Origin of the sequence: Pseudomonas sp. PGPPP1 (assembly GCF_002255865.1) — a bacterium.
Classification (GTDB): domain Bacteria; phylum Pseudomonadota; class Gammaproteobacteria; order Pseudomonadales; family Pseudomonadaceae; genus Aquipseudomonas; species Aquipseudomonas cremoris.
Window position 1 is genome coordinate 745,033 of record NZ_NKIG01000001.1, and the last position, 57,671, is coordinate 802,703.

At 60.9% G+C, this 57,671-nt stretch carries 47 protein-coding genes (2 of these 47 only partly in view); 23 read left to right on the forward strand and 24 right to left on the reverse strand.

Going from position 1 to position 57,671, the window contains the following annotated elements; translation table 11 throughout:
- The 7 genes in view from CFE47_RS03435 to arnC are tightly spaced (each overlapping or abutting the next) and all read right to left on the reverse strand, a layout consistent with a single transcriptional unit that may run on beyond the window.
- On the reverse strand, positions 1–794 hold the 5' portion of the coding sequence (locus CFE47_RS03435) for a UDP-glucose dehydrogenase family protein (RefSeq protein ID WP_286835501.1). Its footprint begins 598 nt before the window's first position; 794 of the gene's 1,392 nt are visible here — the first part of the coding sequence; it begins with the start codon at positions 792–794; its stop codon lies off the left edge, out of view.
- Positions 791–1,204 (reverse strand): 4-amino-4-deoxy-L-arabinose-phosphoundecaprenol flippase subunit ArnF, encoded by a 414-nt coding sequence (gene arnF / locus CFE47_RS03440; protein ID WP_286835502.1) that lies wholly within the window; start codon positions 1,202–1,204, stop codon positions 791–793. Before arnF ends, CFE47_RS03435 begins: the two co-directional genes overlap by 4 nt.
- The gene (gene arnE / locus CFE47_RS03445; RefSeq protein ID WP_286835503.1) at positions 1,201–1,548 is read right to left on the reverse strand and encodes a 4-amino-4-deoxy-L-arabinose-phosphoundecaprenol flippase subunit ArnE; all 348 of its coding nucleotides are present in this window, start codon (positions 1,546–1,548) and stop codon (positions 1,201–1,203) included. Before arnE ends, arnF begins: the two co-directional genes overlap by 4 nt.
- Entirely contained in the window at positions 1,545–3,200 is a 1,656-nt protein-coding gene (gene arnT / locus CFE47_RS03450) for a lipid IV(A) 4-amino-4-deoxy-L-arabinosyltransferase (RefSeq protein WP_286835504.1), read from the reverse strand. Before arnT ends, arnE begins: the two co-directional genes overlap by 4 nt.
- Positions 3,197–4,081, reverse strand: coding sequence for a 4-deoxy-4-formamido-L-arabinose-phosphoundecaprenol deformylase (gene arnD, locus CFE47_RS03455; RefSeq protein WP_185706122.1), 885 nt, complete (start codon positions 4,079–4,081; stop codon positions 3,197–3,199). Before arnD ends, arnT begins: the two co-directional genes overlap by 4 nt.
- Complete coding sequence (gene arnA / locus CFE47_RS03460) at positions 4,081–6,072, reverse strand: bifunctional UDP-4-amino-4-deoxy-L-arabinose formyltransferase/UDP-glucuronic acid oxidase ArnA (RefSeq protein ID WP_286835505.1); 1,992 nt, start codon at positions 6,070–6,072, stop codon at positions 4,081–4,083. The genes arnD and arnA overlap by 1 nt, the downstream gene beginning before the upstream one ends.
- Positions 6,069–7,109 carry an undecaprenyl-phosphate 4-deoxy-4-formamido-L-arabinose transferase gene (gene arnC / locus CFE47_RS03465; protein WP_286835506.1) on the reverse strand — a complete coding sequence of 347 codons (1,041 nt, stop codon included), beginning with the start codon at positions 7,107–7,109 and terminating at the stop codon, positions 6,069–6,071. Before arnC ends, arnA begins: the two co-directional genes overlap by 4 nt.
- 459 nt (positions 7,110–7,568) lie before the next feature.
- Between arnC and CFE47_RS03470 the strand changes: the two genes are divergently transcribed.
- A complete protein-coding gene (locus CFE47_RS03470) occupies positions 7,569–8,381 on the forward strand; it encodes a M949_RS01915 family surface polysaccharide biosynthesis protein (protein WP_286835507.1) in 813 nt (270 codons plus the stop codon).
- 108 nt (positions 8,382–8,489) lie between these two features.
- A complete protein-coding gene (locus CFE47_RS03475; RefSeq protein WP_286835508.1) occupies positions 8,490–9,404 on the forward strand; it encodes a site-specific integrase in 915 nt (304 codons plus the stop codon).
- A 6-nt stretch (positions 9,405–9,410) separates the two neighbouring features.
- Here the strand turns inward: CFE47_RS03475 and CFE47_RS03480 are convergent, their stop codons facing one another.
- Together CFE47_RS03480 and CFE47_RS03485 are read right to left on the reverse strand one after the other, a co-directional pair.
- On the reverse strand, positions 9,411–9,674 hold the full coding sequence (locus CFE47_RS03480; RefSeq protein WP_185706132.1) for a DUF2790 domain-containing protein: 264 nt from the start codon (positions 9,672–9,674) through the stop codon (positions 9,411–9,413).
- A gap of 121 nt (positions 9,675–9,795) precedes the next feature.
- Positions 9,796–11,004 (reverse strand): multidrug effflux MFS transporter, encoded by a 1,209-nt coding sequence (locus CFE47_RS03485; RefSeq protein WP_185712109.1) that lies wholly within the window; start codon positions 11,002–11,004, stop codon positions 9,796–9,798.
- Positions 11,005–11,137: 133 nt separating this feature from the next.
- Here CFE47_RS03485 and CFE47_RS03490 point away from each other — a divergent pair, with 133 nt between their 5' ends.
- On the forward strand, positions 11,138–12,034 hold the full coding sequence (locus CFE47_RS03490) for a LysR family transcriptional regulator (protein WP_286835509.1): 897 nt from the start codon (positions 11,138–11,140) through the stop codon (positions 12,032–12,034).
- Here the strand turns inward: CFE47_RS03490 and CFE47_RS03495 are convergent.
- From CFE47_RS03495 to CFE47_RS03505, 3 genes are all read right to left on the reverse strand, one after another.
- The gene (locus tag CFE47_RS03495) at positions 12,011–13,207 is read right to left on the reverse strand and encodes an iron-containing alcohol dehydrogenase (RefSeq protein ID WP_286835510.1); all 1,197 of its coding nucleotides are present in this window, start codon (positions 13,205–13,207) and stop codon (positions 12,011–12,013) included. The two genes, CFE47_RS03490 and CFE47_RS03495, sit on opposite strands and share 24 nt — an antisense overlap.
- Positions 13,208–13,226: 19 nt before the next feature.
- Positions 13,227–14,711 (reverse strand): APC family permease, encoded by a 1,485-nt coding sequence (locus CFE47_RS03500; protein ID WP_502695429.1) that lies wholly within the window; start codon positions 14,709–14,711, stop codon positions 13,227–13,229.
- Positions 14,712–15,077: 366 nt separating this feature from the next.
- Entirely contained in the window at positions 15,078–16,004 is a 927-nt protein-coding gene (locus CFE47_RS03505) for a LysR family transcriptional regulator (RefSeq protein ID WP_286835511.1), read from the reverse strand.
- 176 nt (positions 16,005–16,180) lie between these two features.
- Here CFE47_RS03505 and CFE47_RS03510 point away from each other — a divergent pair, with 176 nt between their 5' ends.
- Genes CFE47_RS03510 through CFE47_RS03540 form a run of 7 tightly spaced genes read left to right on the forward strand, consistent with a single transcriptional unit; the run spans position 16,181 to position 25,723 of the window.
- Positions 16,181–17,854, forward strand: coding sequence for a DUF1302 domain-containing protein (locus tag CFE47_RS03510; RefSeq protein WP_286835512.1), 1,674 nt, complete (start codon positions 16,181–16,183; stop codon positions 17,852–17,854).
- Positions 17,855–17,892: 38 nt separating this feature from the next.
- Entirely contained in the window at positions 17,893–19,242 is a 1,350-nt protein-coding gene (locus CFE47_RS03515) for a DUF1329 domain-containing protein (RefSeq protein WP_286835513.1), read from the forward strand.
- Complete coding sequence (locus CFE47_RS03520; RefSeq protein ID WP_286835514.1) at positions 19,242–20,285, forward strand: WD40/YVTN/BNR-like repeat-containing protein; 1,044 nt, start codon at positions 19,242–19,244, stop codon at positions 20,283–20,285. Before CFE47_RS03515 ends, CFE47_RS03520 begins: the two co-directional genes overlap by 1 nt.
- Positions 20,282–22,696, forward strand: a complete 2,415-nt coding sequence (locus CFE47_RS03525; protein WP_286835515.1) for an efflux RND transporter permease subunit — start codon at positions 20,282–20,284, stop codon at positions 22,694–22,696. The genes CFE47_RS03520 and CFE47_RS03525 overlap by 4 nt, the downstream gene beginning before the upstream one ends.
- Positions 22,693–23,922, forward strand: a complete 1,230-nt coding sequence (locus tag CFE47_RS03530; protein ID WP_286835516.1) for an MFS transporter — start codon at positions 22,693–22,695, stop codon at positions 23,920–23,922. Before CFE47_RS03525 ends, CFE47_RS03530 begins: the two co-directional genes overlap by 4 nt.
- A gap of 35 nt (positions 23,923–23,957) precedes the next feature.
- Positions 23,958–24,935, forward strand: a complete 978-nt coding sequence (locus CFE47_RS03535) for a fumarylacetoacetate hydrolase family protein (RefSeq protein ID WP_286835517.1) — start codon at positions 23,958–23,960, stop codon at positions 24,933–24,935.
- Complete coding sequence (locus CFE47_RS03540; RefSeq protein ID WP_286835518.1) at positions 24,932–25,723, forward strand: cyclase family protein; 792 nt, start codon at positions 24,932–24,934, stop codon at positions 25,721–25,723. Before CFE47_RS03535 ends, CFE47_RS03540 begins: the two co-directional genes overlap by 4 nt.
- Before the next feature lie 180 nt (positions 25,724–25,903).
- On the opposite strand, the gene CFE47_RS03545 is transcribed toward CFE47_RS03540, so the two are convergent.
- Positions 25,904–26,395: a DUF4019 domain-containing protein gene (locus CFE47_RS03545; RefSeq protein ID WP_286835519.1), complete on the reverse strand. Its 492-nt coding sequence runs from the start codon at positions 26,393–26,395 to the stop codon at positions 25,904–25,906.
- Between the two features lie 322 nt (positions 26,396–26,717).
- On the opposite strand from CFE47_RS03545, the gene CFE47_RS03550 reads away from it, so the two are divergent.
- From CFE47_RS03550 to dsdC, 3 genes are read left to right on the forward strand one after another with little or no spacing between them, the layout of a single operon-like run.
- Complete coding sequence (locus CFE47_RS03550) at positions 26,718–28,061, forward strand: GntT/GntP/DsdX family permease (protein WP_286835520.1); 1,344 nt, start codon at positions 26,718–26,720, stop codon at positions 28,059–28,061.
- 44 nt (positions 28,062–28,105) lie between these two features.
- Positions 28,106–29,458, forward strand: coding sequence for a D-serine ammonia-lyase (dsdA, locus tag CFE47_RS03555; protein ID WP_286835521.1), 1,353 nt, complete (start codon positions 28,106–28,108; stop codon positions 29,456–29,458).
- Positions 29,459–29,507: 49 nt separating this feature from the next.
- On the forward strand, positions 29,508–30,443 hold the full coding sequence (gene dsdC, locus CFE47_RS03560) for a DNA-binding transcriptional regulator DsdC (protein WP_286835522.1): 936 nt from the start codon (positions 29,508–29,510) through the stop codon (positions 30,441–30,443).
- A gap of 49 nt (positions 30,444–30,492) precedes the next feature.
- Here dsdC and CFE47_RS03565 read toward each other — a convergent pair whose 3' ends face one another.
- Together CFE47_RS03565 and CFE47_RS03570 are read right to left on the reverse strand one after the other, a co-directional pair.
- Positions 30,493–31,818, reverse strand: a complete 1,326-nt coding sequence (locus CFE47_RS03565; RefSeq protein ID WP_286835523.1) for an LLM class flavin-dependent oxidoreductase — start codon at positions 31,816–31,818, stop codon at positions 30,493–30,495.
- Between the two features lie 23 nt (positions 31,819–31,841).
- Complete coding sequence (locus CFE47_RS03570) at positions 31,842–32,798, reverse strand: ABC transporter substrate-binding protein (RefSeq protein ID WP_286835524.1); 957 nt, start codon at positions 32,796–32,798, stop codon at positions 31,842–31,844.
- Between the two features lie 314 nt (positions 32,799–33,112).
- Here CFE47_RS03570 and CFE47_RS03575 point away from each other — a divergent pair, with 314 nt between their 5' ends.
- The 4 genes from CFE47_RS03575 to CFE47_RS03590 all read left to right on the forward strand — a co-directional run bounded on the left by CFE47_RS03575 (position 33,113) and on the right by CFE47_RS03590 (position 39,998).
- Positions 33,113–34,729 (forward strand): efflux transporter outer membrane subunit, encoded by a 1,617-nt coding sequence (locus CFE47_RS03575; protein WP_286835525.1) that lies wholly within the window; start codon positions 33,113–33,115, stop codon positions 34,727–34,729.
- Positions 34,730–34,817: 88 nt separating this feature from the next.
- Positions 34,818–35,930 (forward strand): efflux RND transporter periplasmic adaptor subunit, encoded by a 1,113-nt coding sequence (locus CFE47_RS03580; RefSeq protein ID WP_286835694.1) that lies wholly within the window; start codon positions 34,818–34,820, stop codon positions 35,928–35,930.
- Positions 35,931–35,939: 9 nt separating this feature from the next.
- On the forward strand, positions 35,940–38,996 hold the full coding sequence (locus tag CFE47_RS03585; protein WP_286835526.1) for an efflux RND transporter permease subunit: 3,057 nt from the start codon (positions 35,940–35,942) through the stop codon (positions 38,994–38,996).
- Positions 38,997–39,128: 132 nt separating this feature from the next.
- Positions 39,129–39,998: an oxaloacetate decarboxylase gene (locus tag CFE47_RS03590; RefSeq protein ID WP_286835527.1), complete on the forward strand. Its 870-nt coding sequence runs from the start codon at positions 39,129–39,131 to the stop codon at positions 39,996–39,998.
- Between the two features lie 55 nt (positions 39,999–40,053).
- Here CFE47_RS03590 and CFE47_RS03595 read toward each other — a convergent pair whose 3' ends face one another.
- From CFE47_RS03595 to CFE47_RS03610, 4 genes are read right to left on the reverse strand one after another with little or no spacing between them, the layout of a single operon-like run.
- Entirely contained in the window at positions 40,054–42,417 is a 2,364-nt protein-coding gene (locus tag CFE47_RS03595; RefSeq protein WP_286835528.1) for a hypothetical protein, read from the reverse strand.
- A gap of 51 nt (positions 42,418–42,468) precedes the next feature.
- Complete coding sequence (locus CFE47_RS03600; RefSeq protein ID WP_185706162.1) at positions 42,469–43,218, reverse strand: ABC transporter permease; 750 nt, start codon at positions 43,216–43,218, stop codon at positions 42,469–42,471.
- A gap of 7 nt (positions 43,219–43,225) precedes the next feature.
- Complete coding sequence (locus tag CFE47_RS03605; RefSeq protein WP_286835529.1) at positions 43,226–44,218, reverse strand: ABC transporter substrate-binding protein; 993 nt, start codon at positions 44,216–44,218, stop codon at positions 43,226–43,228.
- Entirely contained in the window at positions 44,215–45,036 is an 822-nt protein-coding gene (locus tag CFE47_RS03610; protein WP_286835530.1) for an ABC transporter ATP-binding protein, read from the reverse strand. Before CFE47_RS03610 ends, CFE47_RS03605 begins: the two co-directional genes overlap by 4 nt.
- 136 nt (positions 45,037–45,172) lie before the next feature.
- Between CFE47_RS03610 and CFE47_RS03615 the strand changes: the two genes are divergently transcribed.
- Positions 45,173–45,904, forward strand: coding sequence for a GntR family transcriptional regulator (locus CFE47_RS03615; protein ID WP_286835531.1), 732 nt, complete (start codon positions 45,173–45,175; stop codon positions 45,902–45,904).
- On the opposite strand, the gene CFE47_RS03620 is transcribed toward CFE47_RS03615, so the two are convergent.
- The 4 genes from CFE47_RS03620 to CFE47_RS03635 all read right to left on the reverse strand — a co-directional run bounded on the left by CFE47_RS03620 (position 45,894) and on the right by CFE47_RS03635 (position 51,836).
- Positions 45,894–47,222 (reverse strand): LLM class flavin-dependent oxidoreductase, encoded by a 1,329-nt coding sequence (locus CFE47_RS03620; protein ID WP_286835532.1) that lies wholly within the window; start codon positions 47,220–47,222, stop codon positions 45,894–45,896. The two genes, CFE47_RS03615 and CFE47_RS03620, sit on opposite strands and share 11 nt — an antisense overlap.
- Positions 47,223–47,310: 88 nt before the next feature.
- On the reverse strand, positions 47,311–49,611 hold the full coding sequence (locus tag CFE47_RS03625; protein WP_286835533.1) for a TonB-dependent receptor: 2,301 nt from the start codon (positions 49,609–49,611) through the stop codon (positions 47,311–47,313).
- Between the two features lie 78 nt (positions 49,612–49,689).
- The gene (locus tag CFE47_RS03630) at positions 49,690–50,799 is read right to left on the reverse strand and encodes an aryl-sulfate sulfotransferase (protein WP_286835534.1); all 1,110 of its coding nucleotides are present in this window, start codon (positions 50,797–50,799) and stop codon (positions 49,690–49,692) included.
- 62 nt (positions 50,800–50,861) lie between these two features.
- Positions 50,862–51,836 carry an ABC transporter substrate-binding protein gene (locus CFE47_RS03635; RefSeq protein ID WP_286835535.1) on the reverse strand — a complete coding sequence of 325 codons (975 nt, stop codon included), beginning with the start codon at positions 51,834–51,836 and terminating at the stop codon, positions 50,862–50,864.
- A 47-nt stretch (positions 51,837–51,883) separates the two neighbouring features.
- On the opposite strand from CFE47_RS03635, the gene CFE47_RS03640 reads away from it, so the two are divergent.
- Positions 51,884–52,981 (forward strand): GlxA family transcriptional regulator, encoded by a 1,098-nt coding sequence (locus CFE47_RS03640; RefSeq protein WP_286835536.1) that lies wholly within the window; start codon positions 51,884–51,886, stop codon positions 52,979–52,981.
- 340 nt (positions 52,982–53,321) lie between these two features.
- On the forward strand, positions 53,322–54,644 hold the full coding sequence (locus CFE47_RS03645) for an OprD family porin (RefSeq protein ID WP_185706182.1): 1,323 nt from the start codon (positions 53,322–53,324) through the stop codon (positions 54,642–54,644).
- Here the strand turns inward: CFE47_RS03645 and CFE47_RS03650 are convergent, their stop codons facing one another.
- Positions 54,645–55,127 carry a winged helix-turn-helix transcriptional regulator gene (locus tag CFE47_RS03650; RefSeq protein WP_286835537.1) on the reverse strand — a complete coding sequence of 161 codons (483 nt, stop codon included), beginning with the start codon at positions 55,125–55,127 and terminating at the stop codon, positions 54,645–54,647.
- Positions 55,128–55,234: 107 nt separating this feature from the next.
- Between CFE47_RS03650 and fabF the strand changes: the two genes are divergently transcribed.
- The 3 genes from fabF to CFE47_RS03665 form a co-directional block, all read left to right on the forward strand.
- Positions 55,235–56,503, forward strand: a complete 1,269-nt coding sequence (gene fabF, locus CFE47_RS03655; RefSeq protein WP_286835538.1) for a beta-ketoacyl-ACP synthase II — start codon at positions 55,235–55,237, stop codon at positions 56,501–56,503.
- 68 nt (positions 56,504–56,571) lie between these two features.
- Positions 56,572–56,952: a RidA family protein gene (locus CFE47_RS03660; RefSeq protein WP_185706190.1), complete on the forward strand. Its 381-nt coding sequence runs from the start codon at positions 56,572–56,574 to the stop codon at positions 56,950–56,952.
- Positions 56,953–57,154: 202 nt separating this feature from the next.
- Positions 57,155–57,671, forward strand: partial view of a peptidase U32 family protein gene (locus tag CFE47_RS03665; RefSeq protein ID WP_286835539.1) — the start only. 1,463 nt of this gene lie beyond the right edge of the window; 517 of the gene's 1,980 nt are visible here — the first part of the coding sequence; it begins with the start codon at positions 57,155–57,157; the stop codon falls past the right edge of the window.

Genomic DNA, 57,671 nt, shown 5'->3' on the forward strand with positions numbered 1-57,671 from the left:
GAGCCACCGTAGCCGCAACCGGGATAGATAAAGTGGTAACCGATGCGCGAGTCGGCGCCGATACCCAGGCGCACGGCTTCGATGTCCGCGCCCAGGTGTTCGGCCAGCTCGGCGATCTGGTTGATAAAGCTGATCTTGGTGGCCAGCATGCAGTTGGCGGCGTACTTGGTCAGTTCGGCGCTGCGCAGGTCCATGAAGATGATGCGGTCGTGGTTGCGGTTGAACGGCGCGTACAGGTCACGCATCACGTCGCGCACCTCTTCACGCTCGCAGCCGATGACAATGCGGTCCGGGCGGCGGCAGTCGGCAACCGCCGAGCCTTCCTTGAGGAATTCCGGGTTCGAGACGATATCGAACTCCAGGTGCCGGCCAGCCGTGTGCAGGGCTTTTTCGATATGGGCGCGCAGGGTGTCGCCGGTGCCAACGGGTACGGTGGATTTTTCCACCAGGATCACTGGCTCGATGCGGTGGCGCGCTACGGCATCGCCAACCGACAGCACATATTTCAGGTCAGCCGAACCGTCTTCATCCGACGGTGTACCCACAGCGATAAACAACACTTCGCCGTGTTCAACCGCGAGTTTTTCGTCGTGGGTAAAGTGCAGTCGCCCGCTTTCCAGGTTCTCTTTGACCATGGCCGCCAGCCCCGGCTCGAAGATGGTCACATGGCCTTTCTGCAGCGACTCGACCTTGTTCTTGTCTACGTCCATGCAGATGACATCGTGACCGACTTCGGCCAACACAGTGGCCTGCACCAGGCCGACGTAACCGCTACCAAATACACTGATTTTCATGGGGCATTCCTGGGACTTATAGTGCTAGCACGGCGAGAGTTGATAACCAGAACACCGAGGACGACCAAGGCCACCCCCAGGGTTTTTGAAAGCGAGAAATGTTCGTTGAACACCGGCAGGCTGGCCGCCAGCAGGTACACCAGCGCGTAGCTGATGCTCAGCAGCGAATAGGCGCGGCCCAGCGGCAGGTGCTTGAGCGCGCCGAGCCAGCAAAGCATCGACAGCGCATAGGCAAAGATCGCCAGGATCACCACGCCAAGGGCACCGAGGTCGATGGCATTGCTGTTGAATGCGCTGAGCCATTCGGTAGGCAGCGGCAAGCGCGTCATGCTCCAGCGCATGCCCAACTGGGCGGCGCTGACCAGGCCGACACTGCCCAGGGCCAGGGCAAAGCCTTGCGTGCGGCTCATACCTGACGCCCCAGCAACACCACGCCGGCTATCACCAACACCACGCCGAGCCAGTGGCGGCCATCGATGTGTTCGTGAAAGACAAAGCGTGCCACCAACGTGACCAGTACGAAGTTCAGGCTGAGCATGGGGTAGGCAATGCCCACTTCCAGGCGCTGCAACACCAGCAACCACACCAGCAGGCCCAGGCCCAGGCAGATCAATGCTGACCACAACCAGGGTGAGCGTAGTTTCAGCGCCCAGCCATCAGGCAGGTCGCGCCAGCTTTCCACCGCAAACTTCTGCGAGACCTGGCCCATGCACGTCAGCAAGCAAGCCGCCAATAACAGGAGCAGGGTGATCATTGCGCAGCCTGCGGGAAGATCAGAATCACGATATTGCCTTGTTCATAACGCTTGCCGTCGTTGGGCAACAAGGCAACTTCGGCAATCTCATCGTCACCTTTAACCCGCATCACCACACCGACCGGACCTTTTTTACGAGCGTCGCTCATCCATTGCTGGACGTGGGTGGTGTCGATCTTGTGATGGGTGGCATCCGGGTAAGTCAGGCCGTATTTGACTTCACCGACCGTGTTGTAGAGGGTCACGTCCGGACGAGCCAAACGCCAGGACAGGGCAGACGCGGCGCCGAGATCATTGCTGAGCAAGGCAGTGGCCGGTTGCAGTTCCTGCAGGTGATCGATGATGAATTGGTCCGGGGTCTTGTTGTAGACCACCGAGTGCGGCAGTGCGGCAGGCACCAGCGCCACCAGCAACCAACTGCCGATTACTGGCGCGGCCCACAGTTTCAATGGACGCGCGGCCTGCAGCAGGTTGGCGATGATCCAGCCGAACAGGAACACGAACACCAGCACCAGGCTGAGGGTTTCCTGGCCATGCTCGTACACCGGTTTCTTCAATTGGAACCAGGTCAGCGCCAACAGGCCGAGGATACCGACCACCAGGTTCAACCAACCGTTGATGCGCAAGGCACGGCTGCGACCTGCGGCGAGCTTGTCGGCCAGGGTCGAACCCATCAGCAGGGCCAGGGGCAGCAGGCACGGCATGATGTAGGAGGGCAACTTGCCCTTGGCCAGGCTGAAGAATGCCAGTGGCATCAGCAGCCACAGCAACAGGAAGGCTGTTTTTGGCAGACGCTTTTCTTGCCACGCGTGTTTGACGGTGGACGGCAACAGGGCGACCCAAGGCAGCGAGAACGCAACCAGCAGCGGCAGGTAGTACCAGAACGGCTCGGCGTGCTGGGCGTCTTCACCGGCAAAGCGTTGGATATGCTCGTGCCAGAAGAAGAAGTTCCAGTAATCCGGCTCTTGCAGGTGCACCGCCAGCGCCCACGGCAGGCTGACCACAATCGCCACGACCACAGCGACCACGCCATAACCCAGCAACTCACGGAAGCGTTTCTGCCAGATTGCGTAGGGCAGGGCGATCAGTACCGGCAGCAGCCAGGCCAGGAAGCCTTTGGTCATGAAGCCCATGCCGCAGGCAAAGCCCAGCAAGGCCCAGGAACCCAGGCGGCCGTTACGCGTGGTGCTGTCGAAGCAAAACCACAACGCCACGCCGGTCAGGTTGACCCAGAAGGTGAACTGCGGGTCGAGGTTGGCGTAGCCACCCAAGGCCGCGACGCTGACAAAACTCATGTACAGCACGGTGCTGACCAGCGTCTTTTGCGGGTCATTCCACAAGCGGCGCGAGACCAGGTACACCAGCAGGATGCTCAAGCCGGTGCTCAACGCCGAGGCGAAACGCACGCCAAACAGGTTCTGGCCGAAAATCGCCTGGCCCAGCGCGATCATCCAGTAACCCGCAGCGGGTTTTTCGAAGTAGCGAATGCCCATGAAGTGCGGCGACGCCCACTTGCCGGTCAGCAGCATTTCCTGGCTGATCTGCGCGTAGCGGGTTTCATCGGGAATCCACAGGCCATGGGTGGCCAGCGGAATCAGGTAAAACACAGCAAACGCCAACAGGAGCAGGGGCAGCGCCCAACGCCGGATCATGCCTGTTGTACTCCGAGCCAACCCTCGCGGCCGGGCAAGGCGCCACGCACCAGGTGTTGCTGGGGCAGGGTGGTCAGGTCCGCCGGCAACAGGTCGCCCAGCGGTTTGAAATCGATACCGCGCTGCCCTGCCTGGGCGAGCAACTGGCGAAAATCGTTGGCCATCAGAATCCCTTCTACTTCTGCGTGGATCGTGTAGACATTCAGTTTCGACTCGGCGAAGCGGTCGAGAATGAACCCATTGAAGTCTTTGGCAGCCACCACCGGCCCGACGACTTCGTCGAAGGTCGGCAGGTCTACCGGAATTTGTGGGGTGCCCGCGCTGCCATCGGCCAGTGTTGGCCTGAACAGGCTGGTGCCCCGGCAATCGCTGTTGTAGCGAAAGTTGAACCCTTGCTTGGCTTGCACCACACGCTCATCTGCACGCCAACCGGCGGCCGCTGAACAGTCGATGCGTTCACCGAGGATGTCGCTGAGGGTGTCGACGCCACGGCGGATCTGTTCGATCAGCTGCGCTTCGCTCCAGCGCCCGGTGTTGGCCTGCCAGCCGTGGTGATCCCAGGCGTGCAGGCCGACTTCGTGCCCGGCGGCCTTGGCCTGGCGCATCAAGTGCCCCAGGTCACGGCCAATCGGCTTGCCCGGCCAGGCAGTGCCGGCCAGCAAGATATCCAGGCCATACAGGCCTACGGCATTGGAACGCAGCATCTTCCACAGGAACTGCGGGCGGATGAGACGCCACAAGTGGCGTCCCATGTTGTCCGGCCCAACGCTGAAGAAGAACGTCGCTTTCACCGAGGCTTCATCCAGGGATTCGAGCAACCGCGGCACACCTTCACGGGTGCCACGGTAGGTGTCGACATCAATGCGAAGACCTGCCTGCATCAGCGCTTGTCCGCGATTTCGAGCATGGCTTCTTTCAGGAAGAAGTCGAGGGTGTTGCCGATGGTCTCGCTCATCTCAACGGTAGGCTCCCAGTTCAGCAGGCGCTTGGCGTTTTCGATGCTTGGCTTGCGGTGTGCCACGTCCTGGTAACCGGTGCCGTAGAACGCCTTGCTCTCTACGTCGCGGAAACCGGCGAACGGAGGGAAGTTGCTGCGCAGTGGGTGAGCTTCGAACTGACGCAGCAGTTCCTCGCCCAGCTGACGGATGCTGGCTTCGTTTTCCGGGTTGCCGATGTTGATGATCTGGCTGTCGCAGACACCGTTTTCGTTATCAATGATGCGTGCCAGGGCTTCGATGCCGTCGGCGATGTCAGTGAAGCAGCGCTTCTGCTCGCCACCGTCGAACAGACGAATCGGCGTGCCTTCCACCAGGTTGAGGATCAACTGGGTGATGGCGCGGGAGCTGCCGATACGTGCCGAGTCCAGGCGGTCCAGGCGCGGGCCCATCCAGTTGAACGGACGGAACAGGGTGAATTTCAGGCCTTTGTCGCCGTACGCCCAGATAACGCGGTCCAGCAGCTGCTTGGAGACCGAGTAGATCCAGCGTTGCTTGTTGACCGGGCCGACCACCAGGTTGGAGGTGTCTTCGTCGAAGTACTGGTCCTGGCACATGCCATAGACTTCGGAGGTCGATGGGAAGATCACGCGCTTGTTGTACTTGACGCAGTAGCGGACCAGTTTCAGGTTTTCTTCGAAGTCCAGCTCGAACACACGCAGCGGGTTACGGGTGTATTCGATCGGCGTGGCGATGGCCACCAGCGGCAGGACCACGTCGCACTTCTTGATGTGGTATTCGATCCACTCGGTGTGGATGCTGATATCGCCTTCCACGTAGTGGAAATTCGGGTGGCTGCGCAGGCGCTCGATGGCGTCGGAGCCGATGTCCAGGCCGTAGATTTCGTAACGGTCGTCACGCAGCAGGCGCTCGGACAGGTGGTTACCGATAAAGCCGTTCACACCCAGGATCAGCACGCGGGTGCGACGTGGCTTGCGGCCGGACTCGGCACCGCGCAGCACAGAGCCGTCAACCAGGCCCAAGACATCCGCCAAGGCAGGGCCGGCCAGGAACAGGCCGTCTTCGTTGCGCTGGCCGAACTTGATCACCAGGGAGTCTTCACCGCAGGCAATGCGCAGCGGGTTGACGCTGATCACACGGCCAGGCGCCAGGCCTTCGTTGCCCTTGGCGACTTCGGCTTGCCACACGATCAGCTTGTGCTCGCCCACGGCGCAGAAGGCGCCCGGGTACGGTTGGGTCACGGCACGAACCAGGTTGAACAGCTCTTCCGCCGGTTTTTTCCACTCCAGCTTGCCATCGGCAGCCGTGCGGCGGCCGAAGTAGGTGGCTTGGCTTTCGTCCTGGGCGGTTTCGCCCAGTTTGCCAGCGGCCAGTTGCGGCAGGGCATCGCGCAGCAGGTTGGCGGCGGCGTCACGCAGCTTGGCGTGCAGGGTCAGGCCGGTATCGCTGCGGTCGATGATGACTTTTTGCTGGGCCAGGATCGCGCCGGCATCGGCACGTTTGACCATGCGGTGCAGGGTCACGCCGGTTTCAGTTTCGCCGTTGACCAGTACCCAGTTGGCCGGTGCGCGGCCACGGTATTTCGGCAGCAGCGAACCGTGCAGGTTGAACGCGCCTTTGCTGGCGGTGGCCAACAGAGGCTCGCTCAGCAGGTTGCGATAGTAGAACGAGAAGATGTAGTCCGGGTCCAGCTTGGCAATACGCTCGATCCACAGTGGGTGGTTGGCGTCTTCCGGCGCGTGCACCGCAATGCCGTTGCGGGCGCAAAGCTGGGCGACGGAACCGTAGAAATTGTTTTCCTTGGGATCATCGGCATGGGTAAACACGGCAGCAATGTCGTAGCCGGCGGTCAGCAGGGCTTCAATACCTGCACAGCCAATATCGTGGTATGCGAAGACAACGGCTTTTGAATTCATGACGAAACCTGATCGGAAGGAGAAGTAGAAGTGGAGGTATGGGAGGACACCAGGCCGTCAACCACGACGACTGGGGCCGGCGCTGCGGGTTGGTTGCGCAGCACTTTTTCGATGAAGAAGCGAGGGCGAGCACGCACGTCGCTGTACATGCGGCCCAGGTATTCACCCAGCAAGCCCATGCCGATGAACTGGCCACCGGTGAACACGAACAGCACCGCGAACAGTACGAACATGCCGTCGCCCGCCCATTGGGCACCAAAGGCCAGGCGCAGTACGATCAAGGCGAAGGCGAACAGCACGCCCAGGCCTGCCAGGCTGAAACCGACGATGGACAACAAGCGCAGCGGGGTGGTGGTCATGCACGTCAGCAGGTCGAACATCAGGCTGATCAGGCGCATGGCACTGTATTTGGATTCGCCGTGTTCACGCTCGGCGTGATGCACCAGGATCTCCGTGGTGTGACGGGCAAAGCCGTTGGCCAGGATCGGGATGAAGGTGCTGCGTTCGCGGCAGGCAAGCATGGCATCGACGATGGTGCGGCGGTAAGCGCGCAGCATGCAGCCGTAGTCGGTCATGGCCACGCCGGTGGAGCGTTGCACGGCCAGGTTGATCAGGCGCGACGGCCAGCGGCGGAAGGCTGAGTCCTGGCGGTTGTTGCGTACGGTGGCAACCACGTCGTAACCCAGGGCAGCCTGTTCGACCAGGCGCGGGATTTCTTCTGGTGGGTTCTGCAGGTCGGCATCGAGGGTAATCACCACCTCGCCCCGGCACTGTTCGAAGCCGGCCATGATCGCCGCGTGCTGCCCGTAGTTGCGGTTGAGGATCACCGCGACCACGTTGCTGCCGTCTTCTGCGGCGGCGTCTTCGAGCATTTGGGCCGATTTGTCGCGGCTACCGTCATCCACCAGGATGATTTCGTATTCGTAGGCCAGTTGCTTGCAGGCTGCGGTAGTGCGACGCAGCAATTCAGGCAGGCTCTCTTCTTCGTTGTAGACCGGGATGACGATCGACACGCAATGAATAGGGTAGGGTTTCAAGAATTCATGACCTCGGGGGTTAGAGCAACTTGGAGCGTGAAGACAGCAGTAATCAGGGTGGCTAGTGCCTTAACTGATTAAACGTAGCGTGGGGTGGCGATTATTCATTCGACTTTCCTGAGACGGGCAATAGAATCTTCCATGGCGGTGACTGGATTAAAGCTCAAAAAACGCAAAGGTAAAGCGTAATCAACAGGTTAGTCGGGGAAAACGCGGTTCGTTCTCAAGTCCTGAGGCCAAGATTAAGCGGAAAAATGTTGAACGAATATGAAAGGCAGATGAAAAACTCGTTTATTTGACAGGTAGACAGCTAGGGTTCAGCTAAAGATTCAACGCGTTACGCAGGGTTCGCGCCCAATCCAGGCGCCCTGTCATGCATGCCCGCTTTTCGTGAAGAATCTTCTCTGCAATGCGCCTCAAGTGCCGGTAAAGTAAGCCATCTCTTGCCAGGGTACTCGGATGAATAGCGTGCAGCTTTTACGCGGCCAGTTGCGGCCGGTGTTGATGGGGTTGTTGATGACCGTGGCGTGTGTCACGACGGTGCGGGCCGATGAAGGCGTGGCGCTCACTAGCATCGACCAGGTGCCCGACGGCGTGGAAGTGCGTGGCAAGCAAATCGCCGCCTATACCTGGGACGATCGCCAAGGCAAGAACCTGTTGGTACTCGCCGAGCAAGTCAGCGAGCGCGATGACGACGGCACCCAGTCGGCGTTCGTCTACGCAGCCCAATACCTCATCGACGGCAACCGCCCCAAGCGCGTGTGGATGCTCTATGACGACGTGCAGCATTGCGAATTCGACGCCGCGCTGCGCTTTGACATGGCGGCGACCAAGGTCACTGACCTGACCGGTGATGGCATCACCCAGGCCACCGTGGGCTATTCGCGGACCTGCACCAGCGATGTCAGCCCTAACGAATTCAAATTGATCATGCACGTGGGCAAGTCGCAGAAATTCCGCCTGCGCGGTGTCGACCGTTACGGCGCGAGTTGGTGGGACGAGGAGGCCGGCGCCTTGCGCGGCATGCCACTGCCCAGGGACTGCAGCGTTGCCGCCCAGCAGGCGCTGGTCAGCCAATACAAGGAGCAGGGCACCGAGTTGCCGTTGCCGGGTTGTTATGGCGAAGAGAAGGACTTTGCCAAGGCGCCGGACGCTTACCTGACGTTCATGCGCCAGCATTGGTTCGCGCTGATGCAGAAGCAGGACACCGAATGGAGCCAGACCCAGACTCAGCCGCAAGCGCCGACCGAGGACGACGACGTCGCCCCGTGACTTTGTGCGAAGGCCGTTCGTGGGTTAGACTCAGCCTTCGCCAATTCACTAAATACCTCGATTAAACAAAGGCTTGTTTGAGGTATTTAATCCAAAGGCTGATCTACATTGACTGAGTCCATTCGCAACCCGCTGACCCTTTACCTCACCCGCCTGGCGCCTTCCAGCCAACTGACCATGCGCTACGTGCTGCAAGATGCAGCCGACCGCCTGGGCTATGAAGACATCAACCTCGAAGACATCGACTGGCACCTGTTGCAGCCCGAACATGTGATCGCCCTGGTGGCGGCATTGCGCGAGGACGGCTACGCGCCGAACACCTCGTCGTTGTACGTGAACGCCGTGCGTGGGGTGATGAATGAGGCTTGGCGGATGAACCTCATCGACCAGGAGCATTTGCTGCGCATGCGTACGGTCAAGGCCGCGCCTGGAACCCGTCTGGGCCAAGGCCGCAACCTGCGGCGTACGCTGATTCGGGAAATGATGGAGGTCTGCGCTGCCGACCCCAGGCCCCAAGGGTTAAGGGATGCGGCGGTGATCGGGATTCTCTACGGCTCGGGCATGCGCAAGTCGGAGTCGGTCAACCTTGACCTGGCTCAGGTCGATTTTGATGAGCGCAGCCTGCGGGTGACTGGCAAGGGCAACAAGGAGCTGCTCAAGTACGCACCGGATTGGGCGTTCGGCAAGTTGCAGGCCTGGTTGGACTTTCGTCGTGGGCAACTCAAGGAAGGCGAACAGGATGATACGTTCCTGTTCAATCGCATCCGCCGGGGCAGCCATATCACCCGGGAGCGCATCACCAAACATGCGATTTACTACATCGCTCGCCAGCGCGGCGAGCAGGTCGGCGTGAAGATCATGCCTCACGACTTCAGGCGCTCCTTCATTACGCGGGTGATCGAAGAGCATGACCTGTCGATTGCCCAGAAGCTGGCGCACCACACCAATATCCAGACCACTGCCAGCTATGACGTACGCGATGACAATGAGCGGCGGCGTGCCGTGGATCGCTTTGATCTGTAGGCCAAATCAGCCGTGCTGGCAGGCATCGCCCAGCCGTACATAGTCGAGTTCGTGCCGCACGCCCTGACTGTCCACATACACCACATGGCCCTTGACCGGGCCGCAGGTGGTCGATGCGGCATTGGTATTGCGCACGGCCTTGGCGATATCCAGGTCTTCTGAATAGTCGTCGGCCTGGTTGACCGGCGTCGTCGCCCCTGCGGCGGGATCACCCTGGGCGGCGGCGAAGGTGCTGAGCAGGCTCAACACCGCGATAAACAGATAACGCATGACGATCTCCAGCACCGGACGGTGGCGGCTTGACTGTGGTCGCCATTCTATTAAGCCCAGGCGCCGGCCAGAACGGATTCCGGCCAATAGCGGTCATCAGCGAAAACAATACAAGCGAGCGCTAGGAGGAGGGCGGGGGGCTCGCCAGGTGCGCCGGCAGGCGACTCAGCGTCCAGATCACCGTCAGCAGCGCGGCGACTGCACACAGGGCGATGCCGATGAGCATCGGTGCGGGCGTGTGATCGGCGTACACACCGACCAACGTCATGGACACCGCGGCCGTAATCATCTGGATCGCCCCCAGCAGGGCCGAGGCAGAGCCCGCGACGGCGCCATGATCTTCCAGCGACAGCACACCGGCTGCCGGCAGTAGCAGGCCAAGAAAGCCAAAACCGATAAACAACAACGTCATCATCAGCGCCAGGCTGTCGACCCACAGCGTAGTGACGGCCAGCAACACCATTACCGCCGCCACGGCCATCACCGACCAGCGAATCACCGGTGCCAGGCCGAAACGCGCGCTCAGGCTTGCGGTGAGTTGGCTCATGGCAAAAAACGACGCGGCATTGACCGCGAACCCCAGGCTGAACTGCGTGGGTGTCAGGCCGTAATGTTCGATGTACACGAACGGTGCGCTGCCGATGAACACAAAGAACGTCGCCAGGCCAAACCCGCTGACCACCGACAAACCGGTGAACACCGGGTCACGCAACAACGCGCCGTAGCTGCCGAATGCACTGCCCAGGGTCTTGCCCAGGCGGCGCTCGGCTGGGTGGGTCTCCGGCAATTGCACAACGGTCATGACCAGGCACGCCACAGCCACCACGGCGAGTGCGGCGAACACTTCGCGCCAGCTCCACAGCGAAATCACCAGGCTGCCGGCCAAGGGCGCAAGGATCGGCGAGACGCTCATCACCAGCATCAACAAGGCCATCAACTTGGCGGCTTCATGACCGGTGTAAAGGTCACGCACGATCGCCCGAGGAATCACCATCCCGGCGCACGCGCCGAACGCCTGCAGAGCCCGAAAACCGATCAGCACTTCAATGGTCGGTGCCAGCGCGCAGCCGACACTGGCCACCGCAAAAATCGCCAAGCCCGCATAGATAGGTGGCTTGCGTCCAAATACATCGCTGATTGGGCCGTAGAACAGTTGGCACACGCCAATGATCATGAAAAACACCGTGAGGCTCATCTGCACCGCAGCCGGCGAGGCATGCAGGCTGGCACCGAGGGTCGGCAATGCTGGCAAGTAACTGTCGATGGCGAACGGGCCGACGGCGGTGATCAACCCCAGCAACAGGGCAAGGTGGGCGATGCTTCGAGACATGGACGTTCCGGGGGCAGTCGTGCAAAAGAGCGCCAGCTTATGTTTCGTGGCGGTGGCATACAAGCCTGATTGACGCTTACACGTCGGTGGCGTTGAATGGGCCCCGTCATTTACCGCCAGCCAGGGAATTGCAGTGCTCAGAAACGTCACCGACATGGATTTGCGCCTGTTGCGGATTTTTTCCGTGGTGGTCAAATGCGGCGGGTTCACGGCGGCGCAGGCCGAATTGAACATGAGCCAATCGAATATCAGCACGCATATTTCCGGCCTGGAAAAACGCCTGGGCTACCGGATTTGCGAGCGCGGCAAAGGCGGCTTTCGCCTGACCGAAAAGGGCCAGCGCATTCTTGCCGCTTCAACGGCGTTGTTTGGTGCCGTGGATGCGTTTCGTGATGAGGCGCAGGATTTGTCGGGGCGGCTGGTCGGGGATTTGTATCTGGGACTGGCGGACAATATTGCTACCTTGCCAACGGCGCGCATCGACGCAGCCATCGCGCGCTTTTATCAGCGTGAACACGATATGCACCTGCATATTTTCGTTAACTCACCGACAGAGCTGGAGCTGGCAGTGATTGACGGGCAGTTGGACATGGCCATCTCGTATTTCAGCCGGCCATTGCCGACGCTGGCCTACCAACCGTTGTACAGCGAAGAGATTGGTATTTTTTGCGGCCAAAAGCACCCGCTGTACGCGGTACCGTCACCCAGCCTTGAGCAACTACAAGCGTGCGACTGGATCAAGCATGGCTTCTTGCCTGCCAACCAGACGCTGCCGGTGGCACCCAAGCGCGCATCGGCCACCGCCTACCATATGGAAGCGGTGGCCCACGGCGTTTTGGCGGGAACCCACTTGGGTTATTTACCGGCCCATTACGCCGCGCCGTGGATCGCCAGCGGCCACATGCGCGCGCTGCACCCCGAAACGCTGCATTACGCAGTGCAGCACAGCATGATTACCCACATTGGGCATCCCCAAAGCGAAGCGGTGCGGGCGTTCATCGATGACCTATTGGCGGAACACCGCGGGTAGGTCGCCGTGCACGGCGCTGCGGTAGATCTGGCTGTAGGCGTGGGCATCCAAGGGTTGGGCATTGGTGTCTGAGGACGAGATATCGGCCACGGCCTGCTCGCCGACCCAATCCGCCACGTCGGCATCCAGGCCGATTTCGTGCAACGTATGGGGAATCGCCAATTGTCGGCGCAGTTGCAGGACCCACTGCACAAAACCTTCAAAGTCCGGCTGGGGCAGTTCCAGGTAGCGCGCCAGTCGCGCAATATCACGGCTGATCACTTCACGATTGGCGACCATCACATAGGGCAACAAGATGGCGTTCAACAGCCCATGGTGCTTGTGAAAACGCGCGCCCAGCGGATGGGCGAGGGCATGCACGCCGCCCAAGCCTTTCTGGAAGGCCACAGCGGCCATGGCCGACGCCACGAGCATGCCTTCGCGAGCCAACAGGTCCTGGCCATCGGCGTAGGCAGCGGGCAAATGTTGTTGGATCAGGCGCACGCCCTCCACTGCGACGCCGCAGGACATCGGGTGATACAGCGGCGAACAGAAGGCCTCGATGTGGTGGGTGAGGGCGTCCATGCCCGTCGCAGCGGTAAGCGCCGGCGGCAGGCCCCGGGTCAGGATCGGGTCGAGAATGACCGTGGCCGGTAGCAACTCGGGGTGACTGATCACCTGCTTGATCTGCTGTTCGCTGAGGGTCAGTACGGCTTCGCGGCCCAGCTCGGAGCCGGTGCCTGCCGTGGTGGGCAAGGCGATCAGTTTGGGCAGGTCCAACTGCGGGAAATCTGCCAGGCTTGGGTAACGGCTGATCACCTGGGACCATTCGAAACGCGCCAGCCCATGTCGATCGACCGCCGCAAGGCTGATGCCTTTGGCCGCATCCATGGCGCTGCCGCCGCCCAATGCAATCAATGAGTCATGGCCCCCAGCCTGGAATGCCGAGACGCCCAACGCGACATCGTCCAGCGTGGGGTTGCCGTGGATATCACTGAACACGGCAAACGGAATATCCGCCTGGGTCAAATGCGCTTTCAGCAGTGCCAACGGTTCCAGGGCGAGCATGCCGGGGTCAGTCACCAGCAGGGGCTTGCGCATTTCCAGCAAGACGCAGCGCTCGGCCAGGGTCTCCAGCGCACCGGGGCCGCAGAAGATTTCCGTGGGGTAATTCCAATAGTGAATCGCAGACATCTGAAACTCCGTGTCCAGGTTAATAGGTGCGCAGGTGTGGGGTGGCGGTGCGTAGAGTCGGCTTGGCCCAGAACAGGTAGATCAACCCAAGCACGGCAAGGATCGAGAACACCAGGATCACCGCCCACACCTGGAACCATGGCGCTCCAGGCGGAGCGAGTGCCTCGCGCGGCCAGGCCACGTTGATGCTTTCGAACACCAGCCATATAAAGGCGGCGACGTTGACCGTAAGGCCCCAGCGCCCCAGGCTGAAAGTGCCTGGTTCGGGTTTCCAGCGGCCATTAAGACGGGCGAGCAGGGCGCAACTCACCACGATCAGGAATACAAAGAAGAAGCCGCCACTGCCAAAGGCAATCAAGGTGCCGACGGCTGTGGCATTCAGGCCCAAGGCGAGGCCGAAACTGGCGAACAGGGTGCTGAACACCATGGCGGCGAACGGCACCTTGCGTCTGTCGACACGCCTTAGCAGTGCCGACGCCGGCAGAATCTCATCCCGCGCCATCCCGAATACGGCGCGACCGATATAAGTTTGCACCGACACCACGCACGCAATGAATGCCACCAGCACCACCGCCACAAACGGCCGTTCAGCCCAGGCGCCAAACGCATCGACAACGGCAGGCGTGACCGGGTCGATCACCTGGCCTGAGACCATGCCGGCTGTGTCGGTATAGGACAGTGTGACGGCAAACGCGGTGAGCATGACCGTCAGGCCCACCAGAATCATTGAGCGCAAGATTGCACGGGGCGTTGAGGTGCGGGCGTCTGCGGTTTCCTCGGACACTTGCGAGCAGGCATCGAAACCAAGGAACGCCCAACCACCGACAGCCATGGCGGTCAGAAAGCCCGGCAAGTAAGCGCCATCGGAACCTTGGCTGGACGTCAGGCCGTCCAACAGCAAGGCGAACGAGTGGTTGCGGAAAAACAGCAGCAACAACACGCCGATACCAATCGAGGCAATGGCTTCCGCGACGATGCCCGCGTTGACGAAGTACTTGAGCGGGTTGATCCCGAACAGATTCACCCCCAGGCCCAGTACTAGCAGCACAGCACCGCTGAACACTTGGGCATTTGCCGAGGGCGGTTCACCGGTAAAAAACAGCCACAACCAGAACCCACCCAAGTAAGCCACGGTGGTCAACGAAGCCAGCGCCGAAGCCAGGTACATGAACCCGGTAAACCAGGCCAGGCGTTCTCCCGCAAGACGCTTGACCCACTGATAGCAGCCTCCGGCCAGCGGATATTGCGAGGCGAGCTCGGCGTAAACCAACGCCACCAGCAATTGCAGGGCAAGGCAGAGCGGCACTATCCACACCCACGACGGGCCCGCGCTCATCGCGCCCAGTGACATGACTGAATAGATGCCTACAACAGGGGACACAGTGGCGAAGCCCACCGAAAACGAAGACCAGAGCGAGAGCCCCCGGTGCAGTTGTTGATCGTAGCCTTGGCTGTGCAACAGGCGCTCATCGGCGTTTTGCCGGTCAGACAAATGAGAGGACATAGGTATTCCTTGGGTCGGCAGACACATTATTTTTAGGATCGCCCTTGTGGCCAGGGCGTACCGACAACACATGCTCCATCACGGGGAGGAGTGGGGAGAGCTTAAGAGACGCAAACATTTGGATAAATCCATATGTTTGAAGACTGGCATTTAGAATTTTTGATGTTTGAGGGAGGGAGGCTTATCTATAACCAAGCCAAATGACTACTTAATTTTCTTATGATTTTATTGAATATTAAGCGGGCAGGTCATGGCGCGTTCCTGTCACTGTCACCAGTACTGAAACCGCGCTTGTTAACGGAATAGCCCACCATAGGGGGTAAAGCCGATAGGGGCGGAGCAGCACGCAATATCTACCACACGGTTTCAAGGGATGGCCGTGCGCAGCGTATATTCCGCCGCTAACTCTTGAAGCATATTGCGCATCCAACGATGCGCTGGATCGCTGTCGAGCACTTTGTTCCACAGAGTGAATTCGCGTAGTAGCGGCAGTTCAAACGGCGGCGCCAGTGCGCGCAATGACAAAAAATCGCCATACAACATCGCTAGGCTTCGCGGGATCACCGCGACCCGTTGGGTACCCACCAGCAGATGCGGCACCGTATTGAAGCTACTGGTGGTCAACTCAACCCGACGCGCCTGGCCATAACCCTGAAGGATTTTTTCACTGAAGCTGGGTTCGCGGGCACTGCCGAAGTTGACCGCAATGTGCCCCAGGCTCAGGTATTCCTCCAGGCTGAGGTCGTCGCCCACCAGGCTGTTCTGCGACCAGATCACGCACTGGTAATCATCCTCGAACAACAGCTCCTTGGCATGCAGGTCAGACAGGTACTGATCGGGCATGATCACAAAATCCACTTCGCCCTGGGTCAGCATCTGGTTGTAGTGATCCGAGGCGTGCTGGATGTCCAGCGTGATGTAAGGCGCGCGTTGCTGCAGGCGCTGGGCCAGCGGGCCGAGAATCACTGTGGTCACGAAGTCCGTGGCAATCAGCTTGAAGTGCCGCTTACAGGTCAGCGGGTCGAATTCCGGCTTGTTGACGATGGTCGACTGAATGTCCAGCAACACCCGACGCACCGGTTCGGCCAGGCCTTGGGCGAGTGGCGTTGGCAACATCTTGCGCCCTACCTGCACCAGCAACTCATCATCAAAATAATCGCGCAACCGCGCCAGCAAGCCGCTGGCCGCCGACTGGCTGACGTTCAGGCGCTGCGCTGCGCGCGTGATGTTCTGTTCGGTGAGCAGCGTGTCGAGCACCACCAGCAAATTCAAATCCAGGTGATGAAAACGCATGGCCTTGCCTCCAGATGAGCATGGCACGTTGTATCACTTTTTTTGGATGGATGGCATCTCGATAATCGATTGTTCGGATTGTTTGGCCCTCCCTATTATCAATTCCAGAAGCGGCAGGAGCGCCGGTTCTCAAAAGACCTTTCAAGACAAAAATAACAAGTCAGAGGTTGGTATTGATGAAACGGGAACGTATGAGCAGCGTCCGGCCGCCTTGCCAGTGGGCCACTCTCGCCGCGGCAATTGCCGCAGTGGGCTGCGTCCATCACGCGGGCGCATTTGAAATCGACACCGGCGATTCAGACGTGCGTCTGCGCTGGGACAACACCCTCAAATACAACGCTGCCTGGCGCGTCAAAGACCGAGACAGCAAGCTCGTCAGCACGGTCAACCAGGACGACAGCGACCGTAACTTCAACAAGGGCCTGATCTCTAACCGGCTGAATATCCTGTCCGAATTTGATGCGCGCTATAACAACGTCGGTGCCCGCGTCAGTGCGGCCGGCTGGTATGACAGCGTGTATGAAGGCAGCAATGACAACAATTCGCCGGCGACTGCCAACCAGCGCTCAGTCAGCTATGACCACTTCACGGACGACACCCGCAAGCTGCATGGCAGCGATGCCGAGATCCTTGATGCATTTGTCTTCGGCAAGGGCAACCTCGGCGAGCTGCCCACCAGCTTCCGCCTGGGCCGGCACACCGTGTTGTGGGGCGAAAGCCTGTTCTTCGGGGCCAACGGCATTGCGGGCGGGCAAGCACCGGTGGATATCATCAAGGCCACCTCGGTACCGAATACGCCGTTCAAGGAATTGATTCGCCCGGTCAATCAATTCTCTGGGCAGGTCCAGTTGCGGCCGAATGTCTCGGTGGCGGCCTATTACCAGTTTGCGTGGGAAGAGAACCGCATCCCCGCCGTAGGCAGCTATTTTTCCACCTCGGATGTGGTGGGCGAGGGCGGTGAGCGCTTGATTGTGGGTGGCCCGATTGGCCCCAACCAACAACCGCTGGCGTTCTTTCACGGCAAAGACATCAAGGCGGACGACAAGGGCCAGTACGGTCTGTCGCTGCGGTTTTCGCCTGAGGACTGGAACACCGATTTTGGTCTCTATGCGATCCGCTATCACGCCAAGGATCCGATGATTTACACCCGCGCCAATCCCGGCGGGCCCAACCCATTGACCGGTCAACTGGGCGAATACCAACTGGTGTACGCCGAAGGGATTCGCGCATTTGGCGCCAGCTTCAGCACCTCGGTGGGCGATGCCAACGTTGCCGGTGAAATCTCGGTACGGCGCAATACGCCGTTGGTGAGCGTGTCCCAGGCTAACCCGACGGGCCTGGGAGACAACGACAGCCATGCCTTGTACGCCGTGGGCAACTCGCTGCATGCCCAGCTATCCAGCCTTTACTCGTTCAACAGCAACGGCATTTGGGATTCCGCCAGCCTGGCCGGTGAAGTGGCCTGGCACCGGCGCACCAGCATCACCAAAAACGCTGCCGCCCTCGACCCCAACAGCGAGCGCGATGCCTGGGGCCTGCGCATGAGCTTCACCCCCAACTTCTTCCAGGTGTACCCCGGCGTCGACCTGAGTGTGCCGCTGGGTCTGGGCTACAACCCGCAAGGGCGCTCGTCGGTGATCAGCAAATTCAACAACGGTGTGGGCGACAAAGGCGGCGATGTGAGCATCGGCCTGCAGCTTGAGTACCTGCAAACCTGGAAGGCTGGCCTCAACTACACGCACTACATCGGCGGCAGCGACAACTTCCTCGATAGCCGCAACGCCAACACCTATGGGCAACCGCTCAAGGACCGCGACTTTATCGCCTTTACCGTCCAGCGATCATTTTGACCGTGGCTGCATAACAACAATAAACAGAGGTGCGTTTCATGAAACTCCAACCGTTGATGCTCGCGGGTCTGTTGGTGGCCGTCGCGCCTGCAGGCTGGGCTGCAACCGACGCCCAGGCCCGGCAACTCAAGTCCACGCTGACCCCGCTGGGCGCCGAGCGCGCCGGCAACGCCGATGGCAGCATTCCCGCATGGGACAAGGGGTTTACCCAGGTACCGGCTGGCGTCACCCCGGGCCCGCGTCTGCCGGACTACTTTGCCAGTGATAAGCCGCTGTACTCGGTCACCCCGCAAAACGTCGCACAGTACGCCGACAAACTCAGCGACGGGCAAAAAGCGCTGTTCGCCAAATACCCGACCTACCGCATCGACGTATACCCGAGCCGGCGTACCGCATCTGCACCGCAATGGGTCTACGACAACACCCTGAAAAACGCCACCGGCGCGCACCTCACCCATGAAGGCAACACCCTGGAAGGCGCCAGCGGCGGCATTCCGTTCCCGATCCCGACCACCGGCGCCGAAGTGATCTGGAACCATCACTTGAGCTGGCGCGGCGTGGCCTGGAAGAACGACTACAACGTGTATGTGATCACCGCCAGCGGCCAGCGCATTCTGTCAGCCACCGTACAGGCGCAGCGCGAGATGCCGTATTACTTCCAGGACGGTAAACCCGAATACAAAGGGGTGTACTGGATGACCCGCCTGGTCAACCTAGGCCCGCCGCAACGTGCCGGTGAAGCCTTGCTGGGCCGTGAACCGCTGGACTACGCCAACGGCGGCCCGCAATCCTGGGTCTACCTGGCCGGCCAGCGCCGTGTGCGCAAACTGCCGGTGTCGTCCTACGACACGCCCACGCCCACCAGTTCCGGCGTGGCCAACTTCGACGAGGTTTCGGTATTCACCGGTCCGCTCGACCGCTATGACTGGAAGATCGTCGGCAAGCAGGAAATGCTGATTCCCTACAACAGCAACAAGATCCTCCAACCGGCCAAGGACGACGCGATCCTCAGCGAACGCTTCCTCAACCCCGACCACATGCGCTGGGAACTGCACCGCGTGTGGGTGATTGAAGGCAACCTGGCCGCCGGCAAACGCCACAGCATGCCCAAGCGTCGCTTCTACGTAGACGAAGACACCTGGATGGCCGTACTTGGCGACAGCTGGGACGCTAACCACCAACTGTGGCGCACCTACTTTCAACTGCCGTACCTGATGCCGCAATTGCCGGGGTTGGTGCGTGGCTTGTACGGCCAGTATGACCTGCAGACCGGTGCCTGGATGGCCCACAACGTGGTCACCGAAAAACGCGTGCACAACGATGTAGTCGCCCCGTTCCCCGACAGTGACTTCAGCCCGGACGGCCTGGCTGCCGATGGTGTGCGTTGATGCCTCGTTATCCCTTCTGGCTGGCGCTGGGACTGCTCGGCGTGAGCCTGGCAACCCAGGCCGATGAATCGCCGGTCAGCGATGTATTGCTGCGCCCGGCACTCAAGGTCAGCGCGCCGGAGCGAGCGGTGCTGATCGACATCACCCGCGCCGGCAACCGCCTGGTGGCTGTCGGCGAGCGAGGGCTGATTCTGCTCTCGGACGACAACGGCCAACATTGGCACCAAGCCTCGGTACCCGTCAGCGTGAGCTTCACGTCGGTGAGCTTTGCGACGGCCTTGCAAGGCTGGGCAGTCGGGCATGCGGGCGCGGTGCTGCACACCGTTGATGGGGGTGAGCACTGGACGTTGCAACTGGACGGCAAACTCGCCGCGCAACGGGTGCTCGATGCCCTGCCCGTTGGCAATCAGCAGCAACTCAAAGTCGCCCAAGGGTTCGTCGCCGACGGTGCCGACAAACCCTGGCTGGCGGTCAACTTCAGCAACAAGCGCGAAGGCACCGTGGTGGGCGCTTTCGGCCTGATCCTGCACACCACGGACGGCGGTGCAACCTGGCAATCCTGGGTCGACCGCCTGCCCAATCCGGCAGGCAATCACCTGTACGCAATCGCTGCCCAGGGCCCGCGCATCTACATCGCTGGCGAGCAGGGCGGCCTGTGGACATCGGCGGACGGCGGCGCAAGTTTCACTCGCTTGAGCGCCCCCTATGACGGCAGTTTTTTTGCCGTCGACCTGGCGCCGGGCGGCGACGTTTTAGTCGCCGGCTTGAAGGGCAACGTTTGGCGCAGCAACGATCAAGGCGGGCACTGGCAAACCGTGAGCAATCCGTTCAACAGCAGTGTCATGGCCGCGCGGTCGCTGGGCGGCGCAGACGTGATGCTCGCCGACCAGAGCGGCCATTTGCTGCTCAGCACGCCGGGCGCTGCTTTGCGTGAGCAAGGGCAGTCGAGCGCCGTGGCGTCCTTTACCCAGACGGCAGACGGCCAATGGATCACGGTAGGCGCTAGGGGCATCCAGCGCGTGGAACAGGTGAAAGCGCAATGACCGATCTGAGTAATCCCGCGCTACAGAATCTCAAGGCATTCGATCGTCGTTCCGGTTCGCTGGTCGAGCGCGCGCTGTTCAACCATCGCAGGCTGGTGCTGTGGCTGTGCCTGTTGCTGACCCTCGGCCTGGGCGCCGCGAGCACGCGCCTGGGGCTCAACGCCAGCTTCGAAAAAATGATCCCCACCGCGCATCCCTATATCGCCAACTACCTGGCCAACCAACAGGAACTCACCGGCCTAGGCAACGCCGTGCGCATCGCCGTCGAAGCGCCGGGCGGTTCTATCTACGACAAGCACTACCTGGAGTTGCTGGCGCGCCTTAACGACAAAGTGTTCCTGTTACCGGGTGTCGACCGGCCTTTCATGAAGTCGCTGTGGACCCCCAACATGCGCTGGATGGCCGTGACCGAAGAGGGCGTGGAGGGCGGCCGAGTGATCCCCGACGACTACGACGGCTCGCCCGGCAGCCTGGAAACCGTACGCCTGAACGCCGCGCGCTCGGGTGAGATCGGCCAGACGATCGCCCTCGACGGCCACTCCAGCCTGATCTTTGTGCCCTTGATGGACATCGACACGCACACCGGCAAGCCGCTGGACTACAGCGCCTTGTCGCAACAACTGGAACAACTGCGCAGTGAGTTCCAGGCCCAGGGCCTGACCCTGCACATCACCGGTTTCGTCAAAGTGGTAGGCGACCTGATCGAGGGCTTGCGCCAGGTGCTGCTGTTTTTTGCTGCAGCGATCGTGATCGCCACGTTCATGCTCTACATGTTCACCCGCTGCCTGCGCAGCACTTTGCTGGTAATGGCCTGTTCGCTGGTAGCCGTGGTGTGGCAACTGGGCTTGGTGGCGTTACTCGGGTTTGAGCTTGACCCGTATTCGGTGCTGGTGCCGTTTCTGGTGTTGGCCATTGGTATGAGCCACGGCGCGCAGAAAATGAACGGCATCATGCAAGACATCGGGCGTGGCATGCACCGCCAAGTGGCGGCGCGTTTTACCTTTCGACGCTTGTTCCTCGCCGGCCTCACCGCGTTGTTGTGCGATGCGGTGGGCTTCGGCGTGCTGATGCTGATCGATATCAAGGTCATTCAAGACCTGGCGTTGATCGCTAGCATCGGCGTCGCGGTACTGGTGTTTACTAACCTCATCCTGCTACCGATTCTGCTCAGCTATTGCGGGGTCAGCGTCCGCGCCGCAACCCGCAGCCTGCGCAGTGAAGAGGCCGCCCTGCACGGGCAAAAGCATGCGCTGTGGGCATTTCTGGATCGCTTCACGCAGCGCCGTTGGGCGACGGTCACGCTGATCGTCAGCGCATTACTCGGCGGTGGTGGCTGGTGGATCAGCCAACAACTGCAAGTCGGCGACCTCGACGCCGGCGCGCCCGAGTTGCGTGCCGACTCACGCTACAACCGCGACAACGGGTTTATGGTGGCGCACTACGGCGCCAGCAGCGATGTATTCGCGGTGATCGTGCGCACGCCCGAGAGTGCTTGTTCCGACTACACCACCCTGATGCGCGTGGATGCGCTGGAGTGGCGCCTGCGTCAACTGCCGGGCGTGGAGGCCACTGCTTCGCTGGCCAGCCTTAACCGTAGCCTGCTGGTGGGCATGAGCGAAGGCAACCCGAAGTGGTACGACCTGACGCAGAACCAGGCGCTGCTCAATTCGATCACGGGGCGGGCGCCGCGCGAGCTGTTCAACCAGAGCTGCAACACCCTCACGCTCTACACCTACCTGCGTGACCACAAAGCAGTGACGCTCACGCGTCTGGTGGACGAAGTGCAAGCGTTCTCCCAGGCCAACGACACGCAGGATGTGAAGTTTTTGCTGGCCGCGGGCAATGCCGGAATCGAGGCCGCGACCAACATCGTGGTCAAGCAGGCCAACCACGACATGCTCTATTGGGTGTACGGCGCGGTGATCGTGCTGTGCCTGCTGACTTTCCGTTCGGTGGCGGCGGTGGTCTGCGTGATTCTTCCCCTGATGCTCACTTCGATTTTGTGCGAAGTGCTGATGGTGTGGCTGGGCATCGGCGTCAAGGTCGCGACCCTGCCAGTGATTGCATTGGGCGTGGGCATCGGCGTGGATTACGCGCTGTATGTGATGAGCATTTTGCTGGCGCGACGCAAGGCCGGGGACAGCCTGTCCCAGGCGTATTACCAAGCGCTGCTGTTTACCGGAAAAGTAGTGATGTTGACCGGCGTGACCCTGGCAGTCGGCGTCGCCACCTGGGCGTTTTCGCCGATCAAGTTCCAGGCCGACATGGGCATTCTGCTGGCGTTCATGTTTGTGCTTAACATGGTCGGCGCGTTGGTGCTGCTGCCGGCCCTGGCGCACTTCCTGCTGCCCGCGCCGGCAGCGGTTGACTCTTTTAAACACACGATAACAACAACAGGAAAAGCCTCATGAGTCAGTTCACGCAAGCCGTACCCGTGCCGCGTCGGCGCGGTTCGGGCGCATTGTTGTTGCTTGGTAGTTGCTTGCCGGTGCTGGGTGGCGTGTTGATCGCGCCGGTGTTGCCGCGTATCGCCGAACACTTCGCTGGTACGGCCAATGTCGGCGTGATGGTGCCCATCGTGCTGACATTGCCGGCGCTGATGATCGCGCTGTTTTCGCCCTTCGCCGGCTGGCTCTCCGACCGCATTGGACGCAAGCGCCTGCTGGTTTTGGCGATGCTGTTGTATGGCATCTGCGGGCCGCTGCCGTTGCTGCTGGATGACCTCAACGTGATCCTGCTTAGCCGAGCCGGATTGGGGCTTGCAGAGGCGGCAATCATGACCTGCTGCACGGCGCTGATCGGTGACTACTACGACGGACGCGAGCGCGTGCAATTGCTCTCATGGCAGACCATCGTCACGTCGCTCTCGGCCACCGCATTTTTCATGCTCGGCGGGCTAATCGGCGAGCACGGCTGGCGCGTGCCGTTTGCGCTTTACATCGTCGGCCTGGTGTTTGCGCCGCTGATGCATCTGGCGTTGAGCGAGCCTCTGCGCCGCGCCAGTGCGGTGGTTCAAGCGCAACAGCTCCGCGAGTTTCCGCTGCGTTCGTTGTCGGTGATTTGTGCCATGACGATTCTCGTCGCGCTGGGCTTTTTTATCGTACCGGTACAAACCGGTTTCCTGCTGGAACACATCGGCATCGACTCGCCGCAGCGCATTGGCATGGCGATTGGGCTGGGCCATTCGGCAGTGTTTCTCGGTGCGCTGCTGTTTCGCCGTCTGAGTCGATTCGGGCCGGGGTTGCTGCTGGCACTGGGGTTTCTGATCTCCGGCGCCGGCATCCTGATGCTGGCCAATGCGGCGGACTACCGCACGGTCATCCTCGCGGTGATGGTCAACGGATTAGGCGGTGGCCTGGCGTTACCCACGGTGCTGAGTTGGGCGCTGTCGACCTTGAGCATCGAGCACCGTGGCAAGGGCACCGGCCTGTTCAACGCGGGGTTTTTCGGCGGTCAGTTTGCCAGCCCTTTGTTGGTGATGGCGCTGTCCGGCGTGGCGGACGGCCGTGTCGGCGCAGTGGCGCTGGTGGGCTGGGGGCTGTTGCTGGCAGCGCTGGTGTCGCTGATTGCCCCGGCCATTGCGGGCAAGCGCCTGCTGGACCCGATTCAGGTCGCCGACGATTTAGTGCTGCATTGACGCGACCGCTGTTTTCCCTTTAGAAGGAGGCTTTGATGAAACTCGCTACGTTAAAAAATGGTCAGCGCGACGGCCAGTTGGTGGTGGTCGCCCGGGACTTGCGCCAGGCCGTGATCGCGCAGCCCTTTGCAACTTTACAACAGGCTCTGGAAAACTGGGCGCTGGCCGAACCGGTGTTGAGCCAGCAGTATCAGGCACTCAATCTGGGCAAGGCGACCGAGGCGTTTGCCTTCGACCCGACCTTCACCGCTGCACCGCTGCCGCGTGCTTACCAATGGTGTGACGGTTCAGCATTTCTCAATCACGCGCACCTGCTACAAAAAGCGTTCGATCTGGCGCCGATGAAAGACGAGCGCACCCCGCTGATGTACCAGGGGGCCAGCGATGACTTTCTCGGGCCTTGCGACGATGTGCGGTTGCCGGACGTGAACCACAACATCGATTTCGAGGGCGAATTCGCGGTGATCGTCGACGAGGTGCCGATGGGCTGCCCCGCTGAACAGGCGTTGCAATACGTGCGGCTGGTGTTGCTGGTCAACGACGTAAGCCTGCGCGGGTTTCTGCTGCATGAAGTCAGCACCGGTTTCGGCTTTTTGCAGGCCAAGCCCTCATCGAGTTTTTCGCCGGTGGCCGTCACTCCGCATGCGCTCGGCGATGCCTGGCGCGACGGGCGGGTGTGCCTGCCGTTGAGCGTGAGTTGGAACCAGGCATGGTTCGGTTCGCCCAACGGTGCCGAAATGAGCTTCAGCTTTGCCGACCTGATCGCCCACGCCGCCCGTACCCGGCGCCTGCGGGCCGGGACCATCATTGGCTCGGGCACCGTGTCCAATGTCGACCGCACTGTGGGCTCGGCGTGCATCAGCGAACGCCGCGCCATCGAGATGATCGAGCAGGGAAAGCCGTTGACGGGGTTCATGAATTTTGGAGACCGGATTCGCATCGAGGCGCTGGACGCAGAGGGCCAGTCGGTGTTCGGCGCGATTGACCAACGCGTAGTGGAGGCCCTGTCATGAGCACGCGTAAACGCCGCTTGGTAGACCTGTCCGTCGCCCTCGAAAACAACCCTTACACCGACCCGCCACCGTTACTGCCGCAGATCGACTACATGGACCACCAGGCCGGTATCGATGAGCTGCTGGCGATGTTCCCCGGCTTGAACATCAACGACATGCCTGGCCAGGAAGCCTGGGCAGCCGAACGCCTGAACATCACCACCCACAGCGGCACGCACATGGACGCACCTTGGCACTATGCGTCCACCACAGACGGTGGCAAGCCGGCCTATGGCATTGACGAACTGCCGCTGGATTGGTGTTTGCGACCAGGGGTGAAGCTGGATTTTCGGCACTTACCTGACGGGCATGTAGTGACCGCTGCTGAGATCGAAACTGAGCTCAAACGTATTGAATATGTGCTGCAACCGTTGGACATCGTGCTGGTGAACACCCGGGCGGGTGCGTTGTTCGGGCAACCGGGTTACCTTGATGCGGGCGTTGGCATTGGCCGTGAGGGCACACTGTATCTGTTGGAGCGCGGTGTGCGCGTGGTGGGTACCGACGCCTGGAGTTGGGACGCGCCGTTCAGCCATACACGTGCGCGCTTTGCTGCTACAGGGGATAGTTCTCTAATCTGGGAAGGGCACAAGGCTGGGCGCGATATTGGCTACGGGCAGATGGAAAAACTCGCCAATCTCGACCTACTGCCTGCTCATGGTTTCGAGGTGTCGTGTTTCCCCTATAAAATCAAACGCGCCTCGGCAGGTTTTGTTCGGGCGGTTGCGATCTTTGAGGAGTGTCTGTGAGGGGGGTAGGGTAGGGGCAGGGTGATTTCCAGCCCTTGCGCTTGCGCTTCTGAGTCGCTTGACGTGACCCCAATCGTTAACGATCGTGTGCTGATTGACCCCTGTGTTGGTCGAATTATATAACTAAACTAAATGACTATTTAGTTTAGTTATAATTATATTGAATATAAAGCGGGTAGGTCAGGGCGCTTTCGAGTCACTGCCGCCCACACTCAGGATGCGTTTATTCACGGAATAACCCGCCACGCGCCATTGGCTACCGTCTTCACGCAACACGACCTTTTCGGTTGCAGGCCCAGTAGAAAAGGTCGAAATACACTCCACGATTGCATAACGTCCGGCCGGCGCGTCAGGCATCTGGGTAGTAAACCCGATATGCGCGGAATTACGCTCCACAAATGCGCCGAGCCCAAAGCGCATGGCATTGATGCCATGAGTCCAGACCACCTCGGAAGTCGATTCCTTGAGCGACGGACTGGAGACCGCCCAGGTCTGATCGACGTGGCCTGAATCCAGCAAGCGCAAAAACTCGACCGTGGCATTGAATACCTGACGCTGTTCTTGTTCAGTCGCGGGCTCGGACGCCAGTACCTTAGGCGGCGTTTTGTTGAAGCTGACATCACAGCCTGGCAGCAGCAGCAATGAGAAAAGCACAGCGCAGAGTTGCTTCATGCAAAACCTCCAAGGGGGGTGACGTCCATGCAGCGAGTAAAGATGAAGATCACCAAGATCGCCATTGGCTGAGGTTTGAGTGAGAGAGTGAGATTGAAATCTGCTGGGGACTGGCCGTGAATGTGTAATACGATATTACGCATAATGTATATTATGTTAAATCGTGTAAATGCTTTATCCCCTCCAAACACCAACCTGCTCCTCATTAGTGACGAAGCATCATCTACCCCCTGAGGAATCATCGTTTGTCCCCGCTACGGCGCTGAAATCTAATCCATCGCAAATAACTAACAAAAACGACTGCGATGGAGCAGATTCAAACATGACCCCTACGTATTCCTTGTTGACCTTGGGCGCTTCGATCCTTTTGATCGTCGTGCTGATCGGTAAATTCCGTGTCCATCCGTTCCTGTCGCTCATCGCAGCAAGCCTGCTTGTTGGCGTTGGGACAGGCATGGCGCCAACGGCAATCATCTCGGCATTTGAAAAAGGCATGGGCAGCACGCTCGGCTTCCTTGCCGGCATCATTGGTCTAGGCAGTATTCTCGGCAAGCTCCTTGAAGAGTCTGGCGGCGCCAAGCGCATTGCGACGACGCTCTTGAACGTGTTGGGTGAAAAAAATGCGTCTTGGGCCATGATGCTGGTCGGGTTCATCGCCGGTATTCCGGTGTTCTTCGAGGTTGGATTTGTCCTCCTTATTCCGCTGATTTACGTTGTCGCCCGCCAAACCCGGATCAACGTGTTGTACCTCGGCGTACCGTTGGCCACTTCGCTGATGGTGGTTCATTGCGTTCTCCCTCCGCATCCGGCTGCCACGGCCATCACCGGGATGCTGAATGCCGACATTGGCAAGGTGATTCTCTACGGGCTTATCGTCGGCCTGCCGACGGCTGTAATTGCCGGGCCAATCTGGGTAAAACTGACCTGCGCTCGGCAGGCACCCGAGGGTCAGGCGCTGTTTTTGGCTGCCCGTAGCGATGTGGTCATCGACGACAGCAAGGCACCCAGTTTCGGTATTGCGATGGTAACGGTGCTGTTGCCGTTGGCCCTGATGGTCGGCAAGACACTGGCCGCGCCTTTATTAACGAAAAACTCGATGGCGCTGGAGTGGGTCTCGTTCATTGGTAACCCGCTGATTGCGCTCGCGCTGTCGATTTGTTTTGCGTACTGGTCCCTTGGCCTGCGACGCGGACTGGGCATGAGCGCCCTCCTCGATCTGACCAACCGTTGCTTCCCACCATTGGCAGGCATTCTCCTGGTAATTGGCGCCGGCGGCGCGTTCAACGACATGCTGGTCGGCAGTGGCATTGGCAAGGTACTGGCGGACGTGCTGGGACAGTCGCACATCAATCCGATCATTTTGGCGTGGCTGATCGCTGGATTGATGCATTTCGCTATCGGCTCCGCCACGGTCGCCATGATCAGTACGGCCGGCATGGTGCTGCCAATCCTGGGCCAACACCCTGAATACAGCCCAGAGATCCTTGTGATTGCCATTGGCGCAGGTGCGATTGGCTGGACGCATGTCACGGACTCTGCGTTCTGGGTGGTGAAGGAGTACCTGGGTATTTCCTTGTCCGAGGCCATCAAGAAATTCACCGGCGCCACCATCCTCGCCTCCTCCGTGGCGCTGGTATTTACCCTGATACTTTCCAGATTTGTGTGATGAACCGCCCCTCTACACCCATCACTTTTCGCAAGGGAATCCCCATGATTCACGGCAAGACACTCGACGCCTGGTATGCAAGCCACCCCGTTATCGAAGCACTGGTTTCACTTCAGGAAACCACCTGGTTCAATCCAGCAATCGCACCGGCGTCCTGCGCATTGGGCGATGTGGGGTTGAGCCAGGACGACGTCAAAACTGCCAGCGACCGCCTGCGTCGCTTCGCCCCCTACATTGCCAAGGTGTTTCCGGAGACGGCAGCAACGGGCGGAATCATCGAGTCGGGTATTCAACCCCTCAAGAAATTCCAGCAAATGCTCCTGGGTGACGCCGGCCTGACTGATATGGGCTCGCTGTGGCTTAAAAAAGACAGCGACCTGCCGATCTCCGGTTCGATCAAGGCCAGAGGAGGCATCCATGAAGTGCTCAAGCATGCTGAAGACCTCGCCCTGCAAGCGGGATTGATCACACTGGAGGACAACTACGCGGTATTGGCCAGCGACGCTGCGCTGGCGTTTTTTAGCCGCTACAAGATTGCGGTCGGTTCCACAGGTAATCTTGGGCTATCCATCGGCATCATGAGTGCCAAACTGGGCTTTCAGGCTACCGTCCATATGTCGTCGGATGCCCGCCAATGGAAAAAGGACAAGCTGCGAGCCAGTGGCGTGACGGTGATCGAGTACGCGTCCGACTACAGTGTCGCGGTGGAAAACGGACGCCTGCAAGCCGAAAAAGACCCTGCCTGTTACTTCATTGACGATGAAAATTCGCCCCATCTATTCCTGGGCTATGCGGTTGCCGCCGAGCGGCTGGCGCAGCAGTTCGAAGGCGCAGGTGTGCGAGTGGACGCCGATCATCCGCTCTTCGTGTATTTGCCCTGCGGAGTGGGCGGCGGCCCTGGAGGCGTTGCTTTTGGCTTGAAACTCGCTTTTGGCGACGCGGTGCACTGCGTGTTCGCAGAGCCGACCCATTCTCCCTGCATGTTGCTTGGGGTCTACACCGGCCTGCACGATGAGGTGAGTGTCCAGGAGTTTGGCATCGACAACATCACCGCCGCAGACGGATTGGCGGTTGGCCGTCCCTCCGGCTTCGTGGGAAAAGCGATGCAACGTCTGATCGATGGCTACTACACCGTCACGGATGAAGCGCTTTATCGCCTGATGTACCTGGCTCATGAGCTTGAACAGGTCAAGCTGGAACCCTCGGCCTTGGCCGGCGCACCCGGTATTGTGCGGGTATTGAGGGATGAAGCGTATCTGGAGCGCATCGGCGTCTGCAAACAGGCGCTGGGCAACGCGACGCACTTGATTTGGGGAACCGGCGGAAGCATGGTACCGGCCGCAGAGTTCGCGGCTTACCTTGATAAGGGCCGTGCCCTGCAACATTCTGCACTGTAACGACGGCGTACCGCACATCGACGGCGGCTGACTGGAAGGAGGAAATGCAATGCCGGAACTTGGTCTGACGAACGCTTCGAAGCTCAACGGAACCCATCTGTCCAACCTGCACACTTTTCTCGTTGCCGCCCGTCATCTCAGTTTCGCCCGTGCGGCGCAAGAGCTGTACCTGACCGCCAGCGCAGTCAGCCATCGGATCGCGCGTCTTGAGGAAGACCTGTCGCTCAAGCTTTTTCACCGACTGCCCCGAAAGGTCGAGCTGACCGATGACGGCGAGCGGATTTTCAAGGTCATGCAACAGACGATGGATAAGCTCTGCGAGGCTGTGCAGGAACGCTCCCATGCTCAAATTGAGGGGCAACTGTGCTTCTATGCCAGGCCTTCGGTCGCGCAGTGTTGGTTGGTTCCCAGACTGTCGGATTTCACGACGCGCTATCCCGGGATCCAGCTGGATGTTCGGGTTGGTAATGAACCTATCGACTATCGAACCCGGCGTATTGACCTGGTGCTGTGTTATTCGAACGGTGAACACCCAGGGCTCGAAAGCATCCGGCTGATGCCGGAGCGAATTGCGCCCGTGTGCAGCCCGCAATACGCCCAGGCGCATGGCTTGATGGGGCATCCGGAGCGCCTGTCGCACTGCACGGTGCTGCATGATGTCGCAGCGTGGGACAACATTTCCTTCGACGCGGAATGGCGTCTATGGCTTGACGCAGTTAGCGGGCCTGCTGAACTTCCCAGCCGCTTCATGACGTTTGACCGTTCGGACCTGAGTACCCTGGCCGCCATCAATCACGCCGGCGTGGCGATTGGCCGGGAGCAATTGGTTCGCAAGCGAATTGAGGACGGTGAACTGGTGCTGCCCTTCGGTGGATTCAGCGAGGCGTTCAACTATGGCTACTATCTGGTTCATCCTGCTCACGAGACAATGCCTAAAAGGTTGCAGGCGCTGATCGACTGGCTCATCGAGCAAGCGGGTAATTAATGCGCGGCTGGTTACCAGTGGCCCAGCCGCTTCATGACCGGCTTGACGCCTACCCGGTTTGCCCAAACCTCGGAATCTCCAACCCCAAACTCTCCCGCAACGTCGTCCCTTCATACTGCGTGCGATACACACCACGCGCTTGCAGCAACGGTATGACCTCCTTCGTAAACCGCGTGAACTGCTCCGGGTGGCCTATATAGATGTTGAACCCATCCACGGCCCGGGCTTCGAACCACTCCGTGATTTTCTGAGCGACCGTATCCGCCGTCCCAACGAACGCGCCCGGTCGCAGTTGCCGACCGTACTCAACGGCCTGACGCAGTGTGAAGCCCTTCTCCCGTGCCTGATCGGCGATGCGCTTGGCCGCGGTAAAAAAGCTGCTACGCGCTGCTTCCAAGCTCTCCTGTGGAAACGGTGCATCCAGCTCGTACTGGCTGAAATCATGCCAGCCGAAATTGCGCCCAAATTCCTTCAATGCCAGTTCAAAGCTGTGATCGGCCTGGTGATAGTGCTGCTCGATTTCCCGTGCATGCGCGTCGGTGTCGCCCACGTAGATCTCGGCACCGGGCATGACCAGTAACTGTTCCGGGTCGCGACCATGCTGCTCTGCCCTGCCCTTTATATCCCGGTAAAACGCCTGGCCCTGCTCGATACTCGCTGCATGAGTGAAGATCACATCCGCCGTGGCGGCGCCAAGGTCGCGACCTTGCTCCGAGTCGCCAGCCTGGAAGATCACCGGCTGGCCTTGGGGTGAGCGTTGGATGTTCAACGGGCCCACGACGGAAAAATGCTCGCCCTTGTGATTCAGGCTGTGCAGTTTGCCGGGGTCGAAAAACTGGCCGGTGCTTCTGTCGCGTACGAAGGCATCGTCTTCGTAGGAGTTCCACAGCCCCTGAACCACCTGGACATGCTCCGCTGCACGGCCGTAACGCGTGTCGTAATCGTAGTGTTCGTCGCGGCTGTAATTGCCCGCCGTGCCGGCATCGCCACTGGTGACGACATTCCAGCCCGCACGGCCTTTGCTGATCAGGTCGAGGGAGGCCAACCGCCGCGCCACGTTATACGGTGAGTTGTAAGACGTTGTCAGCGTGCCAACCAGGCCTAAATGCCGTGTGCTCACGGCCAGCGCGGATAAGAGCGTCAGCGGTTCCAGCCGGTTGAGGTAGTGGGATGGCGACCCCGGCGTGATGAACTGGCTGTCGACGATGAACATCAAGTCGAACAGCGCCGCCTCGGCCTGGCGGGCAATGTCGATGTACCAGTCGACGTTGACGCTGGCGTCGGCCGGCAATTGCGGGTCAAGCCACAGGTTATGGCGGCCCGGGCCGCCACACCCCATGGTCAAGGCCCCGAGTTTCAGCTGTCTTTTGCGCATATCTGAGGGATTCCTTGAAGTGTTCAGGGCTGTTTTTGGGCCACGCTAGGTTGCAGCGATGCCGCGAATGAGTCATCGAACAGGCTGGCAGCCGAGTACGACTTCACCAGGCCTTCGGCGGCGAAAAAGTCCACGGTCTTTTGCGCGTCAACCGGTGACTCAGCCGTCACGGGTTCGACCGTCGTCCGTGCGCGGGCAAACCAGGCGCGCGCAATGTCAGCATCCGCACGCGTGCGTTTGGCCCAGGCATCGGCATATGCGTCGGTATTGGCCGGGCTGAGACGGGTCCATTCACGGGCCTTTTTCAAACGCTGGAGAAAATCACTGATCTGCGCGCGCTTGGCGTCAACGGCCTTGGCGTTTGCCGCAATGTAGCTCTGGGCCGGGATCAACCCCTCAGCCGTTGCAAGCACCCGCGCACCTTGGCGCTCCTGCTGCGTGACATAGGGTTCCCAAGTCGCAATGACGTCAACCGAGCCGCCTTCCAGTGCGTGGGAAGCGTCCAGCGCGCTGAGGTAGCGCAGTTCCAGCGAGTCGCGTGGCACGCCGGCTTTGTCCAGGGCGGTGAGCAACAACTGCTGGCTCCAGGAGCCTTTCCAGATCGCCGCGCGTTTGCCCGCCAGATCCGCCAGGCTGTGGATCGACGAGTCCTTTTTCACCAGGATGGCCACGCCATCGAGATTTTGCCGGGTGACGGCGACGACCTTGATCGGCGCACCCAATGCGCCCAGGAACAGCACCGGCGCATCGCCGAGCAAGCCGATATCCAGGCTGTTGGCGTTGAGCGCTTCGGCCACCGGTGAGCCCGCCGTAAATTGCTTCCATTCAAGGGTATAAGGCAGGTCATCCAGCACGCCGGCCGCTTCCATCACGGCCTGGGCGTTGTAGCTCTGGTCGCCCACCACCAGCGTTTGCGCGTGCGCAGTCAGGCACAGCAAGGTGGCGGCGATACCGGTCGCCAGTTTTGAAAGGTAACGCACGTGTGTCTCCAGATGCCTTCGTAGACAGTTCAAGTCGATCCGCGCGCACGGTCTCGGCAGTATTCATGGGGTGCATACAATGAAGTCACGGCCACCGCATGTAAAATACTAATAACGCATAACGTAATTCGATAATAATGCGCCAAATGCATTTATTGGGCGGTCGGTCGTTTCACCACATTGCGTAGCGCCATGCACCACCTACACTGATTCAAATCCGGCTGTCGCTAGCCCATTTCATGCGGATAAACCTGATTCACCGGCACCCTTTGCTCGACAAAAAACAGTTAACCAACTGATTAATCAGAGTAACCATGAAAGAGCAGCTTCGGCAGCGTGCATCAGGACCGCAACAAGTGGCGTACCTGCGCGATATTTCCCGACGAACCCACCTTCTGGCGCCCTTGAGCCTGCTGTGCATTTCCTTGGCCGGCTGCACGGTCGGGCCGGATTTCAAGCGTCCAGAGGTGCCGGCGAATGCCGACTACTCGCGTGAAAAACTCACCGCCACCGCTCAGGCAGATATCGACGCGGGCGGCGCCGCACAACGTTTGATCGCCGGCATGGATATCCCCGGCCAATGGTGGGCACTGTTCCGCTCCCCCACGCTCAACGCGTTGGTCGAGGAAGCGCTGCGCGCCAACCCGGATGTCAGTGCCGCCCAGGCCGCACTGCGTCAGGCCAACGAGTTGGTGTACGCCGACCAGGCGTCGCTGTTCCCCTCGGTCAACGCCAACGCCTCAAAGACCCGCGAGAAAGTTTCGGGGGTGACGGCGGGCTTGCCGGAGTCGCCGATCCTGACGGTCAGTTCTGCCTCGCTGAATGTCTCGTACGCCCCGGATGTGTTTGGCGGCACCCGTCGACAAATCGAGTCCACCACCGCGCAAGCCGAGTACGAACGTTTTCAGCTGGAGGCGACATACCTCACCTTGACCGCCAATGTGGTCAATACCGCCATCAGCCTGGCGTCTGTGCGCGATCAGGTCGCCGCCACCGAGACCATCATCCGCCTGCAGAGCGATCAGCTTGACGTTCTGCAAGCCCAGCGACGCCTGGGCGCTATCGGTGACAGCGACGTGCTTACACAGCAGACGGCCCTGGCACAAACCCGTGCGACATTGCCGCCCCTGCAAAAGCAATTGGCACAAACGCGTAATCAGTTAATGGCGTATCTGGGCCGGTTTCCAAACCAGGACCGTGGCGAAGCGTTCAACCTGGCCTCCCTGCACTTGCCCGAGGAATTACCGGTCAGCCTGCCCTCCGCCATCGTCGGCCAACGGCCTGATGTGCGTTCTGCACAGGCTCAACTGCACCAGGCCAGCGCCAATATCGGCGTGGCCGTTGCCAATCAGCTGCCGCAGTTCAGCATTACCGGGTCGTTGGGCTCTACAGCGGCGAGCGGGACAAAACTGTTTTCTGCGGGCACCGGTGTTTGGAGCCTGGCCGGCGCGATAGCCCAACCGATATTCGATGCCGGCGCGCTCGAACACCGTAAACGTGCGGCTGTGGCGGCCTATGACGAGTCGGCGGCGCGTTATCGCGGCACTGTGATCACCGCGTTCCAGGATGTGGCCAACTCGCTCCGTGCGCTGGAAGCCGATGCCGATGCCCTCAATCAACAAGTGGTGGCTGAACGCTCTGCGCAAGCCAACCTCGACCTGGTCCAAGCCCAGTTCAAGCTCGGCGCTGTGGCGTACATCAACCTGCTGAACGCCCAGCAAAGCTATCAAAACACCGTGCTCTCACGCGTCAAGGCGCAAGCCGCGCGTTACAGCGACACCACTGCGCTGTTCCAGGCATTGGGTGGCGGCTGGTGGAACCGCACGGACGTCGATCCGGCGACCAAGGGCAAACCCGATCGCTTCGGCCTGCCCACGTGGCAGGAGATCATGCCGGCCAGCAATGCGGCGCGCACCGAACCCAATCTTTGAAACAGTGAGAACCCCCATGGCCGACGTCACGACTGCCTCTCCCCTGCCCCCCGCACCCAGTGCCCGCAAGCGCCGCCTGTGGCGGCCGATGCTGATCATGGTCGTGGTGGTGCTGGTGATTGTCGGGATTATTGCCGGGGTGAAGTTCGTGCAGATTTCCGCGCTGATCGCCCAGTCCAAGCAACCGTTGCCCGCCGCCGTGGTGACGGCCTTGAAGGTGCCGTTCGAGGACTGGCAGCCCAGCGTCACCGCCGTGGGGTCGATGAAGGCGGTCAGGGGCGTGGACGTGACCACCGAAGTCGGCGGCATCGTACGCACCCTCGGCTTCAAGCCCGGCCAGGAGGTGGCGGCCCAGGCACTGCTCGTGCAGTTGAATGCCGACTCCGACGTCGCCCAGTTGCATTCGCTGGAGGCCACGGCCGACCTGGCGGTGATCGTGCTCAAGCGCGACAAGGCGCAGTTGGCGGTCAACGCCATTTCCCAGGCCCAGGTCGACACCGACACCGCCGACTTGAAAGCCAAGCTCGCCGCCGCTGAACAACAACGCGCACTGGTCGAGAAAAAGTCGATCCGCGCGCCGTTTGCCGGCCGTATCGGGATTACGGGCGTCAACCCCGGCCAATACCTCAACCCTGGCGATAAAATCGCCACGCTGCAGACGTTCGACCCCATCTACATCGACTTCACGGTGCCCCAAACCCAGCTTGAATCCATCGCCATCGGGCAAACGGTGTCGGTGACGGCCGACGGTCTTTCCAATCAAACCTTCAGCGGTCGTATCAGCACCATCGACACCCAATTCGACGCCACCACCCGCAATGTCACCGTTGAAGCCACCGTCGCCAACCCCAAGCAAAGCCTGGTGCCCGGCATGTTCGCCCGCGCCGTAGTCAACTCGGGAGGCACACAGCGTTACCTCACCGTTCCGCAAACGTCGGTCACCTACAACCCGTATGGCACCACGGTGTTCATCGCAACCTCAAGCAAGAATGACAAAGGCGAAGAAGTCCTGACGGCGCAGCAAACTTTCATCAAGACCGGACCGACCCGTGGCGACCAAGTGGCGATTGTCTCCGGGGTGAAGGAAGGCGACCTGTTGATCACCAGTGGCCAGATGAAGCTTAAAAATGGCTCGCCCGTGAAGATCGATAACAGCGCCGCGCCGCTGAACGACCCCGCTCCGACTCCCCAAGAACACTAAGGGTGTCCCATGAAATTTACCGATACCTTTATTCAGCGACCGGTCTGGGCCGTGGTCGTCTCGCTGTTCATCCTGATCCTGGGGCTGCGCTCGATCTTTGAATTGCCGGTCAACCAATGGCCGCGCACCGAAAATACGGTAGTCACTATCACCACCGCCTACTACGGCGCAGACGCGTCCACGGTTGCCGGGTTCATCACCCAACCGCTTGAGTCCGCCATCGCACAGGCGCAAGGCATCGACTACCTGTCGTCATCGAGCATCACGGGTGTGTCGACCATTACCGCCACCTTGCGGCTCAATTACGAAGCCAGCAAAGCCCTCACCGAGATCAACACCCAGGTCAATTCGGTCAAGAACCAACTGCCCGCACAGGCCCAGGAGCCGGTGTTGACGGTGGCGGTCGGGCAAACCACCGACGCCATGTACCTGGGTTTCTACAGCGACACGCTGCCCACCAACAACATCACCGATTACCTGGTGCGCGTGGTCAAGCCCAAGCTGGACTCGATCCAGGGCGTACAAACCGCAGAAATCCTCGGCGGGCGCCAGTTCGCCCTGCGCGCCTGGCTGGACCCGGACAAGCTGGCGGCGCACAACGTGTCGGCGCAGGATGTGTCCACCGCGCTGGCCAACAACAACTACTTGTCTGCCGTTGGTTCTACCCGAGGGCAAACGGTCACCGTGGACCTTACCGCCGGCACCGACTTGCACACGGTGGACGAGTTCAAGCGCCTGGTGATCAAGCAAAAAGGCGATGCCCTGGTGTACCTGGAGGATGTGGCCACCGTCACTCTAGGCGCCGAAAGCTACGACAGCAGCGTGGCGTTTTCCGGCAAACGCTCGGTGTTCATCGGGATCAAGGCGGCACCCAGTGCGAATATCCTGACCGTCGCCGACAGCGTTCGCGAAGTGTTTCCCGAGCTGCAATCCCAACTGCCCAGCGGCGTGCGCGGCGAGATCGTCTACGACTCCACGGAGTTCATCAACACCTCGATCTACGAGGTGGTGAAGACCCTGGTCGAGGCCATGATCATCGTGTCGGTAGTGATCTACCTGTTCCTCGGCTCGTTCCGGGCGGTGATCGTGCCGTTGGTGGCGATCCCGCTGTCGCTGGTGGGGACCTTCTTTGTGATGTACCTGCTGGGCTATTCCATCAACCTGCTGACCCTGCTGGCGCTGGTGTTGGCGATTGGTTTGGTGGTGGATGATGCGATTATCGTGGTGGAAAACGTTGACCGGCATATCAAGGAAGAAGGCAAAGGCGTACTGGAGGCCTCGCTGGTGGCGGCGCGGGAGTTGGGTGGGCCGATCCTGGCGATGACCGTCGTGCTGATTGCCGCTTATGTGCCCATCGGCTTGCGCAGCGGGCTTACGGGGGCATTGTTCAAGGAGTTTTGCTTCTCGCTGGCGGGTGCGGTGACCGTGTCTGCGGTGGTGGCGCTGACGCTTTCACCGATGATGACCTCCAAGCTGTTCAAGAGCGGTCAGGAAGAAGGTCGCTTTGCGCGCAAGCTCGATCAGTACTTTGACTGGCTGCGCGGGCGTTACCACCGAGTGTTGTCGGGCGGTTTGAATATCTGGCCGGTGCTGGTGACCTTTGGTTTTGTGCTGTTCCTGCTGGTCGCCGCCAGCGGGATGACGGCCAAGAGCGAACTGTCGCCGACCGAGGACCAGGGGCTGGTGTTCATGCAGATCAAAGGCCCGCCCACCGCTTCGCCGCAACAGATGGAGCGCATTGCCGACCAGGCGTTCCAGATCGCCAACAAGGAGCCGGAATACGCGCAAATGTTTCAGCTCACCGGCCTGCCCGCTCTCAACCAAGGCCTGGGCGGCGTGCTGCTCAAGTCGTGGGGCGACCGAACCCGCTCCCAGGCCCAACTGATCCTGGACCTGCAGCAAAAATGGAACCAGGTGCCGGGCGCAACCGTCGCGGCCTTCCCTCTGCCGTCGCTGCCGGGGGCGCAGGGGTTGCCGGTGCAGTTTGTGATCACCACCACCGACTCGGTGGAAAACCTCAATGAAGTCGCCCAAGCGGTGATGGCCGAGGCGCAGAAGCAACAGCTGTTCTGGTTTGCCGACAACGACCTGAAACTCGACAAACCACAGGCCCGCCTCGTGGTCGACCGCGAAAAAATCGCCGCGCTGGGCATGACCCAGGCCGACGTCGGTGCTGCGCTGTCTGCGGCATTGGGGGGCAACTACGTGAACTACTTCTCCACCGCCGGGCGTTCGTACAAGGTCATACCCCAGGTGTTGCAGGTTGACCGCCTGAACCCGGACCAGATACTCGATTACTACATCCGTACGCCCTCCGGCACCATGATTCAGGCGCGCACCGTAGCGCATATCGAAACCACAACGCAGCCGGAGTCGATCAACCACTTCCAGCAACTCAACTCGGCGACGATCTCCGGTGTCAGCGGCGTGGCCCAGGGTGAGCTGTTGGCGAAGCTCAACACCATCCTCACTAACGTTGCGCCCTCGGGCTACACCTCGGACTTCTCGGGCGAGTCGCGCCAGTTCATGCAGGAGTCGGGTGGTTTCGTCGGGCTGTTGCTGTTCTCGATCCTGATCGTCTACCTGGCGCTGGCCTTCCAGTTCGAGAGTTTCCGCGACCCTGTGGTGATTCTGTTCTCGGTGCCCCCGGCGCTCTTTGGTGCACTGGCGTTCATCACCATGGGCTTTGCCTCCATCAATGTGTACACCCAAGTGGGGCTGGTCACGCTATTGGGGTTGATCACCAAACACGGGATTTTGATCGTGCAGTTTGCCAACGAACTGCAGCGCGCAGGTCATAGCAAACGTGAGGCGATTGAAGAGGCTGCCGGGGTTCGGCTGCGGCCGATCCTGATGACCACCGCCGCGATGGTACTCGGCGTGGTGCCGCTGGTGTGGGCCTCGGGGGCCGGGGCTGCGGGGCGACATGACATGGGGTTGGTGATCTTTGCGGGGTTGTCGATTGGTACCCTGCTGACGTTGTTTATGGTGCCGGCGATGTATATGTTTATCGGCGAGACGCACCATCGGGAGGCTGAACAGCCAGCGGCTGAGCATCCGGCTTGAGGGGGAACAGTATGTGCTTTAGGCATAGCCCATTCTCAAACGTCATAATCCTACCTTTTCCTACATGGTAGTCTCACACGTCTACCAATAGGCGTTGATCGCACGCAGTCAATGGCCCAACCAGGAAAGATCATGCCGAAAAAGTCTCACACAGCCCTGCGCCGTAATTTTCGTGAACTGCTTGCAACGCCGACGTGCGTTGAAACCGCTTCTGTATTTGACCCGATGTCTGCACGTATTGCCGCTGACCTGGGTTTTGAGGTTGGCATCCTGGGGGGCTCCGTGGCCTCGCTACAGGTACTGGCAGCGCCTGATTTTGCGCTTATCACGCTGAGTGAGTTCGTTGAGCAGGCCACCCGCATTGGCCGAGTCGCCCAACTGCCGTTTATTGCCGACGCCGACCACGGCTACGGCAACGCCCTGAACGTCATGCGCACCGTCGAAGAGCTTGAGCGCGCCGGTGTGGCCGCATTGACCATTGAAGACACCTTGCTGCCGGCACAATTCGGGCGCAAATCCACGGACCTGATTTCCATCGAGGAAGGCATCGGCAAAGTCCGCGCCGCGCTGGAAGCCCGCGTAGACCCGGAACTGTCGATCATTGCCCGTACCAACGCTGGCGTGCTGCCGACCGAGGCGGTCATCGAGCGCACCCAGGCGTATCAAAAAGCCGGTGCGGACGGGATTTGCATGGTCGGCGTCAGTGACTTCGACCACCTGGAAAAGATCGCCGAAAACCTGACGGTACCACTGATGCTGGTGACCTACGGCAATCCCAAGCTCAATGACGCCCAGCGTCTGGCCAGCCTTGGCGTACGCATCGTGGTTGCGGGGCATGGCGCTTACTTTGCCGCCATTAAAGCCACCTACGACAGCCTGCGCGCTCAACGTCAGCTGACCCACAGTACGTCGAACCTCAGCGCCACCGAGTTGACCCACACCTACACGCTGCCAGAAAGCTACGTGGCGTGGGCCGAAGAGTTCATGGACGTCAAAGAGTAATCCTGCAAGCGGTGAATACCCTCCTCCCCAGGGCTCACCGCTGCGCTGTCCTGCCTCAGGCCAGCGTCAGGAACACGGCCGACGTCCACACCCTCGACTGATCCCGCTGCCGTGCGCAGATAAACAACGGATGTTCCCGCCCCGGTTGCAGCTTCAACCCGGCCAGCTCGATGCTGCCTTGCAGCTCCCGTGGCAACGGCGCCGCTGTCATACGCTCCAGCGATACTTTCAGCTCCGCCCCCGGCAAGTCCACGACCTGTGGTTGAGCCAGCAAATTCTCGCCCGTCACCTCCATCAATACCGTTGGCGCATGTACATAAGGCTGCGGCTCGGAGGGGTCTCCCACCTTGATGTAATTGTCGATCCGGCTGTTGATCTGCAGGTTTGCGCCGGCCAGTTGCGACAGGTCGATTTCGATGCTGTCGGTGTCACCGTTAGTGTCGGTGCGGAACGCCAGCGTCGTGGCGTCCTTGCGCCACACGGTCTGCTCCGGGTGATCGAGGCCAAGGGCGCGAAAACCCTTGATGACCGCACCCGTCACGCGAATCTCGCCGGTCCAGTAGGCACCGCGATAACGGTCCTTGATCCGTGCACCGCCCAGACGCACGCGGATGCGCTGCTCGGACAAGCCCAGTTCCTCGTGCAGGTTACGCGACCAGATCAGCCTGTCGCCATCGAACAGGTCCACTTGCTCCCAGCCCGCTTCGCCCAGCAGTCGGTAGTCCAGCGTCGCGTCAGCCTCGGTGGTGAACACTTCGCCCATGAAATGCTCACCCTGGCGCAGGCTGGCAAAAGACCGCTCGCCCGTGGTGGCAAAGGTCCGCCGGGCCCGCAGCGCCTTGCCCACGCTGGCGCGGTCAAAGCGCTCGGCAACCACACCGGTCAAGCCGCCGCGTGAGCCAAACACCGCCGTGGCCGGTACGCCGCCGCCGCAACGGCCCTGGTGTTCGTCACTGTTGGCCGCTGCGCCTACGCGGTAGCCACGCTGCAGCGCTTCGGCGTACACCCAATGGAATTGCCCCCAGGCCGAGCCCACTTCGATCAAGCGTTCGAGTTCCGGGTGGTGCCAGTCGAGGTTGCAACGGCGACCGCCGACGTGAGGCATCATCAGATGGCCTTCGGGGTCCTTGGCGTAGGCGGCGTAGAGTTCATCCACCGGCCAGGCACCCGGCTTGATGGTCCCGGCGGTGAATTCATTCCATTCAAACGAGCGCACCAGCCGCCCTTGGTTGTCGAAGGGGAATTCGGGTTTTCGGTCGTGCAGGAACACCACGTTACGGTCGCCGCCTGCGCAGGAGTTACCGCACCACTCGGTGCCTGGGTAGCACACAAAACGACCAGGCTCGTTCAGTTCGTGGATCAGCTTGACCGCTTGGTCCCAGCGTTGCTCGGTGATATTGAAGTCGTTGGCGGTGTAGCCAAGGATATCCAGCCCGGCCACATCGCGGCCGTAGCTGAGGTTGTACAGCGTGTCATTGGTGCCCACGGTGTCATCGGAGTGCACGTGCAGGTCAGCGTAGAGCGGGCGCAAGGCCGTTCCCGCCGGGTCAACCGTGACAAAGGCTTGCGCGCCACGAACGCCCGCAACTTCAGCGGACAAGCGCCACTCCCCGATTTCACCGAGCTTTACGCCTTCCAGCCGCGCAATCGCCCAGCCCTCAGTGGCTAATTCAAACGGTTGCGATGAAGCCTCACCTTGGGGGTCAATCAGCGTCAGCACCCCTTCATGGGGCACATCCCGGCAGGTATTGCCCCAGGCATCATCCACCCGCAGCAACACATCAAATGCTTCATCCGCGCTGACCAGCCGAGGTGCAATCAACTGCACACTCTGCGCTGGGCCAGGCACGATATCCAACAACGGGTCGCCCGGCACTTCGGCAAATTTGGAACTGCCCAACGGGTCGATAAACAGGCGGAAGCGGAAGTCCTTCTCGACAAAACTCTGCACCCGCGTACCCGCGCCGCCCTGGCGACGGTCGCCGAGGCGCAGGGTGATGGTGTCGCCGGGGTTGAGGTAGCCGTCGACGATATCGATGATGATCGCTTTCTGAAACGGCCGTTCATGGCCCTTCTGGTCAAAGCGGACCTTGAGGTGCTGCACGGTCGCCTGGCTCTGGCCGGGCACCAGTTCGCCCGCCTGGTATTCGGCACTCACGTAGTTGGGGCCTGCCGGATTCGATGTTTGGAACAGCGCCCAGTCGGAATAGAACTTAAACGCCAGCTTCAACCAGGCACCGTCCGCCAGGCCGCTGCCGCCCACTTCGTAGACCAGGGTGATTTCATCCCATTGGCCGGCGACCACCGTGCTGCGGTCACAGCGGATACTGCCCAGGAACGGGCGCTTCTTGTTGCGTTCGTACAAGCCTTGAGGGGCGATGTAATGCCCGGCTTCGCGGGGATCGAAAACGTTGCTCACTTGACACCTCGTGCAGTGGTCCACTGAAGGTTCGAATAGGTCGGGCGTGGCTTATTGCACGCGCCATTTCTGGTAGTGACGCTCGATGCGCCGGAATACAAAGCTCTCCATCAGCCAGGCGATCAGGCCGATCATCACGATGCCCAGCAGCACCTGGCTGCTGTTGCCGATCTGCCCGCCGGTGGAGACCATCCAGCCAATGCCTTGGGACGCGCCGATCATTTCCGCCGCGACCAACGCTCGCCAACCCTGGCTGAAACCGATGCGCAGGGCTGCCGTCACAAACGGCAGCGACGCAGGCAGGTACACATGCGCCAGCAACTGCCATTGGTTGGCGCCGAGGGTGCGAGCGGCGCGCACTTCGCCGCCGCGAATGCTTTGCACGCCCTCCTGGATCGTCACCGCCATGGGGAACACCGCCGCGATAAAAATCACCAGCACGATGGACACATACCCCAAGCCAAAAATGATCATGATCAACGGCGCCCAGGCGATGGGCGGAATCGCCATGAACAGGCTGTTAAGCGGCGAGATGAAGTCGCGAAACCGCGACGACAACCCACCGGCAGTGCCCAGCAGGATCGCCACGATCACCGCCGCAAAAAAACCGCCGACTTCTTCCAACACGCTGGCGCGCAGGTGCTGCCACAGCGAACCGTCCGCCAGCCAACGCACGGCTTCACGCGCCACGTCCCACGGCTGAGGCAGGATGTAGGTGGGAAAGCGGCTGGCCAGGGCGATCCAGATCAACAGCAGGAATGGGAGCGAAGCCCATCCCCAATTGGGTTTTGGCAAATGCATGAGTGACTCAGCGCGAGGCTTTTTCCAGGTAGGAGGTGTCCACGATCTGCTCGGTCTTGAGCGTCTTGTCGATAAAACCGAGGTCGTAGGAGTAGTTCATCAGGCGCTGGATAAACTGGATGTCCGAGGCCTCAAGGTTGGCCGACCAGCCGAGGCGTGTACGGGCTTGGGCAACGATGGCTTCGGGGGTGATGGTCTTGCCGTCGGCACCCTGCACCGCTTCAAGCTTGAAGGCCTCGGCGATGATGCGGTTCGACTCGTCCGGGTGTTCATTCAGGAACGCGATCGCCTTGCGGTGTGCGCGCAGCAACTTGACCACGTCGTCCGGGCGTTCCTGCAGGGTTTTCGGCAGGGCGATTACCACGTACCACGGGTAATTCGGCAAGGCTTTATTCACGTCCAGCAGCACCCGGCTGGAGCCGCGCAGCAACGATTGGCTGACAAAGGGTTCCCAGGAAAACGCGGCATCCACGATGCCACGCTCCAGCGCCGCGTTCATGTTGCCCGGCGGCATGTCGATGATGTCCAGGTCCTTGTCGGGGTTGAGCCCGGCCTTTTCCTTGAGCACGTACCCGCGCAGCAGCACGTCCATGCCGCTGCCCTTCTTCACCCCCGCGAGCTTTTTGCCCTTGAGCGCTTCCAGGCTGTTGATCGGGCTCTTGGCATCGACGATCACTGCCGCCTGGCCATAGTTGACCTTGGCCAGGATGCGGCTTTGCAACCCACGGGAAAACCATTGGTACACCGGCGGTGTGCCGACGTAAGCCACATCCAGCTCACCGGCTGCCAGCGCCTGTTGGATCACCGGGCCATCGCCGAGGGCCTTGAGGTCGACGTTGAGCCCCTCCTCACGATAGAAACCCTCTTTATCGGCGATCAGTGCCGGTGCGTTGGCCATGGCGAACACATAACCGATGCGCAGCGGCTTCTCTTCGGCGGACACCCCGCCCGCCAGCGCAGCAACGGTCAATGAAAGGGCAAGCAGGGAACGTTTGATCATGCGGTTAGCTCGGGTTGACGGGTGGGGGTCGAAGGCATGTCCATGACCTGGGCAATGCGCTCCATCAGTTCATTGCGGTAATCGAGAAAGGCCGGCAGGCGGCGGGTGTGCAGGTTGGAGCGTGGGCGTGGCAGGTCGATGTTCAACTCGCTGTGTATGCCGCCGGGCGCGATGTTGAGCACGATCACGCGGTCGGCCAGGAACACCGCTTCATCTATGTCATGGGTGATGAACAACACGGTCTGGCCCAGCTCGGCCCAGATACGCAGGGTTTCTTCATTCATGCTGTTGCGGCTGATGGCGTCCAGCGCGGCGAATGGCTCGTCCATCAGCAAGACACTGGGCTCCAAGGCCAGAGTGCGGGCCAGCGACACTCGCTGTTGCATGCCGCCCGACAGTTGATGCGGCAAACGCTCGGCTGCCTGCTCCAACCCCACCAGGCGCAAGTACTTCAGTGCGTGTTCACGCTGCTGTGCCTCGCGGGTGGTTGCATTCATGCGCAGGCCAAAGCGCACGTTCTCCAAGGCGCTCAGCCAGGGAAACAACTGCGCCGACTGGAACACATAACCCAGCTCGGCCAACTCCGGGCGCACCGCCGCCTGGTTGATGCGGATCTGGCCGTCCTGTGGCTGCTGGAACCCTGACAACAGGTTGAGCAAGGTGGTCTTGCCGCAGCCCGACGGGCCGAGAATCGCCACAAACTCCCCGGGTTTCGCGCTCAGGCTGAACGAGGAAAATACCCGGTGCCCATTGGGGTAGCTGAAGCTGATGGCATCGACCGTCAGCGCGTCGGCCGCAAATGCAGTGGTTTTGGGCATGGCAAGTGTCGTCAGGTCGTTTACAATGGAATTGCTCGACATAATACGTCTTAATACAAGTTGTCCCAATAACCTATTTTTATAACCTTAGAAGCGAAGGCGCAGGCGCCCCGCTCCCAGGTCATGGAAGCCGACAGTGCCCACCTCAATTCTTCGCGACAGCAGCACCTCGCTCTATGAACAGATCGCCCATCGGTTGCTGGAAGAAATCCAGCGCGGCGACTTCGAACCCAGCGGCAAGTTGCCCTCCGAGGCCGAGCTGGGCCAACGCTTTGGTGTGAGCCGCGTGACCGTGCGTTTGGCCGTGGGCAAGCTCAGTGATGACGGTGTGGTAGAGCGCAAACAAGGCAAAGGCACCTTCGTCGCGGCCAAACAGGTGCGCCACGGCCTGGATGCGCTGCGCAGTTTTCATGAAGCGCTATTGCTGCAGGGGCTCAAGCCGAGCATGCACGTCATCAGTCATACCGAGCAGGCGATGCCCGAAGGCTTGCGTGAGTTGTTCGACGGCGCAGAGCGTTGCCTGCTGCTGGAGCGGCTGCACTTTGTGGATGAAGAACCCATCGCCTTGGGCCGCAGCCATTTACCGGCAGCATTGGCCACTGTGGTGTGGGCGGAGGCCGAGCACCAGCCGATCTATTCCGTGCTGGAGCACGTCACCGGCCAGCCCGTGACCCGCGCCGACCTGGCGATTCGTGCGCAGGAGGCGGATAAAGCCCTGGCCACGGCGCTTAACGTCAAACGCGGTGCGGCGCTGTTGGTGATGGAGCGCACGTCGTATTTCGCCAACGGCCATTGTTGCGACCGCACCACGTTTTATATCCGCCCGGAGCGCTACGCCTTTGTGCTGAGCGGTGTATTCAAGAACTGAAAAACCGGTTGGCCGGGCGTGGCAAACCCAGGTTCTCGCGCAACGTCGTGCCTTCATACTCGCGCCGGAATATGCCGCGCCCTTGCAGCTCGGGCACGACTTTATCGACGAAGTCATCCAGCCCACCCGGCAGCCACGGGAACATGATGTTGAAACCGTCGCTGCCCTCCTCCTCCAGCCATTGCTGCATCTGGTCTGCAATGCCGTGGGGCGTGCCGACAAACGACAAACCGGCATAACCGCCCAGGCGTTGCGCCAATTGACGCACGGTGAGTTGTTCACGGTCCGCCAAGGCCAGTACGCGCTCGCGGGAGCTTTGGCTGCCGTTGGTTTCGGGGATGCTTGGCAGGAATTTGTCCGGGTCGAATTTCGAGGCATCCGTGCCCAACGCGACTGACAGTGAGGCGATAGCGCTCTGTTCATGCACCAGGCTGTCGAGGTGCGCGCGGATGCGGCGTGCTTCGTCCAAAGTATCGCCAACGACCACAAACGCGCCGGGGAGGATTTTCAAGTGGTCCGGGTTACGTTGGATCAGGCGCATGCGGCGCTTGATGTCCGCATAGAACGCCTTGCCCTCCTCCAAGGTGCCCGGTGCCACGAAGATCACTTCGGCGGTTTCTGCCGCCAATTGCCGCCCAGGCTCGGAAGAGCCGGCCTGCACGATCACCGGCCAACCTTGTACCGGCCGGGCGATATGCAGCGGGCCGCGCACGCTCAGGTAGCGGCCTTTGTGATCCAGGGTGTGCAGTTTGTCCGGGTCAAAATAGATGCCGCTGTCGGCATCGCGGATAAACGCGTCATCGGCCCAACTGTCCCACAGCCCGGTGACTACGTCGTAGAACTCACGGGCGCGGGCGTAACGCTCATCGTGGGAATACGCCTCTTCCAGGCCGAAATTCAGCGCAGCATCGGGGTTGGCAGTGGTGACGATATTCCAGCCAGCACGGCCATTGCTCAGGTGGTCGAGTGAGGCAAAGCGCCGGGCGATATGGAACGGCTCGTCGTACGTCGTCGAGGCGGTGGCCACCAACCCGATATGGTCGGTGGCCTGACTCAGCGCGGACAACAGCGTGAAGGGTTCGAAAGACGTGGCGGTATGGCTGCGCTTCAACGCCTCGGTCGGCATATTCAGCAAGGCCAGGTGGTCGGCCATGAAAAACGCATCGAAGCGACCACGTTCAAGGGTTTGTGCAAAACGCTTGAGGTGGGCGAAGTTGAAGTTGGCGTCCCGAAACGCGCCGGGATAGCGCCAGGCGCCGGTGTGGATACTGGCTGGGCGCATGAACGCACCCAGTTTGAGTTGGCGTTGTGCGGGCATGGGGCACTCCCTGAAAGTAAGCGCCCAACAATGTCCGCACCGGTTTGGCCTGTCCAATAATCAAACGTGCTGGCTTATGCCTTGGTGATCAAAAGTCATAACGCGCCGTCGCGCCCAACGTACGTGGCGTACCCAACACGCCGGTATACGCGCCGTTCGGCGAGTTCCACAGGATGGTGTAGTAGGTTTTGTCGAAGGCATTTTTCAGCCACAACGACACGTCCCATTGCCCATCGCCCCAGTTTCCGCGCACGCCGGTCGACAGGTTGACCAGCGCATAACCCGGCAACTGGGCTTCGCGGGAATCGTCTATGGTGCCCACGGCATGGGAGCGCCACGCATAGTTGCCATTCACATAGGGTTGCAGGCCGTTGTCGAGCTGCCACTGGTAGCTGGCGGTGGTGTTGTAGATCCACTTCGATGCACCGACCACGGCGTGCCCGCTCAAGTCACACGCGGCGGGCGCACCGGGGCGCAGGGCGACTTCGGCCGGGCATGGCGCGTCTTCATACGACAGGTAGCGCACATCGTTGAACGAGCCGTTGACGCTGAGGGTCAAGCCGCGCACGGGCCGCCAACTGCTCTCCAGCTCCAGGCCACGACTGCGAACCGTGCCCGCGTTGGTGAGGTAGCTGGTGAGGTTGGCATCGTCGTAGGCGTTGGTCTGGTAGCCGTGCACCACGGTCCAGAACAGGTTGGCGTTGAGGGTCAGGCGTTGGTCGAGCAGTGTGGTCTTGACGCCCAGCTCCGCGTCGTTGGCACGTTCGCTGCCGATCAACAGTGAGTCGGCCCCGGCGACCGGTGCACTGGCCACACTGAGGTTGACGCCACCGGACTTCTCACCGTGGGACAGCGAAGCGTACGCCAGCACGTGTTCATTGACATGCCAGGCCAGGCTGGCCAGCGCCGAGGGGCTGAAGCTGTAGAGGCTCAAGTCGCCGGAGTCGTACGCCCCTACTCGCCCGGCTCTGGCGGCAGCGGCTGCGCCCGTCACCGTAGCGCCGCCAACGGGAGCGTCACGCGTGACATTCGACTGTTTGCGTTCGTAGGTGCCGCGCAGGCCCAGGCTGAAATCCACCGTGGGTGTCAGGTGCCAAGTACCTTGGGCAAACGTGGCAAAGCTGTCGGTGTCGACCGTGCCATGGCCGACGCTGGTGACGTTATTCAGCGCGCCTTGGGGCGTACCGTTCCAGGTATCGGCCAACGGGCCGTAATCGGTGAACACGGTATTGCGCATTTCCTGGCGCAAGTAATACGCGCCCAGCACGTAGTCGAAGTGCTCGCCCACCGGCGAGGCCAGCCGCAGTTCCTGGGAATACTGTTTGTCCCGCGCGGACTGGCCGACGTTGTGCATCACATCGACGTTCAGCTCGTCGTCGTTGCGCGGGGTGAAATCCCACCAGCGATAGGCGCTGATGGAGGTCAAGGTAAAGTCACTCGGCAGCGTCCAGTTCGCCTCCAGCGAGGTACCGCCCTGGAAGACCTTGACGCTCTGCTCGGCATCCAGGTTGACCCGGCGCCCACTGACCAGTGTCGCGCCCACGGCAGCGGCGCGTTGCTCGTAGCGGTTGACACCGTTGATGGTCGGCCCGGTACTGAACAACGAGCGGGTGCCGGCGCTGGAGTCTTCCTCGTTGTAGTCGGCGAGCCAACGCAGATTGAAATCCTCGTTGGGCTTGAACAGCAACTGTGTACGAAAGCCCTGGCGCCCACCGCCGCCGAGGGTGTTGCCGTCGTATTCATTCTTCACATAACCGTTTTCATGGGTGCGATATGCCGCGATACGACCCGCCAGCGTGTCGCTGAGCGGCCCGGAAAAACTTGCCTGGGTTTGCGCATAACCGTCCTCGCCCACCGAGGTCGCCAGGCTGCCCTGGGGGGTGAAGCTGGGACGTCGGGTGGTGATATTCAGCACCCCCGCCGTGGTGTTCTTGCCAAACAAGGTGCCTTGGGGCCCGCGCAGCAGTTCGATCTGCTCCACGTCCAGCAGGTCGAACACCGCCATGCCAGGGCGCCCGAGGTACACGTTGTCCAGGTAGATCCCGGCGCTGCCCTCCAAGCCATCGCTGGCCGGGTTGTTGCCCAGCCCGCGAATCGACAGGCTGGATTGGCGCGCATGCATAAACGCCACATTGACGCTGGGCATGGCTTGCTGCAAATCCTGCAAGCGATACAGGCGTTGTTCCTCGAGGGTTTGCGCGCCAAGCACGCTCATGGCCACGGGCACTTGCTGGGCGTCTTCGGCGCGGCGGCGCGACTCCACCGTCACCGCTTGCAGCACGGTGTCGGTGTCGCCAGGTAGCGCCTCGGCGGCAGCCGGTAGCGCGTGTATCAACGAGCATAAGCCCAGTGCACCCACAGTCAGGTGGCGCGAATAAAGCAGAGTCATCGCAAGTTCCTTAACGCAAAGATGAGTCGATACTTCGCTGCGCGTGGCCTGCGTGAGCGTGATCGTTGCAGTCGTTGTTCAGTCACGCAGCCATGGGAGGTCTTGGCGCTGGTAACGGTGGGCGCGGAAGATCGCGTTGTTTTCCCCCGGCAGGTAGCGGCGGGACGCTTCATCGGGGTAGGTGGCGAAATGCGGGTTGATGTACTCCCACACCACGTCGCCGGCCGGTGTGACTTCGAACAAACGCCCGAAGTTGGCCTCGGTCACCAGGGTGTTGCCGTTATGCAAGCGCTGGGCGCCGCCCATGAACGGCGTGAAGAACGCGTAGCCTGGAGTGTCGGCGTATTGCCATTCGATACGCTGCTTGAGTGGATCGATTTCGAGGATGCGCGAGTGCGGCATGCTGATATGCGGACGGGAAATACCGTTGTCGAACACCAGCACATTGCCGTTTTCCAGCTCGCTCGGGCAGTGCTGCTGCGCTACCAGGTCGTGGCCAAGGCGCCACAGCACCTCACCGCTGCCACGCTGGATGGCTATCACCGAAGAGACACTGCGCAGGCTCAGAATGACCTTGCCATCGCGGCCCGGCGACACTGCATTGGTCATTGGCCAGTGGTAGCGTTCGAACGTGTCGTGCAGCGGGTAATCCTCTGGTTTCAGGTGCTCCCAGCTGCGCCATTCCCATACCACGTGGCCCTGGCGGTCGACTTCCTTGACCACGTCGGCATAAATCACCCCACCGGCCGCTTCACTGCCCGGGATGCCGCCCACAACACGATTGGCCAACTCGGTACTCAGCGGCTCGACCGTGGTGTACAGCAGGTGGCCGTTGTCCAGCCACTGCGCGTCGTGATGGTGCAACAGGTCGGTGTGTTCCCATACCACTTCGCCTTCGGGAGTCACTTCGCTGAACGCACCGCCATGCCACACCGACCAGCCCGGGAACAACTCGGGCGAATCAGGGTGGTTGCCGTTGTAGCCGAGGTTGCCGTTGGGCAGGATCACGGCATCGCGCCCTGGGCGCTGGGGCAGCTTCCAGCGATGGACAACCTCGCCCTCGAGGTCGATCAAAAACACCTGGCCGTCGGCGGTTTGCGGGGCAAACAAGGTGTAGCCGCCGGCGCTGCGGGTGGGGTCGACGCCGATAAGGCCGGTCTTCTGGCGCTTGAGTGTGGTGCGGTGCATGGCTTTTCTCCGGGTGCAGGAACCCCTGCCGGGCGTACACCGGCAAGGTTGAAAACGATCAGTCAGTTAGGGGGTGGCAGTACGGCGTTGAAGCGCGGGTCGAATATCTGCCCGACCTCCAACGGTCGTGGGATCACGTGTTCGGTCGCGAACGTGTCCGCCAGGCGCTGTTGCAGGGCGATGACCGCCGGATCAATGGGTACGTAATTCAGGTTCTGGTGGGCAAGCATGTCGCGCACCAACGCCACCGGCAGTCGCGTGGTCTGGGCGAACACCTCGGCCCAGGCGTCCGGGTGTGCGGTGGCCCACGCTTGGGCGCGCGCCAGGCGTGCCAGCAGGTCGCCGGCCTGGGCGGCACGCTCAGGGTCTGCGAGGGCCTTGAGGCTGGCCACGGTAAAGTTCTGCCCGGTTTCCGGCCATGGGCCGCCGTCCACCAAGATGCGTGCGCCACGGGACGTGGCCTGCCCGACAAAGGGATACCACACCGACCAGGCCTCCAGACGGCCGCTGGCGAAGGCGTTTTGTGCATCAACCGGGCTGACGTAGGCGATGTTCACATCCCTGGAGGTCAACCCGGCCTGGCGCAGCGCCGCCAATAACAGGTAATGCCCGCTGGTGCCTTTGGCGACCGCGACGCGCTTGCCTTTCAAGTCGGCAACCTGCTGGATAGTCGACCCTTCGGGCAGCAACAGCGCATTGTTGTTCTGCGCGCCACTCGCCACACCAATGATGCGCACATCGAACCCGCCCGCCTGGGCAAAGATCGGCGGCGCATTGCCCACCACACCGACGTCGATGGCGCCGGCACTGAGGGCTTCAAGCAACGTGGTACCGGCGTTGAACGGGTGCCACACCAGGGCGTCCGGCAAGTCCTTGTCCTCGCCCGCCGCGTGCAGCATGGCTTGGATCAACCCGCTTTGATCGCCCACGTGCAACGCCGCCGACACCGGTTGCACGATCAACAGCGTCGCCAGGCACGCCATCCCAAGCAGGCGGCGCAGCAAGGAGTGCTTGGCAGCGTGTGGTTTTAGCGTCATTGTCGTGCCCTCATTTTTGCGTTGAACCCAGTATGTCGAGGCTTGCCGTGCCGCTCCATGCCAAACACCCCTCCTTTACTGCCACATCGGACACCGCTACGCGCACGGTCGTCGTGCTGGCTTTCGACGACCTGCTGCTGCTCAACGCGGCTGGGCCGCTGGAGGTGTTTGCGGCGATCCCTCGTTTGCTGGGGGGCGACTTCGCCACACAGCCGCCGTATCGCTTGCTGCTGGCTTCGCCGCTGGGCGGGCAGATCACTTCGGTGTCAGGGATCAGCGCCACCACCCTGTCATTGCAACAGATCGACCAACAGGCACCAGTGATTGATACGCTGATCGTCGCAGGTGGCCCGGGCATGGCCGCGCTGGAGGCCAACGAGCAGGCCTGCGCCTGGCTAAGCCAGCGCGCTACGCACATCCGCCGCCTGTGCTCGATCGGCACCGGTGCCTTTGCACTCGCCGCTGCCGGCCTGCTGGATGGACGCAAGGTGGTGACCCATTGGAAGTTCGCTGAGGAGTTGCAGGCGCGTTACCCCAAGGTCATCTGCCAGACCGACGCGCTGTACCTGCACGACCACAACCTATGGACCTGCGGTGGAGCCACCGCCGGTATCGACCTGGCATTGGGGTTGGTGGAGCATGATCTCGGGCCCCACGTGGCACTGTCCCTTGCGCGTTATTTCACGGTGTTCTTATGGCGCTCGGCGGAACAACCGCAATTGAGTGCCCCGTTGAAAGCCCAATCCACCGCCTTGCGCACCGACCCCGATGTGCGCCTGGCGCGCTTGCATGCCTGGATAGCGGGGAATCTGAATGGCGATCTACGCGTGGAGCGTCTGGCCGAGCAATTCGGCATGAGCCCGCGTCATTTTGCACGGGCCTATGTGGCCGCCACTGGCGAAACACCGGCTCAAGCGGTGGAGAGTTTACGCTTGGAGGCCGCCTGCCGTGTGCTGGCAACCACCAGTGAGCCGATCAAGCGGATTGCCGAAACCGTTGGCTTCGGACGCGAAGAACGCATGCGACGTGCCTTTCAAAAACAACTGGGTACCAGCCCGCTCGGTTACCGCCAACAAATGAAGGCGGCGCCCGCCAGCCTGCCCCCGTTCCCGATGGGCATCACCCTGCAAGGGTTGGCGCACTAAGTTCAACTAAGCCCCCCAACTTAAAAAGACAACAACGAAAAAATCCGCCGCAGAATCTGCGGCGGCAACCAAAGGGTAGTGTCGAAGCAGAGCGGCTAAGACAGTTCCAACGCTACACCCAGCGCTGTTTAAACAACGTGAAGTTTAATTAATCGAGTTTCATCCGGCGCCTGGCTGCGGGCCTTTGAAACTGGGCATAGAATCGGCTTCGGCAACCACGCCGAACACAATAAAAAACTGTAACGCCTCACTTACAAACACCTGCCAATAGAACTTTTTTCGCTGTCAACAAGTGCGGTGTTTCTGTGCACGCGTTCATTATCCTGGGGAAGTTAATAACATGATCAAACAGTCGAGCCTGTTAGCGCTGGCGGTGTGCGCCGGTATCAGCCAAATGGCATTTGCCGAGTCCGTGACGGACCAGGCGGACTCCAAGGGGTTTGTCGAAGGCAGTAGCATCACCGGGCTGTTGCGCAACTATTACTTCGACCGTGACCGCCAAAGCGGCAAGGCCGACAACCGCGACTGGACCCAGGGCGCCATGCTCAACTACGCCTCGGGCTTTACCCAGGGCACCATCGGTTTCGGTGTGGATGCCTACGCTTACGGTGGCGTGAAGCTGGACGCCACCCATGCCGACGCCGGCACCGGCGACTTGCCCACCGACCGCCATGGCGACCCCGAAAACGCCTATGGCTCCGTGGGCGCGGCGGTGAAGATCAAGGTGTCCAAGACCGAATTGAAATTCGGTGACATGCAGCCCACCGCACCGGTATTCGCCACCGGCGGTACGCGCCTGTTGCCGCAAACGGCCACCGGTTTCGACCTGACCAGCAGCGAAATCGCCGGCCTGGACCTGGAAGCCGGGCACTTCACCAGCACCAACAGCGGCATGACCAGCAACCACGACCACGATATCTATGCGACCTACGCCAATATCGCGGCCAACAGCGCCAGTTTTGTCGGCGGCAAATACACCTTTACGCCGTCGCTGAGCGCGACCGTGTATGCCGGCGAACTGGAAGACATCTGGCGCCAGTACTACACCAACCTCAACTATGTGATCCCGTTGGGGCATGACCAGTCCCTGGCCCTGGACGGCAACCTGTACCGCACCCTCGACACCGGCAGCGCCAAGGCCGGGGCGATCAACAACACCACGTATTCGTTGGCGGCGGCGTATTCGTTCCTGCAGGCCCACACGCTGACGCTGTCGTTCCAGAAGGTGCATGGCGACACGCCGTTTGACTATATCGGCACCGGCAACAATGGCGCAGGCGAAGGCGGCGACTCGGTGTTCCTGGCCAACTCGGTGCAATGGGGCGACTTCAACGGCCCGGGCGAGCAGTCGTGGGGGATTCGTTATGACTTGAACATGGCCAGCTATGGCGTGCCGGGATTGAGCTTCATGAGCCGTTACATCAACGGCTCGGATATCAATGGTACTCACACTCCCGCCAACAGCGCCTATGTGGGCGACTACGGTGCCGACGGCGCGCACCACGAGACGGATGTGGAAGCCAAATACGTGATCCAGAGCGGCCCGGCAAAAAACCTGTCGTTGCGGGTGCGCGATGCCATCGTGTCGTCGAATGCCGACCAGGGCGACGGCAAGTTGAACGAGTTGCGTCTGATCGTCGACTACCCGTTTACCCTGCTCTGATCACTGCGCAATAGTGCCCAACCGCTGGCGCATCCCCGCGCTGGCGGCTGGGCCGGCCTGGATCACGCAGTCTTCCAGCGGCACACACTGGCCTTGGGCATTCGCCATCGCCGGTTGCACCGGCAGCCCGGTAGCGCGCTCGACCACCTCGACACTGGTGCCTTCTTCGGCAAAATGCCGATTGCCCCACGCCACCAACGACATCAACACTGCGCTGAAATCCTCGCCCTTGGCCGTCGGCACATATTCGTAGCGTGGCGGTCGTTCGCTGTACGGACGACGCTCCAACATTCCCGCCTCAACCAAACCGTTCAGGCGGCGCGTCAACATGTTCGGCGCGATGCCCAGGCTGCGCGAGAACTCATCGAAACGGCGCAGGCCGTGCAGCGCGTCGCGCATGATCAAGATGCTCCACCACTCCCCTACCCGCTCAAGGCTGCGGGCGATAGGGCATTCGTCGCTGACGAGGGATTTGCGTTGCATGCGAGTTCCTGTGCTCCGGTACAAAGTTGTGTGACGCCATGTTACTTTCATGATGATAGTGACGTCCATAGGGTCTGTACCCTCAACGCAACCGGAGTCGATTGATCATGAGTAAACGCATCGTTGTGACAGGCATGGGCGCGCTGACGCCGCTGGGATCGAGCGTGGAATCCACCTGGAAACGCCTGTTGGACGGACAATCGGGCATTCGTCGCCTGCCGGAAGACTTGATCGGCGACCTGGCAATCAGCATCGGCGGCCAGGTACAGAGCGTATTGCAGGACCCCGAGGCCGGGTTTGATCCTGACCGCCTGTTGGCCGCCAAGGAACAGCGCAAGATGGACCGCTTTATCCTGTTCGCCCTGGCGGCGGCGGACGAGGCCTTGAAACAAGCGGGCTGGGCGCCGCAAACCGTGGAGCAGCAGGAGCGCACGGCAACCATCATTGCTTCCGGTGTCGGCGGCTTCCCGGCCATTGCCGAAGCGGTGCGTATCACCGACAGCAAAGGCCCACGGCGCTTGTCACCGTTCACCATTCCATCGTTCCTCAGCAACATGGCCGCTGGGCATGTGTCGATCAATTACGGCTTGAAAGGCCCGCTGGGTGCGCCGGTTACGGCTTGCGCGGCAGGTGTGCAAGCGATTGGCGATGCCGCGCGGATGATTCGTGCCGGTGAAGTCGATGTGGCCGTATGCGGCGGTGCCGAAGCGGCAATCCATCGCGTCAGCCTGGCAGGCTTTGCGGCGGCGCGGGCGTTGTCCAGCGACTTCAATGAAACGCCGCCGCTGGCCTCGCGGCCATTCGACCAGGCGCGCGACGGCTTTGTAATGGGCGAAGGTGCCGGCATCCTGGTCATTGAGGAACTCGAACACGCCTTGGCCCGAGGCGCACAGCCCATCGCCGAACTGGTGGGCTACGGCACCAGTGCCGATGCGTATCACATGACCGCAGGCCCCGAAGACGGCGACGGTGCGCGTCGTGCCATGGTGCAGGCATTGCGCCAAGCCGGGGTCGATGCGTCTGCAGTGCAGTACCTGAATGCCCATGCCACCTCGACGCCGGTGGGTGACAAAGGTGAACTCGCGGCGATCAGAACGGTGTTTGGCGCCGTCGGCAGCCCCGCCATCAGCTCGACCAAATCCGCCACCGGCCACTTGCTGGGCGCGGCAGGTGGTATCGAAGCGATCTTCACCGTACTCGCCCTGCGCGACCAGGTTGCCCCGGTGACACTCAACCTGGACAACCCCGATGCCCTCGCGGAGGGCTTGGACATGGTGCGCGGCGCCGCACGGCCAATGGCGATTGAATACGCGCTCTCCAACGGCTTTGGATTTGGCGGTGTGAACGCCAGCGTGCTGTTCCGTCGCTGGGCGTAGTTTGCCCCTGGGTTAGTTTTCGGGGACCATGGGCGCCTTTCTGAACCTGTCCATCAAGAGGCGCGCCCATGGCCAACCACGACCTGTCCTACACCCCTGATCCGGATGCCGACTCGATTTCGTCCGACGTGATCGGCTTCAACGGCATCCTGGTTTCCACCCAGATCCCCACCCGCGCCGATGGCAGCCTGGAACTGGGCGATGTCACGCTGCAAAGCGAATGCACCCTGCAAGCACTGAAAGTGGCCCTGGAAAAGGCCGGCAGCTCGATGGACCGGGTGATGCACTTGACCATCTACCTCACCGACATGGCAGATCGCGCCGCGTTCAATGAAGTGTACAAACGCTTCTTTGCCAAGCCGTGGCCCGTGCGGGCGGCGGTGGGTGTGGCCTCCCTGGCCGTTGAAGGCATGCGCGTTGAAGTCACCGCAATGGCCGCAAAAGCCTAACCCTGTGGGAGCTGGCTTGCCTGCGATGGCATCGCCACGGTTTAACTGAATATCTGAGGTGCCTGCATCGCAGGCAAGCCAGCTCCCACAATGGATCTCATTGGTCCTCTGACCTACCCAGCCAGCCCTGTGGTAGGTGCCCCCCCGGCATTTCGCAGCTACAATGCGCGCCTCGACCGTGACAAGCCTGACTAAAAAAACTATGTCCTTGCCCAAGCATCACCTGGAATTGCTCAGCCCTGCCCGCGATGTTGCCATTGCGCGCGAGGCCATCTTGCATGGCGCCGACGCCATCTACATCGGCGGGCCGAGCTTCGGCGCACGCCACAACGCCTGTAACGAAGTGAGCGAGATCGCTTCACTGGTGGAGTTCGCCCGTCGTTACCACGCCCGTGTGTTCACCACCATCAACACCATCCTGCATGACAACGAGCTGGAACCCGCGCGCAAGCTGATCCATCAGCTGTATGACGCAGGGGTCGACGCATTGATCGTGCAGGACCTGGGCGTGATGGAGCTGGATATTCCGCCCATCGAGCTGCACGCCAGCACCCAGACCGACATTCGCACCCTGGGTCGCGCCAAGTTTCTCGACCAGGCCGGGTTCTCGCAGTTGGTATTGGCCCGTGAGCTGAACCTGCAAGAAATCCGCGCCATCGCCGACGAAACCGATGCCGCCATCGAATTCTTCATCCACGGCGCCTTGTGCGTGGCGTTCT

What these genes read in the sequence shown, in the direction of transcription:
- arnF (WP_286835502.1), bottom strand. Translation starts at nt 1,204, where the DNA reads ATGAGCCGCACGCAAGGCTTTGCCCTGGCCCTGGGCAGTGTCGGCCTG.
- arnE (WP_286835503.1), bottom strand. Translation starts at nt 1,548, where the DNA reads ATGATCACCCTGCTCCTGTTATTGGCGGCTTGCTTGCTGACGTGCATG.
- arnT (WP_286835504.1), bottom strand. Translation starts at nt 3,200, where the DNA reads ATGATCCGGCGTTGGGCGCTGCCCCTGCTCCTGTTGGCGTTTGCTGTG.
- arnD (WP_185706122.1), bottom strand. Translation starts at nt 4,081, where the DNA reads ATGCAGGCAGGTCTTCGCATTGATGTCGACACCTACCGTGGCACCCGT.
- arnA (WP_286835505.1), bottom strand. Translation starts at nt 6,072, where the DNA reads ATGAATTCAAAAGCCGTTGTCTTCGCATACCACGATATTGGCTGTGCA.
- CFE47_RS03470 (WP_286835507.1), top strand. Translation starts at nt 7,569, where the DNA reads ATGAATAGCGTGCAGCTTTTACGCGGCCAGTTGCGGCCGGTGTTGATG.
- CFE47_RS03480 (WP_185706132.1), bottom strand. Translation starts at nt 9,674, where the DNA reads ATGCGTTATCTGTTTATCGCGGTGTTGAGCCTGCTCAGCACCTTCGCC.
- CFE47_RS03485 (WP_185712109.1), bottom strand. Translation starts at nt 11,004, where the DNA reads ATGTCTCGAAGCATCGCCCACCTTGCCCTGTTGCTGGGGTTGATCACC.
- CFE47_RS03495 (WP_286835510.1), bottom strand. Translation starts at nt 13,207, where the DNA reads ATGTCTGCGATTCACTATTGGAATTACCCCACGGAAATCTTCTGCGGC.
- CFE47_RS03500 (WP_502695429.1), bottom strand. Translation starts at nt 14,711, where the DNA reads ATGTCCTCTCATTTGTCTGACCGGCAAAACGCCGATGAGCGCCTGTTG.
- CFE47_RS03505 (WP_286835511.1), bottom strand. Translation starts at nt 16,004, where the DNA reads ATGCGTTTTCATCACCTGGATTTGAATTTGCTGGTGGTGCTCGACACG.
- CFE47_RS03510 (WP_286835512.1), top strand. Translation starts at nt 16,181, where the DNA reads ATGAAACGGGAACGTATGAGCAGCGTCCGGCCGCCTTGCCAGTGGGCC.
- CFE47_RS03515 (WP_286835513.1), top strand. Translation starts at nt 17,893, where the DNA reads ATGAAACTCCAACCGTTGATGCTCGCGGGTCTGTTGGTGGCCGTCGCG.
- CFE47_RS03520 (WP_286835514.1), top strand. Translation starts at nt 19,242, where the DNA reads ATGCCTCGTTATCCCTTCTGGCTGGCGCTGGGACTGCTCGGCGTGAGC.
- CFE47_RS03525 (WP_286835515.1), top strand. Translation starts at nt 20,282, where the DNA reads ATGACCGATCTGAGTAATCCCGCGCTACAGAATCTCAAGGCATTCGAT.
- CFE47_RS03530 (WP_286835516.1), top strand. Translation starts at nt 22,693, where the DNA reads ATGAGTCAGTTCACGCAAGCCGTACCCGTGCCGCGTCGGCGCGGTTCG.
- CFE47_RS03535 (WP_286835517.1), top strand. Translation starts at nt 23,958, where the DNA reads ATGAAACTCGCTACGTTAAAAAATGGTCAGCGCGACGGCCAGTTGGTG.
- CFE47_RS03540 (WP_286835518.1), top strand. Translation starts at nt 24,932, where the DNA reads ATGAGCACGCGTAAACGCCGCTTGGTAGACCTGTCCGTCGCCCTCGAA.
- CFE47_RS03545 (WP_286835519.1), bottom strand. Translation starts at nt 26,395, where the DNA reads ATGAAGCAACTCTGCGCTGTGCTTTTCTCATTGCTGCTGCTGCCAGGC.
- CFE47_RS03550 (WP_286835520.1), top strand. Translation starts at nt 26,718, where the DNA reads ATGACCCCTACGTATTCCTTGTTGACCTTGGGCGCTTCGATCCTTTTG.
- dsdA (WP_286835521.1), top strand. Translation starts at nt 28,106, where the DNA reads ATGATTCACGGCAAGACACTCGACGCCTGGTATGCAAGCCACCCCGTT.
- dsdC (WP_286835522.1), top strand. Translation starts at nt 29,508, where the DNA reads ATGCCGGAACTTGGTCTGACGAACGCTTCGAAGCTCAACGGAACCCAT.
- CFE47_RS03565 (WP_286835523.1), bottom strand. Translation starts at nt 31,818, where the DNA reads ATGCGCAAAAGACAGCTGAAACTCGGGGCCTTGACCATGGGGTGTGGC.
- CFE47_RS03575 (WP_286835525.1), top strand. Translation starts at nt 33,113, where the DNA reads ATGAAAGAGCAGCTTCGGCAGCGTGCATCAGGACCGCAACAAGTGGCG.
- CFE47_RS03580 (WP_286835694.1), top strand. Translation starts at nt 34,818, where the DNA reads ATGCTGATCATGGTCGTGGTGGTGCTGGTGATTGTCGGGATTATTGCC.
- CFE47_RS03585 (WP_286835526.1), top strand. Translation starts at nt 35,940, where the DNA reads ATGAAATTTACCGATACCTTTATTCAGCGACCGGTCTGGGCCGTGGTC.
- CFE47_RS03590 (WP_286835527.1), top strand. Translation starts at nt 39,129, where the DNA reads ATGCCGAAAAAGTCTCACACAGCCCTGCGCCGTAATTTTCGTGAACTG.
- CFE47_RS03600 (WP_185706162.1), bottom strand. Translation starts at nt 43,218, where the DNA reads ATGCATTTGCCAAAACCCAATTGGGGATGGGCTTCGCTCCCATTCCTG.
- CFE47_RS03605 (WP_286835529.1), bottom strand. Translation starts at nt 44,218, where the DNA reads ATGATCAAACGTTCCCTGCTTGCCCTTTCATTGACCGTTGCTGCGCTG.
- CFE47_RS03610 (WP_286835530.1), bottom strand. Translation starts at nt 45,036, where the DNA reads ATGCCCAAAACCACTGCATTTGCGGCCGACGCGCTGACGGTCGATGCC.
- CFE47_RS03620 (WP_286835532.1), bottom strand. Translation starts at nt 47,222, where the DNA reads ATGCCCGCACAACGCCAACTCAAACTGGGTGCGTTCATGCGCCCAGCC.
- CFE47_RS03625 (WP_286835533.1), bottom strand. Translation starts at nt 49,611, where the DNA reads ATGACTCTGCTTTATTCGCGCCACCTGACTGTGGGTGCACTGGGCTTA.
- CFE47_RS03630 (WP_286835534.1), bottom strand. Translation starts at nt 50,799, where the DNA reads ATGCACCGCACCACACTCAAGCGCCAGAAGACCGGCCTTATCGGCGTC.
- CFE47_RS03635 (WP_286835535.1), bottom strand. Translation starts at nt 51,836, where the DNA reads ATGACGCTAAAACCACACGCTGCCAAGCACTCCTTGCTGCGCCGCCTG.
- CFE47_RS03645 (WP_185706182.1), top strand. Translation starts at nt 53,322, where the DNA reads ATGATCAAACAGTCGAGCCTGTTAGCGCTGGCGGTGTGCGCCGGTATC.
- CFE47_RS03650 (WP_286835537.1), bottom strand. Translation starts at nt 55,127, where the DNA reads ATGCAACGCAAATCCCTCGTCAGCGACGAATGCCCTATCGCCCGCAGC.
- fabF (WP_286835538.1), top strand. Translation starts at nt 55,235, where the DNA reads ATGAGTAAACGCATCGTTGTGACAGGCATGGGCGCGCTGACGCCGCTG.
- CFE47_RS03660 (WP_185706190.1), top strand. Translation starts at nt 56,572, where the DNA reads ATGGCCAACCACGACCTGTCCTACACCCCTGATCCGGATGCCGACTCG.